We start from the raw sequence: 56894 nt of genomic DNA, 5'->3' as shown, positions 1-56894 counted from the left end.
TTTGTTATCCGGTTTGAAGCCGTATGACCACTCCCTTTTGTGGGCAACTGTCAGGTGAATACCATCTCCATACACATTATGTAGTAAAACAAACAAAAACCGCAGCCCTAGAGCTGCGGTTTTTTTATGGGCTCAACCTGTTGGCATCAGGCACCAACAGCGCCACCGGCCTTAGGCACGGCGCCAGCTGGTCTTGCCGGCGCTGTCTTCCAACACGATGCCCATCTCGGTGAGACGGTTGCGGGCGGCATCCGCCGCAGCCCAGTTCTTGTCGGCGCGGGCCTGGTTGCGATCACTGATCAGGCGCTCGATTTCGGCGACCTCTTCATCCGCTTCGTCCCCCTTGAGGAAAGCCTCGGGGTCTTGCTGCAGGATGCCGAGCACGGCGCCGAGTTCGCGCAGACGGGCGCCCAGCGCGGCAGCAACGGCCATGTCTTCACCCTTCTGGCGGTTGATCTCGCGCACCAGGTCGAACAGGGCGGAGTAGGCTTCCGGGGTGTTGAAGTCATCGTCCATGGCTTCCTTGAAGCGAGCCACCTGCTCGTCACCACCGGCAGCGGCGGCTTCAGGCAAATCGCGCAGGGCGGTGTACATGCGCTCCAGCGCAGCGCGGGCCTGCTTCAAGTTATCTTCCGAGTAGTTGAGCTGGCTGCGGTAGTGGCCAGACATCAGGAAGTAACGGACGGTTTCGGCATCGTAGTGGGCCAGCACGTCCCGGATGGTGAAGAAGTTGCCAAGGGACTTGGACATTTTCTCTTTATCCACCATCACCATGCCGCTGTGCATCCAGGTGTTGACGTAGTCGCCACCGTGGGCGCAGCAGGACTGGGCGATCTCGTTCTCGTGGTGCGGGAACTGCAGATCGGAGCCGCCGCCGTGGATGTCGAAGTGGTTGCCAAGGTGCTTGGAGTTCATGGCGGAGCACTCGATGTGCCAGCCAGGACGACCCGGGCCCCAGGGGCTGTCCCAGGTCGGCTCGCCGGGCTTGGACATCTTCCACAGCACGAAGTCGAGCGGGTTGCGCTTGGCATCCACCACGTCGACGCGGGCACCGGCCTGCAGCTGCTCCAGATCCTGGCCGGAGAGCTTGCCGTAGTCGGCGTAGGAGTCGACGATGAACATCACATCGCCGTTGTCCGCCACGTAGGCGTGCTCTTTATCCAGCAGGGATTGTACCAGCTCGATGATCTCGCCGATGTGCTGGGTGGCGCGCGGCTCGACGTCCGGGCGCACCATGCCGAGGGCATCGAAGTCGGCGTGCATGTCGCCGATCAGGCGTTCGGTCAGATCGTCACAGGTGACGCCGGTTTCGGCGGCGCGCTTGATGATCTTGTCGTCCACGTCGGTGACGTTGCGCACGTAGTTGAGCTGATAGCCGCTGTAGCGCAGGTAACGGGCCACGACGTCGAAGGCGACGAAGGTGCGACCGTGGCCGATATGACAGTGATCGTAGATAGTGACGCCACACACATACATGCCCACCTTGCCCGGGTGGATAGGTTTGAATTCTTCTTTTTGACGAGTGAGTGTGTTGTATATCTTCAGCATCTTATGACCACTGCCTGTGAGTAAAATGGCCTGCCATTCTACCCGCATCGCGCGTAGAAAACGAGGCAGAAAACGTGCCGGATCAGGCGCACCATCTATGCCGCAGGGCCCTGATGGGCTAGAATTGCCACCACTTTATGCCATACACCTGCGGGCACCTCGTCGCCCGCATCAAATGAAAGGACATATCATGGTCACTCTGCACACCAATCACGGCGACATCACCCTCACCCTGAACGCTGAAAAAGCCCCGGAAACCGTGGCCAACTTCCTGCAATACTGCCGTGACGGTCACTACGACAACACCATCTTCCACCGCGTCATCGACGGCTTCATGATCCAGGGCGGCGGCTATGCCCCGGGCTTCGAAGAGAAAGACACCCGCGCCCCCATCAAGAACGAAGCGGCCAACGGCCTCTCCAACAAGGTCGGCACCATCGCCATGGCCCGCACCATGGAGCCGCACTCTGCCAGCGCCCAGTTCTTCATCAACGTGAACAACAACGACTTCCTCGACTTCAAATCCGCCACCACCCAGGGCTTCGGCTACTGCGTGTTCGGTGAAGTGACCGCCGGCATGGACGTGGTCAACAAGATCAAGGGCGTCAAGACCGGCAACTATGGCCGCATCCACCAGGACGTGCCGACCGAAGACGTCGTGATCACCAAGGTGACCCTTGCCGAGTGATCTCTGCCTTCTGCGAGATGAACTGACTGCGGCCCCGGCCGCAGTTTTTCCATCTGCGAAGGCCGGCCCCATCGACTGGCGCCGTCTCGACTACCTGGCCCACGGCAACCCGCGCCAACGCTCGGCTCATGCCCTGCTCACGGCCGGGGTGTGGGATGCGCTGGCAGCGCAGTGCCGCGACCTGGCGTTGGTGAGCACGGTCGCCATCGGGCTCGACCGCCCCGGCAGCGATCTCGACATCGTCTGCCAGCATCCGGAGCCGGCCACGTTTGCCGCAGCGCTGACCACCCAAGGCTGGCAGGTTGCGCAAAAGGGCGCTGCCATCTGGCTGGCCGAGCAGAGCGTCACCGGCGCCGATGGCCACCCTTGGCCCCTTGAGCTCTACCTCACCCCGGATCCCCTCGAGCACCTCAACGGCTGGCGCCACCTCAGCCTGATGGCCGCCCTGCTTGAGCAGTTTGGCGCTGCTTTTTATCACCAAGTGCTGCGCCTGCGCCTCGAGGAAGGGCTCAAAGGGGAGGCGGCCATGTGCCACTTGCTGGGCCTTGCCGGCGACCCGTATGCCGCGCTGCTCACCCTGGAGGGCGGCGAGCTTGCCCCACTGGCGTGGCAGCCGAAGGCGACGGGCTCCCTTTCTACCTCCACTTCCAGCCACCTCAACAGGGCCCAGCGCACTTTCTCATGAGCACCCTCTTTATCAGCGACATTCACCTGTGTGCCCAGCGGCCCGACATGACCGCCGCCCTGGTGCGCTTTCTGGCGCACGACGCCCCCGGCGCCGATGCCCTCTACGTGTTGGGCGATCTGTTTGAATTCTGGATTGGCGACGACGATCCCAACCCCCTCCACGGCGAGGTGGCCGACGCCTTTGCGGCCCTGAACCAGCAGGGGGTGCCCCTCTACTTCATTCACGGCAACCGCGACTTCTTGCTGGGCCAGGCCTTTGCCAAGCGCGCCGGCATGACCCTGCTGGGGGATCCCTGCGTCATCGAGCTCTACGGCGAGCGGGTGGTGCTGAGCCACGGCGATCTGCTCTGCACCCTGGATGAGGGCTACCAGAAGTTTCGCCGCATCACCCAGCTCAAATGGCTGCGCTGGCTGTTCCTGCGGCTGCCGCTCGCGCGCCGCCAGGCCATCGCCCACAAAATGCGCGGCCAGAGTCAGATGGAAAATGCCCACAAGAGCCAGACCATCATGGACGTGACCCCAACGGCGGTGGACGAGATGCTGCGCCAGCATGACTGCCGGATGATGATCCACGGCCACACCCACAGACCCGCCATCCACGACTTCCAACTCGACGGCACGCCAGCCCGGCGCATCGTGCTGGGGGACTGGTTCGAGCAGGGCTCGGTGCTGATCTGCCGCCCCGGCGAGCAGCGCCTCGAGCAGCGCGCGCTGATCTGATCCAGCCAGCTGGCGGCAATAAAAAAGGCGGGAAGATCCCGCCTTTTGTTTGCCTGCGATCTACCTCTATAACGGCTACATCACCGTCATCTGTCCCGCGTAGAGGATGAAGTAGCGCAGCAGCAATATCCCCACCAGGCTCAGGCTGCAGATAAGCGCCAGCCGGGCCGGTTGATGGGCCTTGGCCGGACTGCCCACCAGCCCCAGCAGCTGGGGCAGCAGGATCCCCAGCCCGATGACCCCGAACCAGAACACCTGGGACCAGAAGCCGCCACCGATGGCCGCCCACATGGCCGCTTCCCGCTGGCCGCCACCAAAATAGAGCCCGGTGAAGAAGCAGAGCAGCAGGAACAGCTCGATGGCGACGATGGGCCGCTCGAAGCGATGCACAAAGCTCACCCCGCGGCTGTGGCCATCCTCCCGAAACAGGGTGACCGCCAGCAAGATGGTGGAGGCCACCCCCGAGCTGATGCCGGAGACCAGAAACAGCGCCGGCAGGATCGGGTTGTTGAGCATGGGGTAGGTCTTGAGGGCTGAGAGCAGAAAGCCGGTGTAGGCCCCGAGCAGCACGGCCAGCAGCAACAACAGTGGCGCCAGCAGCCGCTCGAGGCGGGCGAGCCAGCCGATGAGGCCGTCTACAAAGGCGAGCTTGTCCACCAGCAGCCGTCGGCGCAGGGCCTCGATCTTGGCTCTGAACACCACCGCCAGCCAGGCGAACAGCACCGCCATGTAGACCTGAAACAGCATGACCCCCATCGACATCACGGAGTCGAACTGGTAGTGGAACATCAGCTTCCAGAAGGTCCAGGGGCGGGCCAGGTGGAAAATGAGGATGAGTAACCCCAGGATCACCGAGACCGGCGCCAGAATGGCGGTCGCCTTGATGATACCGCTCTCGCTGCCGGCTCCCTGTCGGCGCAGCAGCACCGAGAGGGTGGCCGAGCCTGCCGAGATACCGAGCAGGAACAGGTAGATGGCGATGGGGCCATCCCACACCAGGGAGTCGAAGTGAAACGCATCATGCCACATGGTGCTTCCCTCCCGTCAGCCGGTCTGCGTCATACGGATGAGATGGGATCATGACTTCACCTCCCCTTTCGGCACCCGGTACATCTTGGGCGAGGTACCGAGGAACTGCTTGTAGCGATAGGTGGTCTCCTGCACCAGCCGTTTGGCGATGGGGCTGTTGGGATCGTCCAGATTGCCGAACACCAGCGCCTTGGTCGGGCAGGCTTCCACACAGGCGGGTTGCTTGCCCGCCGCCAGATTGGTCTTGCGGCAGAAGTCGCACTTGTCGGCAACCCGGGTGACCGGGTTGATGAAGCGCACCTGATAGGGGCAGGCGGCCAGGCAATAGCGACAGCCGACGCAGAGGTCGGGGTTGATGTCGACGATGCCATCCTCTGCCCGGATGTGGGAGGCGCCGGTCGGGCAGACGTGCACGCAGGGGGCGTTGTCGCAGTGCTGGCAGGATTTGCGAAAGAAGTGGTACTCCTGCGCCGGATACTCCCCCACCGGGCCGCTGCGCAGGATCTGCAGGCGGGCCACTCCTTGTGGCACCTGGTTCACCTCGCGGCAGGCGTCCATGCAGGCGGTGCAGCCGATGCAGGCCGTCTCGTCGTGGATCATGCCGTAGCGCACGCCCTTGATGGTCATGCTGTTGGCCAGGGCACGCGGGGCCCCCGTCAGCAGGATCAGGGCGCCGGCGCTCATGCCCACCATGAAGTCGCGGCGGGTCGTGCTCATGAACCCTCCTTGACGGCGCCGCCGAGGCTGGCCTCATGCTGCTTGCGGTGACAGTCGACGCACAGCTTGATGCGCGACTTCTCGGGGATCCCCACCATGGGCTCCTTGGCCGGGTGCAGCTGGTGACAGCTGGTGCAACTGATCCGGGTGGCGTGCACGTCGTGGGCCCAGAGGGCCTTGCGCAAATCGTCCGGCTCATGGCAACTCATGCAGACGCCGTTCTGCTGGCTCAGCGGGAAGGCGTCGTCGCCAAAGCGCATCACATCGACGATGCCGCCTCGCTGTTTACGGTGATCGGCCGACGCATTGCCGTGGCAGTTGGTACAGGTAACAGCCTCCCCCGTGTTGGGGTTGGTGACCTGGCCATGCTTGCCGTGCATCCCCTCAGCCCCATCGTGGCACTTCTCGCACTTGGCAAAACGGGCCGCGGCCTTTTTGGCGGCCGCCTTCTTCTTCTCCGCCTTGGCCTGCTTTTCGGCCAGGGTGGGTTGCTCTGCCTGCTCGGTCTGGGCTGCGGGGGTGGCATCGCTTGCCGTCGTGGCGGCCAGGGCAAGCTGGCTCATCCCCAGGTTCAGGGAGGCGAGCAGCAGCCACTTGATGATTTTTTTCATAGGAAACTCCGAAACGGTGGCACCCGCCGGGTGCCGCCTGCCCGCCTGGCAACAAAAAGGAGCTGGTGGCAGCTCCTTTGACGGTCATGAACACGAGACCACACCCCGCCAGAAGCGGGGTGGCTGCGTCAACGGGAGGGGCAGCGACGTTACTGCTGGCTTGCGTAGTACTCGGCCAGCGCCTTGAGGTCGGCATCGCTCATGGCGATGATGGCCTTGTTCATCTTCTCGTCGTTGCTGCGCTTGCCGGCCTTGAACTCCTGCAGGGAGGTCAGCAGGTAGCCCTTGGGCTGGCCGGCGAGGATGGAGGCCTCGTCTTCGGCCACCGAGCCCCCTTCGGAGTGGCACTTCTTGCAGCCGGAGTCGTCGTGCAGTTTCTGCCCTGCCTTGGCCAGCGCCGCATCGAACGGCTGCTTCATCGGCTGGTAGGGCAGCTCGGCATAATGTGCCGCCAACTCGTCGATCTGCTCGTCGCTAAGGCCCTTAACAATGTCGGTCATGTTCCCCTTCTTGCTGGTATCACCGGTGACATGATTAACGGTCTTGGCTGGCCGGCCGTCGAGATAGGTGCGCAACTGCTCGGCAAGATTTGATTCTGCCAATCCTGCGATAGTTGGAATATCGTTCTGGGTGCTGATCCCCTGATTTCCATGACATGAGTTACATGTATCCACCAATGAGTCCAGGCTGGCATGTGCAGTGCCAATAGAGCCCAAAAGCAGCGACAGTCCCACTATTTCCAGCTTCATACTGCGTTTCATTTCTCATCCCTCTTCCAGAAAAGGTCTATAAACCCCAGTTAAAAAAGACATTTTTATAATCCAGGTTGATTTTCGATCCGTTTTTGAGACTTAGATCAACGCTCTCTAATATATAAACCTTACAATTAAGATGGAAATGATTTATACCGTATTCAGTCCTCTTTTGACCCTTAAGTAGTATCTTTTTGGGAATTTTTTGAGCTGGCTCATATATGGAACAATAAGTCCGATAAAAAAGGATAAAAGAATGAAATACTGGAAAGTATTGGTGGCTGCAGCAATGGTGTTCACCCTCTCCTCCTGCGGGGGCGGCGGTGATGGCAACGACAAGACGGACCCACCGCCCCCTCCGCCAGGAACCCCGGATTCGCTGGTGATCTCGGCCTCCACTCCGCAACTTGGCGAGAGCGGTCAGCTCTCGGTGCAGTTCAAGGTCACCGACAAGCAAGGCAAGGGCTATGACCTGGGTAGCACCCTCCCCTCCTTCACCCTGGCCAAGGTGATCCCTGGCCGTGACGCCACGCGGGAAGACCCCGTGATCTGGAAGAGCTTCATCTACAGCACCCGCAACAACCGCCCCACCGGCGAGAACAGCGGCAAGCTCGAAGCCCTCGGCAATGGCCAGTACCGCTACACCTTCTCCTTCAATGCCACCACGGTGCGCGACCCTTATCCGAGCGATTCGCAGGACAACAACGGTTTGATCCGCTGGGATGAGGCAGCGACTCACCGCCTCGGCATCTACTTTGGCGGCAGCAACGACATTCCGGTCACCGACTATGTGCTGGACTGGGTACCGGCCGGCACGCCGCCGCTGCTGACCCGCGACATCCTGGAGCAGCAGAGCTGCGACAGCTGCCACATGAAGCAGCCTATTCACCACAGCAACCGGGCCGATCCCAAGCTCTGCGTTACCTGCCACAACGAGAGCGTGCCCGGCAGCGGACGGGGCGATCTGACCACCCTGGTGCACAAGCTGCACGGCAACCTGGATGCCACCGCCACCAAGCTGGTGAGCCACTTCCCGCAGGATCCGCGCAACTGCGACACCTGCCACAAGGGCGTCACCCCGACCACCCCGGATGCCAACAACTGGCAGCACGCCCAGGAGAAACCCTGCGGCGCCTGCCACGCGGACTCCACCACGGCGACCGGCTACGTCAGCCACATCAACGGCAAGATCAGCAACGGCACCCTCTGTACCCAGTGCCACGCCGAGACGCCCGACAACACCAAGTCCCCCAGCAGCGTGCACATGGGCTACCTCGCCAACGAGGCCACCGGTCGCGACAAGCTGGTGTTCAAGTTTGACGACGTGCGCTACGCCGCGCCCAACATCGAGGTCGAGCTGACCGTGACCGCCAACGGCACGCCGGTCGAGACCATGGACGGGGTGCTCAAGTACATCAAGTACGGCGATCTGGCCAAGGCCCCCTACGTGCTGGTCAACTGGGATCAGGGCAGCGGCTTCGAGCTGGGCTACACCAACCCGCAGACCTTCGTCGCCGGCAACAAGATTGACTTCACCCAGTGCGAAAGCCAGGGCGGCGGCAGCTTCCTGTGCCGCAAAGAGGTGGGTAACGAGGTGAGCGGCACCCTGGCGGCCACGGTCGCCGAGCTGCAGGTGTGCGTGGCCCGCAAGGCGGATCGCAACGGTGCCTTCGCCGCCGGGGATCTGCTCCCCTGCAGCAGCACCGCCAGCGCCCTCTCCTACGTGCCTATCAATCCGGTCAAGGCCTACTTCCGGGCCGAAGGCGGGGTGGACGGCAACTATGTGCTCAAGGCAGGGGCGGATCTGGCCTCCTGCAACGGCTGTCACAAGGATCTGGCAGTCCACACAGGGGGCAACGCGGGCTCGGCCCACGCCTCCAAGGACTTCGCCCAGTGCACCAGCTGTCACAACGCCACCCGCACCTCCTTCTATGCGGGTGTGCCGGGGGATCTGAAGTATCACGTGCACTCCTTCCACGCCTTCGGCTCCCATCGCAGCGGTGATGCCACCTTCCCGGGCAAGCTGAACAACTGCGAGTCCTGCCACACCAAGGGTCAGTACAACCTGCCCAACCAGCAGAACGAACGACCCTCGCTGGTGGCGACCACAGCGGACAACAAGCAGCCCAGGTTCTTCAGTCCGACCCTGGTGGTCTGCGCCAGCTGCCACCTCAAGTCCCCGCTGGGGCTGGTCAAGCCGGACAGCCCGGTCGCGGGAGATGAGTGGGCCACCCACATGAAGAACAACGGCGCCATCTTTGGTGCAGAGACGATAGAGGCCGCCACCGGGGTTGAACAGTGCGCGTCCTGCCATGCCGTCGGGCAGGAGCAGGGCGTCGACAAGGTTCACAAGGTGTATGACTTCCGTTGAGACCACCAGGCCGGGGGGATGCCTCCCCCCGGCCCTTTGCCGTTGAAGGACACGATATGAAAAGAATCACCCCGCAGTGGCTCCTGGCGGGTTTGCTGGCACTCGGTTGCCTGCCGGTCTGGGCCAAGAGCGATGCCCAGCCGGCGGCCGATGCCGATCCGCGCCTGCAGGTCGAGGCCACCCTCGACCAGAAATTCGACCAGGGCAAATACTCCCCCAAGGGGGCCGATACCTGCCTCAAGTGCCACGATGCCGACTCGCGCAAGCCCGCCACCGGCATCTTCCACAATGTGCACGGCAACCTCGGCAACCAGAACGGGCCGATGGCCGACAAGCAGTGTGAAGCCTGCCACGGTCCCGCCGGCAACCACCCGCGCAATCCCCGCAAGGGGCAGCAGCGGGAACCCATGATCACCTTCGGCCCCGACTCGCCGGTGCCGGTGGAGAAGCAGAACAGCGTCTGCCTCTCCTGCCACACCGATACCCAGCGGATGGGCTGGCATGCCAGCGCTCACGCGGTGGAGGATGTCTCCTGCACCAGCTGCCACAGCCTGCACCAGGCCAAGGATCCGGTGATGGACAGCAAGCTGCAGGTGGAGACCTGTACCAGCTGCCACGCCCAGCAAAAAGCCGATCTGCACAAGCGCACCAGCCACCCCATTCTCAATGGCGAGCTGCCCTGCTCCAGCTGTCACAACCCGCACCAGTCGCAGAACGAGGCCAGCCTCAAGCAGCCCAGCCTCAACGAGAGCTGCTACGAGTGCCACGCCGAGAAACGGGGCCCCTTCCTGTGGGAACACGAGCCGGTGACCGAGGATTGCTCCCTCTGCCACAGCCCGCACGGCTCCATCAACCAGGCGCTGCTCAACAAGCGGGTGCCCCAACTGTGCCAGGAGTGCCACAGCGTGCCCCATGCCAACGTCTCCATCCCCGAGGGGGATCTCAAGGTGCGTGGCGGCAGTTGTCTGAACTGTCATAACCAGATCCACGGGACCAACCATCCCAACGGTCAATCACTGCGGCGCTGAGGAGAGAAGTCATGAAATACTCAACACTTTGGCTCTCCCTGCTGGCGGTCTGCTCGGCCCAGGCGGCCGAGGAGCCGCTGGCAGTCGGGGATTACGCCCTGCAGCAGAGCAAACCGGCCAAGACCGAACGCTGGAGCTGCAAGTCTTGCGAGCGCGATGAGGGCTGGTTTGGCGAGGTGGGGCTGGGTGCCGGCTATGCCAACGACGATGGCGCCACCCGCTTTCGCAACTGGGTGCCCAGCCAGCAGGACAGCGGCATGCTCGGCATCTTCAACGCCGACCTGCAATACCGGGGAGAAGGCTCCCGCTACGGCAGCCTGGAAGTAAAGAACCTCGGCATGGAGCGCTTCAGCCTGACGACCGAACAGGGCCACTACGACGGCATGCGCGCCCGGCTGGGTTACTCGGAGTCCCCCTTCTACTGGAACAGCCACGGCCGCAGCGTCTATCAGCCGGGCGAGAGCCCGCTGACCCAGGGGTCGCTGGCCGAGTTTGACAAGGAGGTGGTGCGCAAGAAGCTGACCGCCGGACTCGCCTATACCCCGAAGAGCCCGTGGCGCCCCTACGCCGATTTTTCTCATGAGAAAAAAGAGGCCACCCTCGCCTACTACCAGTCGAGCGTGCCCGGCATCGGCAGCGGGCCAGGCCTCTTGCCCAAGCCCGTCGACGGTAGCTCGACCACCCTGGTCAAGAGCGGCGTCAGCTACCTGGGAGAAGGCTGGCTGGTCGACCTCGCCTACCACGGCTCCCTCTACCGTACCGATGACACGGCGCTCTACTCTGGCAGCGTCGCCGATCCTTACGCCAACGAGCGCGCCTACGAGCCGGACAACAACTTCCACCAGCTGAGCCTATCCGGCCAGTACAACTGGGACCGGCAGAGCCTGACCGGCCGCGTGCTCACCAGCCAGGCCACCTCCAACGGCAGCCTGACCGCGTTTCGCAACGCCCCCATCAGCCAGGATGACTTCCACGGCGAGGTCAGCACCCTGCAGGCCGATGCCAAGTGGGTAGGCCGCTTTGGCCGGGATCTCACCCTGCGCGCCAGCGGCGAGTATCGGGACCGCAAGGACAAGTCCGATGAATACGCGGTGGTCGGCAAGCAGCGCGGCAAGAGCGATCGCACTCGCAGCAAGGCGGATCTGGCGGCCGACTACCGGCTCAGCCGCTCGGTCAAGCTCACCACCGGCTATCAGTACAAAGCCGATCAGCGCGAGCAGGCCGACCGGCAGGACACCGACGAGCACACCCTGTTCCTCAAGGGGCGCTACCGCCCGGCCGGGGCGCTGCAACTGGGCGGCAAGCTCGCCTGGAGCACCCGCGACGGCTCGGACTGGCGCCACGACAGTGCCGCCGGCAACGGCAGCCCGACCCTGCGCCAGTTCTATCTGGCGGACAGGGACAGGGTCGAACTCAGGGGGGATCTCGGCTATCAGTTCAGCGAGGGGATGGATGCCCGCCTCGAAGGGTGGTGGGCCAAGGATGACTACAAGGAGCCGGACATAGGGCGCAGCGAGGGCAAGGATTATGGCATCGACCTGACCCTCAACCAGCAGTTCGACGACAACCTGAGCGGCCACCTGTTCAGCAACCTGCAGTGGATCACCTCCAGCCAGAACCACGCCTACACAGGCGCACCGGACTGGGATCCCTACAGCACGGCGGTGCGTGACGAGATCACCACCCTCGGGCTCGGGCTCACTCAGAAGAAGGCGTTTGACCGGGATCTCGAGCTCGGGCTCGATTACAGCTTCGCCTATGGCCGCGGCAAAACCGACGCCAGCAAGGGCTATGACTACCCGGATCTCACCAGCAAGCAGCACCGGCTGGAAGGCTACGCCCTCTATCAGCTGACCAAGCAGCATTCGCTGCGCTGGGATCTGCGCTACGAATACTTCCAGGACGTGGATTACCTCTACACCGGCGAAGAGCGCAACCTCGGCAACCTGAACCAGGACTACAACGGCTACTTCACCGCCGTCTCCTGGCTCTACAAGTTCTAAAGGAGTCACCGCTCGAACTGAACGCCGCCAGCCCGACGCGGTAGCGGTCACATCAACAGCAAGGGGAGCACTGGCTCCCCTCTTTTATATCAGGCCAACCTGCACGACATGAGTGCCAACCTGATTGTCTGCATAGTCGGTACACAGATCGGTTCAAGCACGTAACGAGAACCCGCTACCCGCCTCACTCAAGGGCCAGCAGTGCCGACAGCGTGCGCCATTCATCTGCATATACCCTTCTCAAACAACGCCCTCTGAGATGAAACAGAAACCCCATGACCAAGCCGGCATTTTTCTGTTTGGCGAGGAGCGCCTGAATATCGTGCCACAGGAGTTCACTCTGAAAACCGGACCAGACGGGAGGGACAGGTGAACACCCATTCGTGCAACAGATTGGGGCAACCCATTCAAACAACACCCACTCCACATGTACCAGCGGAAAATGTCTCGCGATGGAGGCGATGTGCGCATAGTCCACTTCGTTGTCAATGAAGATGTCTGACAAGGCCTCGCACAAATCCTGATCTGTCACTTGATCTGCCAACGTGCCGCCCCCTCCCTCTGCAGATAGACAGACTCGGCGCCACCCAATCGAAGCCGTTCAGGAACAGAGGAACACGCTGACAGGCTTCAAGCAACAGAGAAATGAAACACAGGCTGGCAGTCTCATCACGGCTTCACCGGCCAGGGCTACACCGCCTGCAGCTTGAAGTTAAACGCGACGGCACCTGGAATAAAACTGCGTGGACAAAATGTGGACATTGACCAAAAACAAAAAGGCCGCTATTACTAGCGGCCTTTCGTAAGTCTTTGATTGCTTTATTCAATAACTGGTGCCCGAGGCCGGAATCGAACCGGCACGACGCGAACGTCGAGGGATTTTAAATCCCTTGTGTCTACCGATTTCACCACTCGGGCACCGCAATCGGTATCAAGCTCGCGTGGCGGGCTTGTCAATATGGAGGCACGTTCCGGAGTCGAACCGGACTAAACGGATTTGCAATCCGCTGCATAACCGCTTTGCTAACGCGCCATGCAAAAGAGATAAACTCTCTATTGTCTGAATTTGGAGCGGGAAACGAGACTCGAACTCGCGACCCCGACCTTGGCAAGGTCGTGCTCTACCAACTGAGCTATTCCCGCATAGGTCTGGCTGACTGCCTGACTACGAGGACGCATTCTAGCGATGTTCCTCGCCCAGTCAACCAAAAATGTTTAATACCCTGATCGTTCGAGTGTTTTTTGCCCTTTTCCTGCTTTTTCTGCACTCACGACCGTTTCCCCGCCCCAAGAACGGGGAAACGGACCTTTGTGTCGGCAGGTCAAAACCGGGAGTGATAGCTGAGATCGCCCCAGGCGGCCTTCATGTACTGGAACATGGACCAGAAGGTGAGCACGGTGGCCACATAGAGCAGCACATAGGCCAGCCACACCATCCAGATGTCGTACTGCCAGATGAGACCGGTGAGCGACACCATCTGGATCATGGTCTTCCACTTGCCAATCCAGCTGACCGCCACCGAGGAGCGTTTGCCAAGCTCGGCCATCCATTCGCGCAGGGCGGAGATGATGATCTCGCGGCCAATCATGGTCATGGCAGGAATGGTGACCCAGATGGTGTTGTAGTGCTCGACGATCACCACCAGCGCCGCCGCCACCATGATCTTGTCGGCGACCGGATCGAGGAAGGCACCGAAGGCGGTGGATTGATTCAGCTTGCGGGCCAGGTAGCCGTCAAACCAGTCGGTCGCCGCCGCCAGGATGAAGACGATGGCCGCCGCCAGATAGGACCACTGGTAGGGAAGGTAGAACAGGATGACGAAGACGGGGATGAGCAAGATCCGAAAAAACGTCAGCAGATTAGGAATATTTGTCATTATTTTCAGCCACTTCTTGTATGCCGCTACATGGTAGCCCCAAGCCGATCACGGATGCAACCGGACAGGCGCCCGCCTTGGTCTATTAATCCATCAACAACCTCAGGATGCGGGCCATTATGGCATTTGCGGCCCCCCGGCGTCACGGCTCTTGTGTGTCTGGATCTCGCAGGGGATGAACCCGGGGTGAATGGTGTGGCTCACCTCGCCTCTTGTCGATACCCGGGGCGACAGCCCCTGCTCGCCGTCAGGACAAACAGGGGCAACACGAAGGCGCATCCCCCCTTCTCGGCGACCAATGGCTAGAGGGAATGCAGGGCATCGTGGATGGCCTGGGCCAGCTCCTGGCTGATGCCAGGCACCTTGGCAAGCTCCTCCACCCCGGCTTTTTTCACCTCCTGCAGACCGCCCAGATACTTGAGCAGCGCCTGCCGCCGTTTCGGCCCCACCCCCGGAATATCCTCCAGGGTACTGGTGGTGCGGGCCTTCGCCCGTCTGGCGCGGTGGCCAGTGATGGCAAAACGGTGGGATTCATCGCGGATGTGCTGAATGAGGTGCAGGGCGGGCATGTCCGCCGGTAAATGCAGCTCTTCGTGACTCTCCCCCAGGATCAGGGTCTCCAGCCCCGCCTTGCGGGTCACCCCCTTGGCAATGCCCACCAGCAGCGGATATTTGCCCCCCAGAAACTCCAGCTGGCGGGCCAGGATCTCCTCGGCGCGGCGCAGTTGGCCGAGGCCGCCGTCGATAAACAGCACGTCAGGCACCTTGTCCGGCTCCTGCTGCTTGCCAAAGCGCCGCTCCAGCGCCTGCTCCATAGCGGCGTAGTCATCGCCGCCGGTGATGCCGTCGATGTTGAAGCGACGATATTCCGATGAGAGCGGCCCCTCCCGGTTGAACACCACGCAGGATGCCACAGTGCGCTCTCCCATGGTGTGGGAGATATCGAAGCACTCCATGCGGGCGATGGGGCGCTCCAGCTCCAGCAACTCCTCCAGCTGATCGTAGCGGGCGGTGATGGTGCTCTTGTGGGCAAGGCGCGAGCGCAGCGCGGTCTGGGCGTTGATGGAGGCAAGCTTGATGAAGCGGGCCCGCTCGGCGCGGGTACGGCTCACCACCCGCACCTTGTAGCCGGCGGTCTGGCTCAGGGTCTGCGCGATCACGTCCTCGTCTTCCAGCGCCACATCGAGCAGCACCTCGCTCGGGATCTGCCGCCCCCCCTGCCCCGACAGATAGAACTGCAGCAGGAAGGATTGCACCACCTCGTCGAGCTGGGTATCGGCCGGCACTTTCGGGAAGTAGCTGCGCGAGCCCAGCACCTTGCCCTGGCGGATGAAGAGCACGTGGATGCAGGCGGTCCCCTGCTCGAAGGCCACCCCCACCACGTCGAGCTCGTCCAGTACGTTGCCGCTCACCGACTGCTGTTCGGTCACCCGGCGCAGCGCCTGGATCTGATCCCGATAGCGGGCCGCCTCCTCGAAGCGCAGATCGCCGCTGGCGGATTCCATCTTGCCCACCAGCTCGCCTATCACCTGCTGGTTCTTGCCCGCGAGGAACAGCTTGGCCAGCTCCACCTGCTGGGCATACTCGGCCTCGCTCACCAGCCCGGCCACGCAGGGGCCGGCGCAGCGCTTGAGCTGGTAGAGCAGGCAGGGGCGGGTGCGGTTGGCATAGACTGCATCCTCGCACTGACGCACCGGGAAGATCTTCTGCATCAGGTGCAGGCTCTCGCGCACCGCACCGCCGGAGGGGTACGGGCCGAAGTACTCCCCCTTCACCTTGCGGGCACCGCGATGGACGCCGATACGCGGGTGCTGATGGGCGGTGATGATGATCCAGGGGTAGGACTTGTCATCCCGCAACAGCACGTTGTAGCGGGGCTGGTACTGCTTGATCAGGTTGTGCTCGAGGATCAGCGCCTCGGTCTCGGTATGGGTGACCGTCACCTGCACGTCGGCGATCTGGCGCACCAGGGTGCGGGTCTTGATGCTGTCGACGTTGGCCCGAAAGTAGGAGGCGAGCCGTTTCTTCAGATCCTTGGCCTTGCCCACGTAGATGACGGTGCCGCCGCTGTCGTACATGCGATAGACACCGCTCTGATGGGTGACGGCACTGAGAAACGCCTTGCTGTCGAAGAGAGGTTCAGAGGAGGTCATGCTGGCTCCGGCAACGGGGATTGAGGTGTTGGGTCTGGGATATCGCGGCAAGCGGAAGAACGAAAGAGAGGCTCATCGGCAACTCGGCTCAACGGATGAAAGCAGAAGACGGCACAGAGCATACTGCGCCAGACCGGCAAAAAGCAAAAAGGCGGCACAGGCCGCCTTTGATGGCTACACGCCGCCCGTTACAGGGTATCGGCATCCAGCATGCCATAGCGAATGGCCAGATGGGTCAGCTCCACATCGCCATTGATATTGAGCTTGCTGAACAGCCGGTAGCGGTAACTGTTGACCGTCTTCGGGCTCAGGTTGAGCTGCTCGGAAATATCGGTCACCTTCTGCCCCTTGGTGATCATCATCATGATCTGCAGCTCGCGCTCGGAAAGGGACTTGAAGGGGTTCTCGTCGGCCGAGGCAAACTGGCTCAGGGCCATCTGCTGGGCGATCTCCGGGGAGATGTAACGCTGACCGGAGTGGACCAGGCGAATGGCGTGGATCATCTCGTCCGGTGCAGCCCCCTTGGTGAGATAGCCGGCGGCACCCGCCTGCATCACCTTGGTCGGGAACGGATTTTCTGAATGAATGGTCAGCACTATGATGCGCACATCGGGCCGGATCCGCAGGATCTTGCGGGTTGCCTCCAGGCCGCCGATGCCCGGCATGTTCATGTCCATCAGGATCACGTCGGGATGGTTCTGACGACAGAAAGTGACTGCGGTTTCCCCGCTCTGCGCCTCGCCCACCACCTTGATCCCGCGGACATCTTCCAGAATGCGTCTTATCCCTGTACGCACCAACTCATGATCATCGACCAGGAATACATTAATCACCCAAACACCCCGTTTTTTATCTCGTTATATGCCAGTTAGGGTTAACACGGCGTCTTGCATCATAACCAAACTCGTCGATTTGGCAAACCATGGCCGGGAAAAGTTTGAAAGTACTCATAAATGACGTTTGTAATCAAATAATTATGTAAAGATTAAACACAAAAAACGGCGCCCGCAGGCACCGTTCAGAGTCATTTTTGCTGTTGTCGGCATCAGTTCGCCAGCAGTGCGCGCACCTTGTCCAGATCGGCCTGGGTGTCCACCCCGACTGGCGGCGCCTCGAGGGCCTGGGCCACGTGGATCTTCTCCCCGTACCAGAGCACCCGCAGCTGCTCCAGCGCCTCTACTTGCTCGAGCGCGCTCGGCGCCCAGTCCACATAACGCTGGATGAAACCGGCGCGATAGGCATAGATGCCGATGTGACGCTGGTAGTGATCACCAATCTGCTCGCGGCTTGCGGCAAAACGATCACGATCCCACGGAATGGAGGCGCGACTGAAGTAGAGGGCGTAGCCCTCCTGGTCGGTCACTACCTTGACGGCGTTCGGGTTGAACGCCTCTTCGGCGTCCCGGATCGGCACCGACAGGGTCGCCATGGGCGCCGTGGCGGCGGCCAGGTTGTCCGCTACCTGACGGATGATGACCGGCGGAATGAGCGGCTCGTCCCCCTGCACGTTGACCACTATGGTGTCGGCGGCAAAACCATAGTGACGGCACACCTCGGCCAGGCGCTCGGTACCGGACTGGTGATCCTTCGAGGTCATGCACACTTCGAACCCGGTCTGGCCGGCCAGCGCCTGCTGCACCCGCTCATCGTCGGTGGCGACGATCACCCGATCGGCGCCCGACTGCAGGGCCTTCTCCACCACGTGCTGCACCATGGGCTTGCCATGGATGTCGGCCAGCGGCTTGCCCGGCAGCCGGGTGGAGGCGTAGCGGGCCGGAATGACGACGACGAAGCTCATGACGACAGCTCGTCGCTATTGAGCGGACGGGCGCGGTTCTCCAGCAGCACCGGGATCCCCTCCTCCAGCGGATAGGCCAGCTTGTCGAAGCGGCAGACCAGCTCATGCACGGACTTGTTATAGTGCAGCTTGCCCTTGCAGACCGGGCAGGCAATGATGTCGAGCAACTTGATGTCCAAAGCCAAAACGATACTCCTTCAACGATGTCGCGCCAGCGGCTTAATCACGCCGGCGATGGGTGTCGAACCAACCAGATGTTTCATGCGGGGCATGACAAGCCCCCTTCTCTCCCGCGCTGGCGAGCGAGATCAACCTTGTGCCTTGGTTGCGCCCTGCCCCTTCCCGCTCGCGCCCAGCTTGTGCAGCAGGGTATCGAGCAGGGAGGCGGGCAACTCGGCGCTGACCGGCAGATACCACCAGTTGTCGAGGGCAAAGGCGCGGCACTTGACCGCATCCTTCTCGGTCATCAGCAGCGGCTTGCCGGCAAAGCGGCCCACCAGCTCGTCCCTATCGAAGGGGTGGTGATCCCCGTAGGCCACCCGCTGATCCAGCTGATAACCAAGCCCCTCGAGGGTGGCGAAGAAACGGGGTGGATGACCAATGCCCGCCAGCGCGTCTACCGGACCGGCCAGCGGCGTGGCCAGCGGGGCCTCATCGCGTACCCGACGGGGGGAATCGGCCACCAACCTCATGGGATACTCTCCCCGCCCCGGCTCGCCGCCGTTGCAGATGATGGCGTCCACCCGCTTGAGCCGGGTGACCGGCTCGCGCAGCGGCCCCATGGGCAGCAGGCAGGCGTTGCCAAAACGGCGCGCCCCGTCCACCACCACCAGCTCGATGTCGCGAGCCAGCGCATAGTGCTGCAGGCCGTCGTCGGTGATGATGATGTCCGCCTCACCACTTTGCTCCAGCAGACGCACCGCATCGGCCCGTTTCGGGGCAACCACCACCGGGCAGCCACAGCGCCTAGCGATCAGTACCGGTTCATCCCCCGCCTGCGCCGTGGTGCTGGCGGCATCGAGCCGGTACGGGTAATGGGGTGCCTTGCCGCCATAGCCGCGGCTCACCACCCCGGGGCGATAGCCGCGGGCCTGCAACTGCTCCACCAGCCAGACCACTACCGGGGTCTTGCCGTTGCCACCCACCGAGATATTGCCCACTACTATGACTGGCACAGAGGCACGATAGCCCTTGCGCCAGCCGTGACGATAGGCGTAGCGGCGGGTGCCGCTGACAACGGCAAACAGCAGGGCAAAGGGGGCCAGCAACCAGCGCCAACCACTCTTTGCATACCAGAGCCGCTCCAGCATCAGGCGTTGCCACCTGCGGTGGCATGGCCGAACTGGATGGCGCGCAGCTGGGCATAGGTGCCCTGCTGGGCCATCAGGGCCGCGTGGTTGCCGCGCTCAACGATATGGCCTTCATCGATCACCAGGATCTCGTCCGCCTTCTCGATGGTGGAGAGGCGGTGAGCGATCACCAGCGAGGTGCGTGCCTTGCACAGCTCGTCGATGGCCGCCTGGATGTGGCGCTCGGACTCGGTATCCAGCGCCGAGGTCGCCTCGTCCAGCAGCAGCACGGGGGCATCGCGCAGCAGGGCGCGGGCGATGGCGATACGCTGACGCTGACCGCCGGAGAGCGACGCGCCGTTTTCGCCAACCACGGTGTCATAACCGTTGCTCATCTTGCTGACGAACTCGTCGGCGTGGGCGATGCGGGCCGCCTGCTTGATCTCGTCGAGGCTGTATTGCTCTTCCGCGGCGTAGGCGATGTTGCTCGCCACCGTGTCGTTGAACAGGTGCACGTGCTGGGAGACTAGGGCGTACTGCTTGCGCAGCTCGCTCAGGCGGTAATCGCGGATGTTGACGCCGTCCAGCAGGATCTCCCCCTGCTCGATATCGTAGAAGCGGGTCAGCAGGCTGGCGATGGTGCTCTTGCCAGAGCCTGAGCGCCCCACCAGGGCCACCGATTTGCCCGCCTCCACCTTGAAGCTGACGTTGTGCAGCGCCGGGGTGTCCTTGGTCGGGTAGGTGAAGGTGACGTTGCGAAACTCGATCTCGCCGCGGGCGCGCTCCAGGGTACGAGTGCCGGTATCCTGCTCCGGCTCGGTATCGAGCAGGCCAAACAGGCTGTGGCAGGCGGTGATGGCGCGCTGGAACTGATTGTTGACGTCGGTCAGGCTTTTCAGCGGCTTGAGCAGCATCATCATGGAGGTGATCATGACGGTGAAGGTACCGGCAGTCAGCTCGCTGCGCACGCTGTCGATGGTGGCCACATAGAGGAAGGCCGCCAGCGCGATGGAGGCAACCATCTGCACCACCGGGCTGCCGATGGCATCGGCGGCAACCATCTTCATGGTCTGCTGGCGCATGTTGTTGCTGACCTTGAAGAAGCGCTTCTCCTCCACCTTCTGGCCGCCGAACATCAGCACCTCTTTGTGCCCCTTGAGCATCTGCTCGGTAGAGGTGGTGATGTCGCCCACCGCCTGCTGGATGTGGCGGCTGATCTGACGGAAGCGGCGGCTGATGAGGCCGATGATGATGCCCACCACGGGCCCCACCACCAGGAAGATCACCGACAGCTGCCAGGAGTGCCAGAACATCAGGCCGAGCAGGCCGATGACCGTCGCCCCTTCCCGCACCAGGGTGACCAGAGTGGTACTGGCAGCCGAGGAGACTTGACTGGCGTCATAGGTCACCTTGGAGAGCAGGTGACCGGTATTCTGGCGGTCGAAGAAGCTCATCGGCATCGCCACCATGTGGTTGAACACCTGCTGCTGCAGGCGCATCACCACGTGGTTGCCGACCCAGGCCATGCAGTAGTTGGAGAGGAAGTTGGCGACGCCGCGCAGGGCCACGATACCCAGCACGAAGAAGGGCATCCACTTGAGCACGGTCGGATCATTGCCGTTGATCCCCTTGTCGATCAGCGGCTTGATGGAATAGACGAAGGTGGTATCCACGGCGGCGTAGCCCAGCATGCCGATGATGCCGCCAATCAGGCCAAGCTTGCGGTCACGGACATAGCCGAGCAGACGCTTGAAGACAGGCCAGCTGTCTTGTGAGGTTTCTTGTTGCATGAATAGCCGTTAATAAGGGAAATGACGGGCTATTCTAGCCAAAGCGCAGGATTACACCAAGCAGTGCCCATCACCAGCACGGGAAATGACGGTCGTTATCCCAGCCAAGGCGCAGGATTACACCAAGCAGTGCCCATCACCAGCACGGGAAATCACGGCCGTTATCCCAGCCAAAGCGCAGGATTACACCAAGCATCGCCAGCGCATGCCCATCGCCAAGACGGGAAATGACGGCCGTTAGACCCGCCAAAACCGGGTTCACGCTCAGCGAGCAGGCCAGAATGCAGGGCGCCACCAGTCGCCATTGCGACGAAACCAGGGGCCCTGCTTCCGCTCGGCACTGATCCGCAGCCCGTCCGGCGCAGGCTCGACCAGGATCTCCCCGTCCAGCCCGGTGACCCATTGCTGCGCCTCCCGGTAGCGAGCCACCACCTCGGGGCGGGGAAAGCCCCACTGGTTCATGAAGCCGGCGCTGTGCACCACATAGCGGGGAGCCACCGCCGCCACGAAGGGGGCCGTGGAGGAGGTGCGGCTGCCGTGATGGGGGCTCACCAGCAGGGTGCTGGCAAGCCCGGCCCCTTCCAGCGCCAGCAGCCGCTGCTCCGCCTGCCGTTCGATGTCGGCACTGAGCAGGATGCGCCGCTCCCCGTCGCGGATCTGCAGCACACAGCCGTCGTTGTTGTGGCCTGGCCCCGGTTGCTGTGGCCAGAGCACCGCCATCTCGAGCCCCTGCCAGCGCCACTGCTGGCCACGCCGGCACAGGGTCGTGAAGCGGCCGAAGTCGAAGGAAGAGAGCTCGTGGCGCACCGGCAGAGCCTGCAGGATGGCACGCCGGTTGCCGGCGTGATCCCGATCCTTGTGGCTGATGACCAGATAATCCAGCATCCTCACATCGAGCCGGTTGAGCAAGGGCAGGATCACGGCATCCGCCATGTTGTAGCCGCCTGGGTAGCGATCGCCGGTGTCAAACAGGATGCCGCGCTCACCCCGGGTGATCAGCACCGCCAACCCCTGCCCCACGTCCAATACCCTCAGTTGCCAGTGGGTCGGCGCCGGCCAGGCCGCCAGCAGCAGGGCCACGCCCCCCGGCAACAGCAAGGGACGACCGCCCGGCACATGCCAGGCGCACCAGAGCAGGGTCAGCAGCGCTGTGAGCGGCAGCACCCAGCCCGGCACCGGCCACCAGAGCTGCCACTGGCTGGCCAACCTCTCCAGCGCCCACAATATCCACTGCAGGCCGACATCGGCCAGCCAGAACAGCAGGTGGGCCAGCTCCCCCGAAAGCGGCGCCAGCAACACCCCGACCAGCGCCAGCGGTATGATGGCGATGCAAAAGAGCGGCAATGCCAGCAGATTGAGCAGCAGCGACAACGGCGCTATCCCCTCGAACAGCGCCAGTTGCAACGGCAGCAGCCCCAACAGCAACAAGCCCTGCAGACGGACGAGCCCGGGTTTGGCCTCCAGCAAGCTCGCCACCAGCAGCAGAGCCACCGCCAGGAAGGAGAGCCAGAATCCGGCCGAATAGAGGGCAAAGGGATCCCAGAGCGTCAGCACCACGAAGGCCCACAACCAGACGCGATGGGCCGGCCACTCCCGCCGTCGCCAGCGCAGCAGGCTCCACACCAGCACCATGATGAGGGCCCGTTCGGTGGCCACCGCAAACCCGGCCAGCCAGCTGTAGAGGGCGGCAAACAGCAGGGCGAGCAGAATCGCCCCCCGCAGTCCGAACAGCCGCCCCAGCCACCAGCCGAGCACCGCCACCAGCGCGATGTGCTGCCCCGAGATGGCGATGATGTGGGTCAGCCCGCTGCCGCGAAACAGGCTCCACTGCTCAGTCGTGATGCCGCCCTGCTCGCCGAAGGTAAGCGCCGCCAGCAGCGGCCCCTGGCTCAGATCCTGCCAACTGGCGGCGGCCCGGGCCAGCCAGCGCTCGCGCAGCACCGCCGGCACCGCTTCAATCTGGATCACCCGGCGCAAGTTGCCGGTGGCGGTGATCCCCTTGCCGAGCAGCAGGCGCCGCCCGTCCATCCCCGCCTCGTTGGCCAGGCCATGGGCCGGTTTGAGAGAGACCTCCAGGGTCAGGCGACTGCCTGCCGTCATGGTGGGCAGCGCCTGGTAGGCATTGATGCGCACCAGGGGCGCCGGAGTGAGCGCCTGCTCATCGAGCCGGTTCACCCGCAGCACCAGCCGGACAAATTTATCGCCCTCGGGTTCTGCACTTTGCAGTTGTGCGGTTATGATGTGGCTCGTTTTTTTGCCAAGCTGATCCAGCCAGGCAAGCCGGTAGTGCAAATTCCCCTGCATCCAGAGGATGCCGCCCAGCAAGAACAGCAGCCGCCAGCAGCGGCAACCGGCGAGGGGGAACGCGAGCAGCAGCATCAGGCCACCCCATTCCCATGAAGGCAACCATGGCCAAAGCAGTGAGGAGCTTGCCCCGAGGGCAAACGACAGCAGGCGCAGATCCATGGTGCAAGTATTTAGCAAGGTTTCAATATGCCCAAACGACTCATACAACGCTGGTTGCCTGATCCGGCGACACTCAAGGAACACAAGCACTTGCGGCTGTTTGGCAAGCTGCTGCTGGACGCCAACCTGTGGCACCTCAATCGGCGCTCGGCGGCCGGTGCCTTCGCGGTGGGGCTGTTCATGGCCTGGGTGCCGCTCCCCTGCCAGATGTTGCTGGCGGCCGGCGGCGCCATCGCCTGTCGGGTCAATCTGCCGCTCTCGGTGGCGCTGGTCTGGCTCTCCAATCCCATTACCATGCCGCCACTGTTCTACGGTGCCTACCTGACGGGCTGTCAGCTGCTGGGGCAATCCTCCCAGCACATCGAGATCGAGTTCACCTGGGCCTGGCTGGTGTCGGTGTTCGAGACCGTGGCCCCGCCACTGCTGTTGGGCTCCCTGGTGCTCGCCCTGCTCAGCTCCCTCATCGGCTACGCCCTCATTCGCACCTGCTGGCGCATCAGCACCGTGCGTCAGTGGCAGAAACGCAAGGTGGCACGCGCATGCTGAATCGCTGGTTTGCCCGCTTCAAGATTGACCCCGATACCCTGCGCCAGCAGAAGTGGTTCGCCCTGTTTGGCGAGCGCCTGCTTGCCCCCGCCCTCTGGCAAGGGGGGCCGCGCGCCCTGAGCGGGGCGGTGGCGGCCGGCATCTTCGCCTGCTGGTTTCCCATCCCCATGCATTCACTCATCGCGGTCGGGCTGGCGCTGGCGTTCAGCCTCAACCTGCCACTGGCGCTGCTGGCGGTCTGGTTCAACAACCCGCTGACCCTGCCCTTCATGTACCTCTACGCCTATCGCACCGGTTGTCTGGTGCTGCACAAGACGCCGGAGCCATTTCACCTCACCTGGACCCTGCACTGGCTGGAGCACGAAGCGGCCACCCTGGTGCCCCCCTTCCTGCTCGGCAGCCTGCTGCTGGCGGTACTGACCGCCGCCAGCGGCGGCCTCCTCACCCTGCTGCTGCTGCGCCTCGGCAAGCTGGTCCGCCCCCGCTGATCTCACCCGCCTCGTCAGCCTCTGGCGCGCTGACGAGGCACGCCCTTGCCATCCCCTGACCCCGCTACCACACTCCTTGTAACCCGTTGTTTTTCGTCCCCCATTTGCCACAAGGAGCCCACCATGGCCGAACCGCTCACGCTGGCCCATGCCAGTGGTCATCCCCTCGCCCTGCTGCCAACCATGGCCAATCGCCACGGCCTCATCACTGGCGCCACCGGCACCGGCAAGACAGTCACCCTGCAGGTGCTGGCGGAGGGGTTCTCCCGCCTCGGCGTGCCGGTCTTTCTGGCGGATGTGAAGGGGGATCTGAGCGGCCTTGGCGCCGCCGGGGCAGGCTCGGCCAAGCTGGATGCCAGACTGGCCCAGCTCGGCATCCCGGCCCCCGCCTTTGCCGCCAACCCCACCCTGTTCTGGGATCTGTTTGCCGAACAGGGCCACCCGGTGCGGGCCACCATCTCCGACATGGGGCCCCTGCTGTTCGCCCGCCTGCTCGGCCTAAATGACACCCAGAGCGGGGTGCTGGAGCTGGTGTTCAAGGTGGCGGACGACGAGGGGCTGCTGCTGCTCGATCTCAAGGACCTGCGCGCCATGGTGCAGTTTGCCGGTAACAACGCCAAATCGCTCACCACCCGTTACGGCAACGTCTCCACCGCCTCCATCGGCGCCATCCTGCGCAACCTGCTCACCCTGGAGAGCGCGGGCGGCGATCACTTCTTTGGCGAGCCCATGCTGGACATCCAGGATCTGCTGCAGACCGATGAGGCCGGCCACGGCCATATCAATGTGCTGGCCGCCAGCAAGCTGACCCAATCCAACCGCCTCTATGCCTGCTTCCTGCTCTGGCTGCTCTCCGAGCTGTTCGAGCAGTTGCCGGAGGTGGGGGATCCGGACAAACCTGTGCTGGTGTTCTTCTTCGACGAGGCGCACCTGCTGTTCAACGACGCTCCCAAGGCGCTGCTGGAGAAGATCGAACTGGTGGTGCGGCTCATCCGCTCAAAGGGGGTCGGCGTCTACTTCGTGACCCAGAGCCCGGCCGATATCCCCGACAGCGTATTGGGGCAGCTTGGCAACCGGGTGCAGCACGCCCTGCGCGCCTTTACCCCGAGTGACCAGAAGGCGGTGCGGATCGCCGCCAACACCCTGCGCGCCAACCCCGCCTTCGATGCCGCTGGCGTCATCACCGAGCTCGGGGTCGGTGAGGCACTGGTCTCTCTGCTCGACGAGAAGGGGCGCCCCAGCATGGTGGAGCGCGCCTTCATCGCCCCGCCGGCCAGCCGCATCGGCCCCTTGAGCGACGCCGAGCGGCAGGCGCTCATTCAGGGATCCCTGCTGCACGGCCGCTACGAGACGCCGGAGGATCGCGAGTCGGCCTTCGAGCGGCTCAACGGCGGCAAGGGGACAACCACTGGCGAGCAAGGCAGTGAGCCGTCATCCAACGGGGAAGGCGGCCTGCTCGATGCCCTCAATGGCATCCTGTTTGGCCGCACCGGCCCCCGTGGCGGCCAGCACGACGGCGTGGTGCAAACCGCCGCCAAGAGCGTGGCCCGCACCATCGGCAGCGAGGTAGGTCGCCAGCTGGTGCGCGGGGTGCTCGGCTCCCTGCTGGGGGGTGGCAAACGCCGTCGCTAAGACCAGCTCCTGGAAATGAAAAAGCCCGCCGGGTCTCCCCGGCGGGCTTGTTACTGAGCGGATGGCGATGACTCGCTTACAACACCTTGGCGATGGCGTCGCACAGCGGATCTATGTTGGCACGGGTGATACCGGCCACGCTGATCCGGCCGGAGCCGACGATGTAGATGGCGAACTCGCTCTTGAGGCGCTCCACCTGATCCTTGGAGAGACCGGAGAAGGAGAACATGCCGTTCTGCTCGCGGATAAAGCTGAAGTCCTGGTTCACGCCGCGCGCGGCCAGTTTTTCCACCAGCAGCTCGCGCATTTCGCGAATGCGCACCCGCATGGCCGCCACCTCTTCCACCCACTCGGCATAGAGGGCCGGATCGCTCACCACGTCAGTGACGACGGCAGCTCCGTGTGACGGCGGGTTGGAGTAGTTGGCACGAATGACGGTCTTGACCTGGGTGAAGGCCACATCGGCGATCGCCTTGGTCGCGCTGACCAGCGTGAAGGCACCGACCCGCTCGTTGTAAAGACCGAAGTTCTTGGAGAAGGAGCTCGCCACCAGCAGCTCGTCGTGGCATTCGGCGAAGATGCGCAGACCTTCGGCATCCTCTTCGATGCCGCGGGCAAAGCCCTGATAGGCGAAGTCAAACAGCGGCAGCCAGCCGGCGGCGGCACTCTGCCTGGCCAGTGCACGCCACTGATCAGCGGTCGGGTCGATACCGGTCGGGTTGTGACAGCAACCGTGCAGCAGCACCAGATCGCCAGCCTGCGCCTCGGCCAGAGACGCCTGCATGGCGGCAAAGTCGAGCCCCTTGGTCGCCGCGTCATAGTACTTGTACCACTTGACGGTCAGACCCGCGGCCTGGAACACGCTGACGTGGTTGGCCCAGGTGGGATCGGAGATCCAGATGGTCTTGGCGAGGTTGTTGCGTACCACGAACTCGGCGGCGATGCGCAGGGCACCGGTACCACCCGGCGCTTGCGCCGTCTTGGCGCGGCCGCTGTTGACCAGAGCGGAATCCTGTCCGAACAGCAGTTGCTGCACGATGCGACCGTATTCGATATTGCCTTCGATGCCGAGATAGTTCTTGGTCTTCTCGTCGGTCAAGAGCTTCTGTTCGGCTTTCTTGACGCAGTGAAGAATGGGGGTGGCGCCGGTCTCGTCCTTGTAGATCCCGACCCCCAGGTTGATCTTGTGGCTGCGAGAGTCGGCGCGGAAGGCTTCGGTCAGGCCCAGGATCGGATCCGCTGGGGCGGCAACAACCTTTTCAAACATGGTATTCCCTGTATTCCGTTGAGTTCGTTGGCTGGCAAAGCGTGTTGGCACACCGTCCGTGACACGCAAAACACGTGGCAAACAAAAGCGCCCACTGGCGAGCGCTTCGTCAACTCTTTATATCACCGTGCAGGATGGGGGAAAACCGCTTTTTCGGCCGGATCTGCGGCAATCTCAACCGATGGCATACCACTGTGGCGCCAACGCGCACACCTCGGCAGACAAGCCACCATTGGACTCAACCAAACCGCTACAAACTGCTAACAATGACTTGGGGATCCGGCTCGGCTCCCAGGGGCGGGAGTCAGTCAGCGGCAGGGCATAGGCCGTCATGATGGGAGCCAGCACGGTGGGCAGCCACCAGCTGGCCGGCCGACCCAGGCGCTGGGCCAGAGTCAGCACCCGATCCACCCCGCTCGGGTCGAGGGAGGTAAGATGACTCCACTGCACCTGAGGCGGCAGCGCGGCGATCACTTGCTGCAGTGCCTGCTGCGCCGAGGCGGGAGCCCAGATCAGCAGGGTCCCTGCCGGCAGCACCAGCTCGGCAAAGGCACCGACGCTGTCGGTGGTGATCACCCGCAGCAGCTCCCCCTCCCCCCACAGGATCTTGCCAAGGCTGGCCAGGTTGCGTTCCGGCAGCGCCACCTCGCCAAGCGCCTGCAACCAGGGGGCGGCATCGAGCAGGGTGCCGCCACTGAAGAAGAGGCTGAATGGCTCAGAGGCGCGCAGGCGCACCTGTTGATCCGAACAGAGCCGGATCCCCTTGTCTTCGAAGTCGATCTGCTCGTTGGGGGTAAAGCGCACCTCGCTCTTGCGATAGAGCGCGGCCAGCACCCGCTCGTTGACCTGCTCCGCCAGTTGCCAGCCCTGCCCATGGAGCCACTCCTCCGGGGTTGGCGGCGCCGTGGCGATCTCGGCCAGCGTCAGTTCACGGGTCAGGTAGCGGCGACCGGCGGGAGTGAGCTCATAGTGGTGGTTGCCCAGTGCCAGCAGCAGCTGGTTGTCCTTGAGCAGGCCCAGCAGGGGTTGCCACTGACGGGCGCGGACCACCGAGGTGGGGTTGTCCAGCAGCTGGCGGGCCAGCTCCCGCCACTGCGGGTGACTAAAGTCAATCAAGCGTCATCCTTACCTGTCTGCCGAACATCCTGCAACGAGCTGAATAATCTAGCGATTCGCTGCCCGGGAGCCAAGTACAGAAAAGAGACAACGTGAACTGACGCAAGTCAAAGAGGGCAAGGAGAAGATAATCAACAGAAGAGAACAGAAACATCAGGTGGGAAGCAGATAAAACAAAACGGCCAAGCAAGCTTGGCCGTTCATCATCTAAATCAACGCAGAGGCTAGATTAGAAGTTGTATTGCAGGGCAACGGTCCAGTCATCGTCCTTACCGCTAACACCGTTGATCTTGTATTCGGTGTAGGCTTTCAGCTTGGAGGTGAAGGAGTACTGCACGCCCAGCAGAGTGGCATCCATCAGGTCTTCGTAAGAAGAACCACTCAGGTTGGCATTCTTTTTACCTTCTTTGAAGTTGTAGCCAGCCAGGAAGGTCCAAGCATCAACGTTGTAGGTAGCAGCCAGCTCGTAACCACGGCCTTTGTCTTTGTAACCAGTGGTGTCGTTCTTAACTTCAGCCTGGGTGTAGACACCGGCAAAGTTGAAACCGTTGATGGCGTAGTGTGCGCCCAGAGCCCACTCGGACTTCTCACCTTCAGCACTGCTGGTTTTGCTTTCCAGGTCGGAGTAAGCATAACCACCGTTGAAGCCCAGACCAAAGTCGAAGTCATAACCGGCAGCAACAGCATAACCATAGTTACGCTTCACGTCGGTGAATACGGTTTTCTTGATACCACCAGCTACGTCAGTAATTTTCTCAACGGTATCATCGTTGGTCTGGTAGGACACTTTGCCCTTGAAACCACCGATAGCGTTGGAGTAGATGATCTGGCCTTCTTGACGACCGTCATAGAAGTTACCTTCGCTGCCCCACTCGTTGAAGATATCGGTCGGTTCCAGCACGTCGTAGAACGCGGTATCGGTCTGACCGAAGATGATCTTACCGTACTGGGTGCCGTCGAAACCAACGTAGATATGACGAGAGTCGAACTTGTTGTCGGAGTTTTCAGCAGAAACTTGCCACTCAGTCTTGGCGATACCGGACCAGGTGTTGTTCAGGGCAATCTTGCCGGACCAACCCAGACGAGAAGCGCCAATCAGCTCTGCATCAACATCTTTGTATGCAGCAGCAGTGTCGTCCCATTTGTTGGTGTCACCGTAGTAGTTAGCCTGAACACGGCCGTATACGTCAAAAGTGGTACCGTCTTTGTCGTAAACCACTGCAGCGTTAGCGGCGGATGCAAACAGAGCCGGGATAGCAATAGCCAGAATTGTCTTTTTCATAGTTTCCAATGCCTACTGTAATTAAACACTAAGTCGTTGTTATTCCCTGTGTTAGCGATGTACTTTGCATCACTATGGCGCCGAGACTAGCACCGGGTTTTCCAATCCGCAATGAAAAAACTTGGAACTTTTTACGAAAAGCATAGTCACAGCGAAAAAATTGTGACCTGAATCCCACATTGTTTGCACGCCATGGGAAAACGTTTACAGCGATAACCGCTGGCAAAATTCGACCGAATTGGTGATTTATCACACAATAACGACGACTCGCCTTATAAATAGAAGAAGAGGTCGGATCTGTGCGTTGCCACACACCTCGACCCGGGTTGCCGGTTGCAGGTATCCTGTCTTCCTTCACCCTGCGCAACGGTCATTTTCTTCATGCTGTCTACCCGTCTCAAAACCACCATTCGCAATACCTATCGGCAAATAGCCGATGGTTTACCCGGTTTTGTGCCGCGCAAGGAGCAGAATTTTCTGGTGGCCGAAATAGCCAAGACGCTGACCGGGGAGTATGACAAACAGCGTCGCATCCTGGTGGCCGAAGCCGGCACCGGCATCGGCAAGTCCCTCTCCTATGCTCAGGGGGCCATCCCGGTGGCTCGCCTTACTCAAAAGAAGCTGGTGATCTCCACCGCCACCGTGGCGCTGCAGGAGCAGCTGATCCACAAAGACCTCCCCTTCTATCACCGCCACAGCGAGCTGCCGTTTCGTTTCATGCTGGTCAAGGGGCGCCAGCGCTACTGCTGCGAACACCTTCTGGAGCAGGCCGCGAGTGGCAGCGAGATGGCCAACTTCGAGTTTGACTTCGGTGCCCTCAGCAAACACAAGCCGTCAGACGCCGACAAGGAGTGCTATCAGGCGTTGTGGCAGGCCTACACGGAAGGCAAGTGGGACGGTGATCGGGACAACTGGCCCAAACCCATCAACGATAACTGCTGGGATCGCATCGCCGCCGACCGCCACACCTGCAACAAGGCGCTGACTCATCATCAGCACTGCCCCTTCCACCGCGCCCGCAACGACATGGATGCGGCCGACGTGCTGGTGGTCAACCACGCCCTGCTGCTCTCCGACCTCACCATGGGTGGCGGCATCATACTGCCGCCACCGGACGAGTGTCTCTATGTGCTGGACGAGGCCCATCACCTGCCCACCATAGCCCGGGATCACGGCGCCGCCTCGGCCAGCGTCAAGGGCTCACGCCGCTGGCTGGAGAAGCTGGCGCAGGGGGCAGGCAAGCTGGCCAGAACCCTCAACAAGGAGAGTCTGCTCGATCCCCAGCTCAAGCTGCAGGACGCGCTGGCCTCCCTGCAACCGGATCTGAAGGCGCTGGAGCAGTGGCTCGCCGCCAACGACCGCTTGTTCAATGAAGAAAAACAGTGCCGCTTCGCCGATGGTGTCTTGCCCGATCCCCTGCCCATGCTGGCGGAGAACCTCAAGGAGGCGAGCAAGAAGGCACTGCGGGCGCTGGACAGAATGCAGGGGGCCATCGGCGAGGCGCTGAAGGATGGCGAGATCCGTCGCAAGGATGCCGAACCCCTGCTGGCGGAGAGCGGCTTCTATCTGCAGCGGCTGGAGGGTTTCTGCGCCCTGTGGGAGATGCTGGGGCGGCACGTGGCAGAGGGCAAGACGCCGCTGGCCCGCTGGATGGTCAAGAGCGATGACGGCGACATCTGGCTGCACGCCTCCCCTATCGAGGTGGGCTACCTGCTGGAGGAGTGGCTCTGGTCAAAATGCCTCGGCGCCGTGCTGGTGTCGGCGACCCTGACCGCCCTCTCCTCCTTCAGCTATTTCCGCCACCAGGTGGGGCTTAAAGAACACGACGGTACCCGCTATCTGCGCCTGCGCTCCCCCTTCGATTACCAGAGGGCCGAGCTCTATTTGCCCAAAATGGAACACGAGCCCAGTGCCCCCGCCTTCACCCAGGAGCTCGTCAGCATCCTGCCCCGTCTGCTAGCCGGCAAGGAGGCGAGCCTGGTGCTGTTCTCCTCCTACCGGCAGATGAACGAGGTAGCGGTGGGTCTGCGGGCCAAGGGACTCTCCCTGCTGGTGCAAGGGGAAGCCTCTCGCAACGCCCTGCTCACCCTGCACAAACAAAAATGCGATGGCGGCCAGGCCAGCATACTGTTTGGCACCGGCAGCTTCTCGGAAGGGCTGGATCTGCCCGGTCACTACCTCACCAACCTGGTGATCACCAAGCTCCCCTTCGCGGTCCCCAACTCGCCGGTGGAAGAGGCTACCGCCGAGTGGGTCGAGAAACGGGGGGGCAATCCCTTCTTGCAACTGACGGTGCCGGAAGCGTCGCGCAAGCTCATCCAGGCCTGTGGCCGCCTCATTCGCAAAGAGGCCGATCGGGGCCGGGTCACCATTCTCGATCGCCGTCTGCTGACCAAACGCTACGGCAAGGGGCTGCTCGATGCCCTGCCGCCATTTCGACGCCGGATTGAGTAGGGCCGGGGTTGACCAAGGTAGCCGACACCACTGGCCCAATGAGTTTGCATCGGGAAAGCGCGAGCCCAGACGCGACAGGGGCGCCATAAACGCCTATTGCCGCCCTCTGGCAAACCTGCAAAAATGAGCCCCTGTTTTTCAGTGGGCACTCGCCTGACTGTTCAAGGAGATGAAATGAAACTGACTGTTCTGGTGCCAGCCCTGGCTGGTCTGTTGTGGGCAGGTAGTGCCCTGGCCGATGCCCAACTGGAAGTGAACAACCCCTATGTGGTGCAGCTGATCGATGGCCAATCCATCAATCCCAAACTGCTCGACAAGACGAGTACCTATCCTATCAAAGCCGGCAAGCACCAACTGGTCGTCGCCTTCGAAGGCAACTACTCCAGCCGCAGCGACACCAAGCTGGTCACCGCCGAGCCGCTGGTGATCAACTTCACCGCCGCCGACAACCAGAAGCTGGTACTGGACTACAAGAAGCCGCGCAACGAATCCGAAGCCAAACAGTTCGTCAAGGAACAGAAAGTCGCGCTGAAAGACAAGAGCAGCGGCCAGGTCGTCACCACCGAGCAGTTCGTGCTGCCGAAGGTGGAAGGCTTCCAGCTGACCCGTGACTATCAGCAGGAGCTGATCAACATGGGCAAGGCGTTCAACCAGCCCAAGACTGTCGCCGTCTCCACCGCTGCCGTCATGGCCGCCAACAGCGCCCCGGTTCAGGTCGCCCCGAGCAAGGCCCAGAGCAATCCGGAAGCCCTGACCCAGCTGCAAAACTGGTACAACAAGGCCGATGCGGAGACTCGCAAAGCCTTCCAGATCTGGGTGATCCAGCAGCAGTAATTGCATCTGTTCGTCCCGAATTATCGGGCATGACAAGGGGAGCCTGGCTCCCCTTTTTCATATCTGCCCATTTGCCAAGGCCCAGCCTTCATGTCACTGCGCATCTTCCATCACCCCCTCTACTCCGCCCTGGCCCTGCCAGCGCGCCATCGCTTTCCGCTGGCCAAATACCAGGCGCTGTTTGAACAGCTGGGAAACCTGGGTTATCCGCTGGCAGAGGCCGCGCCTGCCAGTCGCGCCCAGATAGAGAGAGTGCACGATGCGGCCTATGTGGAAGCGGCCCTCACCGGCACCCTGGATGCGGGCGCCATTCGCCAGCTGGGGTTTCCCTGGTCCCCCGTGCTGATTGAACGTACCCTGCGCTCGGTGGGGGCCACCCTTGCCGCCAGCCGCCACGCCTTGGAGCAGGGTTGCGGCCTGCAGATCTCCGGTGGCTATCACCACGCCCACCGGGACGTTGGTAGCGGCTTTTGCCTGTTCAACGATCTGGTGATCGCCGCCCAGACCTGTCTGGACGAAAGGCGCTGCGAACAGGTACTGATCGTCGATCTCGATGTCCATCAAGGGGATGGCAGTGCCGCCCTGTGCCGGGGGCGGCGCGACATCATCACCCTCTCCCTGCACGGGGAACACAATTTTCCCCGCCACAAGCCCGCCTCCCACATGGATTTCCCCCTGCCAAGCGGCATGGAGGACGATGCCTACCTCACCACGCTGGCAGAGGCGCTCAATCTGGCGCTGCGGCTCTACGCCCCCGATCTCATCCTCTATCAGGCCGGCGTGGACGTGCATCATGCCGACGAGCTTGGCTATCTCTCCTTGAGTGATGAGGGGGTACGCCAGCGCGATGCCATGGTCTTTGACTGCGCACAACGGCACGGGCTGCCCATTGCCGCCGTACCGGGCGGCGGCTACCGCCGTGACTGGCAACAGCTGATCCCGCTGCATATGTCCTTGTTTGAAGAGGCGCACAGGCGCTACGGCTAGCCGTTGAGCTCTGCCTGGCCACCGTTGCAGACAACAATAAGGCGGCCCCTTGGCCGCCTCTGCTTTATATGGCGTGCCATCCAGCCCCCTATCGGGAAGCGAGGATGGTGCCCTGCCGCCGACCACAGTTCAGGCGTGGGCCACCGGTGTCGAGTGTTTCCCCATGGGGCGCAGCAACATCAGCAAATAGAGCAAGGCCACGCCAGCGATCATGATGAACAGCAGGTTGTCCGAAAGGTGCTGCATCAGGAGCGCGGTATAGGCCGGGCCGAGCAGACTGCCAATGGTGTAGCTCAGCAGCAGCGCCTGGTTCATGGCCACCAGCTGATGGTGCTCGACCTTCTCGCAGGCCCACGCCATGGCCACCGGATAGAGGGTAAACCCGGCGGCGCCCAGGATGAACAGCGCCGGCCCCATCGCCACACCGCCGAGCATGGCCCCGCACCCCAGGATCACCACCAGCACCTGCACCCGCAGCACCGGCAGGCGACCGAACCTGTCCGCCAGCCGACCCACCGGCCACTGCCCCAGGATGCCGGCACTCACCATCACCGCCATCCAGTAACCAATGCCGGCATCGCTCACCCCCTGATGATTCAGGTAGAGCGGCATCAGGCCGTAGAGGGAGCCCAGCACGATGCCGGAGATGATGCAGCCATCGACCCCGAGCCGTGCCTGACGCAGCCGCAACATGGACCAGACCCGGGTTGAGCCCTGCGCTTCGCTGCGCTCACTGACGATGCGGGTGAACAACAGCGGCAGAATAGCCGCCAGGATCAGCCCACTCGCCCAGGGCAGTACCTCCATCAGGCCGGTCGGCAACTTGCTGACCAAGAGCTGGCCGAGCACTGTGCCCAGGTAGTAGACCATCATGTAGGCGGCCAGCAGACGGCCCCGATTGTGCGCGTTGCCGCTGCACATCAGCGCGCTCTCCACCACCACCCAGATCATGGCGCAGCCGATACCGGCGATAAATCGCCAGCCGAGCCAGCTCCAGAAATCAAGGGTAATGCCGAGCCCGACACAACCGGCGGCAAAGAGGGCGGAGGCCAGGTAATAGCTGCGGTTGAAGCCGCAGCGCCTGATCAGGGTGCCCGCCAGCAGGGTGCCCAGCAGGTTGCCGCTGAAATAGGAGGAGCCGACCATGCCCACCTGCCAGGTCGGCAGCTGTTCATGGGCAAGCCAGAGCGGTACCAGGGTATTGAGCACCGCGATGGAGAGGGTCAGCAGCAGCAGGCCACAGAGCAATAACAGCACTGGCCGGGTGTATATGGTCATGGGTAAAACCGCGAGGAGAGTCAAAATGCGAGCGCATCATGCCACCGCCAATGCCATTGTCAATCGGCACTGAAGCAGGATCGCAAGGTTTTATCAAATGCTGCTGGTGCGGTGCAGCATGGCACGGTTCGGCGCCTAGCTTATCCCCTTGATTCACGGACTCTTTGGCCATGATGACGGGCAGATGCCGGTTGCCTGTCGGCCTCTTGGCCTCCCCCTAAATCCAGGACGCCATAACGAGAAGAGGCGACCCCGGGTCGCCTCTTCTTTATATACCTGGCACAAGGCCGGTCAGCGCTGACGCTTCTTGGCGTACTTGCGGCGGGCCCGCGCCTGGCGCTCCTCTTCCCGCTCCGCCTTCTCCTTGGCCTTCTGTTCGGCCTCGGCATCGGCCTCCACGATTTCGCTGCTCACCATCTGCGGAGTCTCCAGCGAGATGCGGCCCAGCAGGCCAGAGCGGAACTCGTTGACCAGGATCTCGGACGCCTTGTGCAGATCCGACAGCCCCCCCTTGCGCATGAAGCCGCGCTGACGGGCAATGAGATCCAGCAGTTCGATCTCGGTCTCGGGCAGCGCGTCAATCTGATAGCGCGCCTGGATCCGCTCCGGATAGGCCTTGAGGAAGTAGTCCGCGGCGAACATGGCGATGTCCGCGTAGTCATAGACGGTGTCCTTGATGGCGGCCGTGATGGCCAGCCGATAACCGCAGGAGGGCGGGTTGAGTTTGGGCCACAAGAAGCCCGGGGTGTCGGTCAGGATGACGTTGTTGTCGAGCTTGATCCGCTGCTGGGACTTGGTCACCCCCGCCTCGTTGCCGGTGCGGGCGATGATGCGCCCCGCCAGGGTGTTGATCAGGGTGGATTTGCCCACGTTGGGAATGCCCATGATCATGGCGCGCACGCCGCGCAGCTCCAGATTGCGCTCCGGCAACATCTCGTGGCAGAGGGTCAGCAGTTGCTTGATCTTCTCCGGCTCCTGCTGGGTCAGAGGCAGCGCCTTGATCCCCTTCTCCTGTTCCATGTGGGCCACCCACAGCGCGGTGATCTCGGGGTCGGCGAGATCCGCCTTGTTGAGCACCTTGATCACCGGAGTATCGCCGCGCAGCTCGGGCACCAGCGGGTTTTCGCTGGAGAAGGGGATGCGGGCGTCGAGCATCTCTATGATGACATCGACCTGGGGCATGACCTCGGCAATCTCTTTGCGGGCCTTGTGCATGTGGCCGGGGAACCAGTTGATGGACATATCCGTTACTCTCATCTAGGGACTGCGGGCGCGGGCTTGCGGTGGCGCGAGCGGCGGGCGATGGCGGACGCAGGGCGTCGCAAGGGGGCGCATTTTACCTGCACCCGCCCCGATTTGACAGGCCATTCTAGCCGCCAGCCGGCAAACCGGCCAGATTTTCGCCCGCACTCTCCCCGCGTCAGCCGATCTGGCCAGCCCTGGCTATTGATAGATAAGCTATTGATACAACATAACATTCACGCAACACCTTCATCGGATTGTCATCCAGTTTCACTAAAAGTGTCATCTGCGACCTCTAGGCTGCGCTCAGGTTTTACAAGGAGCGAACCCCAATGAGAAAGATGGCAGGACTTGCATTGATGATCGGCGCCGCCCTGGCCGCCGGCTGCAACTCCAACAACGACAGCAGTGCGCCCACCCCCGGCGCCAAGAACGTGATCTTCTTCCTCGGCGACGGCATGGGTCTCAACACCCTGACCGCCGCCCGCATCTACGGCGTCGGTGAAGAGGGCAGCCTCACCATCGATACCCTGCCGGAGACGGCCTTCATCAAGACCTTCTCCCACGACGCCCAGGTGACCGACTCGGCCCCCTCCATGTCCGCCTACATGACCGGGGTCAAGAGCAACAACGGTGTCATCAGCATGGACGGCGATGCCACCCAGGAGAACGACTGCAGCAAGAGCGCCGGCAAGCCGGTCACCACCTTGCTGGAGCTGGCCAAGGCCGCCGGCCGCGGCACCGGCGTGGTCACCACCACCCGGGTGACCCACGCCACCCCGGCCGCCACCTATGCCCACCTCTGCAACCGGGATCTGGAAGCGGACATCGCCGCCCAGCTGGTACCTGGCGGCGCCGGTTACAACAGCGCTCTCAAAGAGGGGGTGGACGTGGTACTCGGCGGCGGCAGCAGCTTCTTCTTGCCCAAGGCCGACAAGGGCAAGCGCGAGGATGGCCGCAACCTCATCGACGAGATGAAGGCCAAGGGCTACCAGTTTGCCGCAACCCTGGACGAGCTGAACCAGGCCGATGCGAGCAAGCCGTTGCTGGGACTGTTTGGCTCAAGCCACATGAAATATGACCTGGACCGACCCGCCAGCGAGCCTTCCCTGACCCAGATGACCCTGGCCGCCATCAAGCAGCTCAAGGACAAGAAACAGGGCTACTTCCTGATGGTGGAAGGGGGGCGCATCGACCACGCCCTGCACGACACCAACGCCAAGCGTGCCCTGCAGGACACCCTCGCCTTCGACAACGCCATCAAGGCGACCATCGACGAGGTGAAGAAAACCGACCCCGAGCTGAAAAACACCCTGATCGTGGTCACCGCCGACCATGACCACACCTTGGTGCTGAACGGCTACGCCAAGCGGACCGGCAAGACCACCGCCGACAACCCCGGCGTACTCGGGCTGGTGAAGAACTACGAAACCGGCGAACCGAGCAAGGATGCCGACGGCATGCCCTACACCATCATCGGCTTTGGCAACGGCTACAACCGGGTGGATGGTCCGCGCAGCAGTGTGGCACCGCTGGACGACGCCACCGTCTCTGCCAACGACTATCACCAGGAGGTGGTGGTCAAGGTAGGCGAGATAGGCAACGAGACTCACGGCGGCACCGACGTCTTCCTCGGCGCCATCGGCCAGGGAGCGGAGAGCTTCCACGGCTCACTCGACAACACCGCCGTGTTCGGCAAGGTCAAGGCTGCGGCCGGGCTGTAAGGAGCATTCCCATGAAAAGCGTCATGAAACAAAAACTGCATAAAACCCTCGTCAGCACGGCCCTGCTGGCCGCCCTCGGCGGCGCGGCCCAGGCACAGGCCAGCGACGCCAAGAACGTCATCCTGTTTATCGGTGACGGCATGGGCCCCACCGTGCTCACCGCCACCCGCCTCTACAAGGTGGGGGAAGAGGGCAATCTGGAAATCATGAAGCTGGCCCGCAGCGCCCGCATCAAGACCTTCTCCAACGACGCCCAGACCACCGATTCGGCCCCCTCCATGGCGGCCTACACCACCGGGGTCAAGATGAACAACGAGGTGATCGCCATGAGCAGCGACACCAAGGCCGTCGCGCCCGGCAAGGACGTCAACGGCAACAAGGGCATCAACAACTGCACCAGCGACAACGGCAAGCCGGTGCCCACCATTCTCGAGCTGGCCAAGGCGGCCGGCAAGTCGGTGGGAGCCGTCACCACCACCGAGCTGACCCATGCCACCCCGGCCGCCACTTACTCCCACATCTGCCACCGGGATGCCGCCTACGCCATCGCCGAGCAGGCGGTACCGGGCGGCGCCGGCTTCAACACCGCGCTGGGGGATGGAGTTGACGTGCTGATGGGGGGCGGCGCCAACCACTGGACGCCCTACAACAGCACCAGCAACAAGGGTGGCCGCGCCGACGGGCGGGATCTCACCGCCGAGCTGACTGCCCAGGGCTACCACTACGTCACCACCAAAGATGATCTGGCTGGCGTCAACTCGGGCAAGGTGCTTGGGCTGTTCAGCGCCAAGTCCCACCTCGACTACGAGCTGGACCGGGTCGCCAAGGGGGCGGCGAGCACCCAGCCCTCCCTCTCTGAGATGACCGCCAAGGCGATCGATCTGCTCAGCCAGAACAGTCAGGGTTACTTCCTGATGGTGGAAGGGGGTCGCATCGATCACGCCCTGCACGGCACCAATGCCAAGCGCTCGCTCACCGACGCGGTGGCGCTCGACGAGGCGGTCAAGACGGCGCTCGGCAAGGTGGATCTGAAAGATACCCTGATCGTGGTCACCGCCGACCATGACCACACCATGACCATCAACGGCTACTCCGCCAAGGGCAACAAGGTGCTGGATCTGGTGAAAAACGGCGACGGCTCGACCCAGAACGACGTGGATGGCAAGCCGTTCACTACCCTGGTGTTCGGCAACGGCCCCAACCGCGCCGACGTGCGCCCCACCCTCACCAGCGATCAGGTGATGGCGGACGACTACCTGCAAGAGACCGGGGTCAAGCTGGGCTCCGAGACCCACGGCGGCGGCGATGTGATGCTGTTTGCCGACGGCGCCGGCAGCAGCCGCTTCAAGGGCACCCTCGACAACACCAAGGTGTTCGGCAAGCTCAAGGAGGCGCTCGGTCTGTAAACGGCAGGGCCCGGCCAGGTGCCGGGCCCTGCTCGCTCGAGCGAGACGGCATGATGCGATATTTATTACCCTTGTGGCTGCTCACCAGCAGCCTCTCTTTTTCCCTCCTGGCCGAGGAAGTCCCCGATCTGGCCGCCCGCATCCGCTATCAGGACAGGGTGACCAGCAGCGACGGCATCAGCAAGGAGAGCCAGTGGCAGGAGAAGTGGTTGCGGGTCGGCGACCAGGTGTGGAGCCAGCGGCTCATTCCCCTCCCCCTGGCCCGTGCCTACCACGCCGCCCACGATGCCACCCCGGGCCACAAGCACTTTACCCACCAGATGGCGGCGCGCTGGGTGACCCGCAACCAGCAGGATGAGCTGCAGCTGCGCTACGCCGACAACTGGCACAACCAGCTGGTGGAGGTACCGGAGGAGGAGTATGGCCAGGTGGCCTTCAAACCCGACTGGCCGCGGATCCGCCACCTCATCAACCCGGCCCTGCTGCAGGAGATGACCCCCCTCGATGAGGCGGCCCCCGAGCAGGCGCGCTGGTATGAGAAGCGCGAGGGCAAACAGCGCACCCGCATCCTCTGGTCGAGCCGCTGGCAGCTGCCACTGGTGGTGGAGTTGGCGAGCCTCGATGGTTATCGCAGCTACCGGATGGAGGTGACCCTCAAGCCCCTGCCAAAGAGCCTGCCCTGGCAGCAACTGGAGGGTTACCAGACCCTGGATCTGCGGGATTTCTTCGACTGACGGGACGCCCCGAACAGGGTGGGCTGACTTGTGCCGACGGGGTGGTACACTCTGGGTACTCATCCCGGATCAGGTCTGCCATGCGAATTTCCGCTCTCCTGCTGCTGTTTTGCTCCCTGCTCTTTTCCGCCCTGCCGGCCCGGGCCGTGGTGGTCATCGCCGCCGAGATCCCCCCTTATGTGATCCGCTCCAATCAGGGGGCCCCGAGCGGCATGGTCATCGAGGTGCTGGAAGAGGCCGCCCGCCGGCTCAAGGAGCCGCTGACCATCGAGCTGATGCCGCTGGCCCGCGCCCTCAGCCAGACCCGCCACCGTCAGGACGTGCTGCTGGTGCCGCCGGTGCGCAGCCCCCAGCGCGAGCCGCAGTTCCTGTGGATTGCGCCGCTGCTGGACGAGGCCTTCGTGCTGGTCAGCCATCGCCAATACCACCCGACCCCTCTCACCATCAATGCCCTGCCCGGCCTCACCGTCGGCGTGATGCGCGGCTCCTTTGGCCAGAGCCTGCTGCGACCCTATCCGCAGGTGAAACAGGCGCTGGTGGCCGAGGAGATCCACAACGCCGACAAGCTGGCGCTCGGCCGCATCCAGGGCTGGGCAGTGGCCTGGAACAGCGCCCGCTACAACCAGCAGCAGGCCGGCCTGCCGCTGGCGGATCTGGTGCGCGGCGAAACCCTGCAACACTCTCCCCTATACCTGGCTGCCAGCCCCCATTTTCCAACCGCCGAGGCGACCCGCTGGTACCAGACCATCGCCGCCATGCGCGACGACGGCAGCCTGGCGCGCATCATCAAGCAGTACGATTACCAGGCGCCCTGACAAGCTTGTCAGGAGAATTGCCAAAGCAGTTCAGAATGGTTATGGTATCCCCATGAAAGCGCTCATGATTTTGTCAAGTCTGCTCACACCCCGTTGAGCCCCCGCCCTCGCCCCTGACAGCGAGTCGTTGGGGGCATCGCATTCCCGATCTGTTTTTTCGTATCGCACACTCTTTTTTCGGCCAGCTTGCCCGTCATCCTGGCCATCAGACCCATTGATAAGGAATATCTTATGAAACAGCCACATCTCGTGATTTCCAGCCTGGATCTCGATCGCATCGAGCAGCTGCTCGGCAACCACCCCCAGCACCTGGCCCTGCAGGAGGAGCTGGACCGCGCCGAGATCCGCGAACCGGCCGACATGCCGCCGGACGTGGTGACCATGAACAGCACGGTGCGCTTCAAGATGCAGAGCAGCGGCAACGAATTCTGCCTGACCCTGGTCTACCCGCGGGACGTGCAGGGGGACGAGTCGAAGATCTCCGTGCTGGCGCCGGTCGGCAGCGCCCTGCTCGGCCTGAAAGTAGGCGACAGCATCGCCTGGCCGGGCCCTGCCGGTCGCACCATCCAGGTGGAGATCCTGGAGGTGGTCTACCAGCCGGAGCGTGCCGGCGAGCTGCACCGCTAGCCACCCCGGGCACGCGCCGGCCTGTATGACGGCGCCGGGCGTGCCCCTGCAGCTGATCCCGATCAAGCTTTGCCGCAGAAGTGGCGCCAATCCTGCCCTCCGGCCCCGCTTTCACTTGAGCCGGGACGAGGGGGCAGGTATCTTGTTGGCCGCGCCAGCACCCTGGCCGCAGATTTCAGGCTGACATCATGATTAAGATTGCCCTCATCGACGATCACCAGATCGTCCGCTCCGGTTTTGCCCAACTGCTCAATCTCGAACCCGACCTGCGGGTGGTGGCCGAATTCGGCTCCGCCGCCGAGGCGCTGGCGGGTCTGCCCGGCAGCGGGGTACAGCTGTGCGTGTGCGACATCTCCATGCCGGATCAATCCGGGCTGGATCTGCTCAAGCGCCTCCCCTCGGGGCTGGCCGTGGTGATGCTGTCGGTGCACGACAGCCCGGCCCTCATCGAGCAGGCCCTGCAGGCCGGCGCCAAGGGGTTCCTCTCCAAGCGCTGCAGCCCGGACGAGCTGATCGCCGCGGTACGCACCGCCGCCCATGGCGGCTGTTACCTCACCCCGGACATCGCCCAAAAGCTCGCCTGCAACAGCCAGGATCCCCTCACCAATCGGGAGCGGGAGGTGGCGCAGCTGCTGGCGCGGGGGCTGGAGGTGAAGGCCATCGCCGAGCAGCTCGGCCTCTCCCCCAAGACGGTGCACGTGCACCGCGCCAACCTGATGGACAAGCTCAAGGTCAGCAACAACGTGGAGCTGGCCCACCGCATGCTGGACAGCTGGTGATCGCTCGTCTGGCCAGCTATGTCGCCATCTCGCTGGCGGCCTGCTTCATCTTTGCCGCCGGCTGGTTTTGCCTGTGGAGCATAGGCCTGCACCTGGCGGGCTCCCCCATGCTGGCGGCCCTGCTGTTCCCCTTCGGCCTGCGGCTGGGGCTGCTCTTGCAAAGCCCGCTCGCCTACTGGCCGCCGCTGCTGCTGTGCGAATCCCTGCTGCTCTACTGGCTCAACCAGGAGGTGGGGCTGCCGCTGTGGCCGCTCATTCAGGCGGGCAGCCTGCTCACCCTGCTGCCGCTGCTCATCGCCCGCCGCCAACCAGTGCGCAACGACTGGCAGCAGTTGCTGGTGCTGCTGGCCACCGTCACGGTGGCGGCCGGGCTGCAATCCCTGCTCTGGCATCTGGCCGGCGAGGATGGCCTCACCGCCCTGCTGCTCACCCTCACCGGCGGGCTGACCCTCACCTCCACCTGCATGCTGATCTGGCACTACCTCACCCGCGCCACCTGGGTGCCGCTCGGCCCTGCGCTGGTGGATCAACCGGTGGACTGGCGCTTTCGCCACCTGGTCTGGTATCTGCTGCTGTTCGTGCTGAGCCTCTGGCTGCAGCTCGGCCTGCCGGCCTCGCTGGTGCGCTTCACCCCGTTTTGCCTGGCCATTCCCATCATCGCCATGGCCTGGCGCTACGGCTGGCAGGGGGCCCTGCTCGCCACCCTGATGAACACGGTGGCGCTGATGGCCGGCCAGGCCTGGCACGATCACCCGCTCGATCTGCTGCTCTCCCTGCTGGCCCAGAGCCTCACCGGCCTGCTGCTCGGTGCCGGCATCCAGCGCCAGCGCGAACTCAACCAGGCGCTGACCCGCCAGCTCGCCCACAACCGCCAGCTCACCGAACGGCTGCTGGAGACCGAAGAGAGCATCCGCAAGGAGGTGGCGCGCGAGCTGCACGACGACATCGGCCAGACCATCACCGCCATCCGCACCCAGGCCGGCATAGCGCGCCGGTTGGCGCCTGACAACGCCGGGGTGGGCCAGAGCAGCGCCCTTATCGAGACCCTGTCGCTTGGCATCTACGACGCGGTGCGCGGCCTGCTCGGCCGGCTGCGCCCCCGCCAGCTCGACGACATGAGCCTGGAGCAGGCGGTGCGCGCCCTGCTGCGCGAGCTTGAGCTGGAGCGCCGTGGCATCGTTACCCGGCTGGAGTGGCAGCTGGCGGACACCGGCCTCTCCGATGCCCAGCGGGTCACCCTGTTTCGGGTCTGTCAGGAGGGGCTCAACAACGTGGTCAAACACGCCAACGCCAGCTCGGTCACCATCCGGGCCCAGCGTCAGGGCGAGCGACTGACCCTGCTGCTGGAAGACGATGGCTGCGGCCTGCCCGAGCACCGCACGCCCCAGGGCTACGGCCTGCTCGGCATTCGCGAGCGGGTGCAGGCGCTGGGGGGCTCGCTGCAACTCTCCTGCGTACACGGCACCCAGCTGACCGTGACCCTGCCCGATCGCAAGCGGGAGGAAAACCATGAATAAGCCAACTCTCCGACCGGGAGCGCTTCCATGCTGAGCTTTATGCGCAGTGCGCCGCCCCAGCCCCTCATCCGCGATCAGGCCGAGATCGACGCCTGTTATCGCCACTGGCGGCTGCACATACTGCTGACCATGTACTTGGGCTATGCGGTCTTCTACTTCACCCGCAAGAGCTTCAACTTCGCCATGCCGGACATGCTGGCAAGCGGCATGCTGGCCAAGGCCGACATCGGCATGCTGTGGACCCTGTTCTACATCACCTACGGCTGCTCCAAGTTCTTCTCCGGCATCATCAGCGACCGCGCCAACCCGCGCTACTTCATGGGCCTCGGCCTGATGGCGACCGGGGTCATCAATATCCTGTTCGGGCTCTCGTCGTCGCTGTGGCTGTTTGCCGCCCTCTGGGTGGCCAACGCCTTCTTCCAGGGCTGGGGCTGGCCCCCCTGCTCCAAGCTGCTCACCAGCTGGTATTCGCGCAGCGAACGCGGCTTCTGGTGGTCGGCCTGGAACACGGCCCACAACGTGGGCGGGGCTCTCATCCCCCTCATCGTCAGCACCCTCGCCCTGCAGCACGGCTGGCGCTACGGCATGATAGTGCCCGGCCTCATCGCCATCCTTGCCGGGCTGTTTCTCTGCTGGCGGCTGCGGGATACCCCGAGCGCCATGGGGCTGCCCACGGTGGGCGAGTGGCGCAGCGATGCGCTGGAGCTGGCCCAGCAGACTCAGGATGCGGGGCTATCCCATCGCCAGATCCTGCGCAAGTACGTGCTCGGCAACCCCTACATCTGGCTGCTGGCCTGCTGCTACGTGCTGGTCTACGTGGTGCGCACCGCCATCAACGACTGGGGCAACCTCTACATGACCGAGCAGCGCGGCTTCAATCTGATGAGCGCCAACTCGGCCATCTCCATGTTCGAGGTGGGGGGCTTTATCGGTGCCCTGGTGGCGGGCTGGGGATCGGACAAGCTGTTCAACGGCAACCGTGGGCCCATGAACCTCATCTTCGCGGTGGGGATATTGCTCTCGGTGGGGTCGCTGTGGCTGATGCCCTTCTTCAGTTACGTGATGCAGGCGGCCTGCTTCTTCACCATCGGCTTCTTCGTGTTCGGCCCCCAGATGCTGATCGGCATGGCGGCGGCAGAGTGCTCCCACAAGAACTCGGCGGGGGCCGCCACCGGCTTCGTCGGCCTGTTCGCCTACATGGGGGCGGCGCTGTCGGGCTATCCGCTGGCCAAGGTGATGGAGATCTGGCACTGGCAGGGCTTCTTCGTGGTGATCTCGGTGGCGGCCGGCGTCTCCGCCCTGTTGCTGCTCCCCTTCCTCAAGGCACAGGCCCCCCGCCCTCGCGAGGCGGCCTGACTCACCCCGGCCAGCAGACCCGTCTCTTGATTTGCTCGCGGCGCAGCCGGTCTGCCCCTGCCACCCATACCTCGCACCCCCTTTACCACTCATGTGAAGCTGATTGTGGGCGCACGCCAGCCGACTGAGCAGCAATTGGCACCGCTGACGGCGGGTCCCCTTGTAACAAAATGTGCTGAATACATTTTGGGCTTGAACCCGCCCCATTAGATAGATATGTTGTTTTCGTGTGATTTTATGAGTGTCGCCACGGGGGAAATGCGCCACTAACCTATTGAGTCATCTGGCACAATCGGCATTTGGTACATTTTTCACTCAGCTGGTGGCGAATAGAATCCCATATGGGGCTTTCGCCTCAATCAAGACAATAATCCTGTCTTGCCCTGTTGCCGGATGCAGCAGTCTCTTGTGCCACGGAGTCGCACGGGATCAGGTTCAAGGCTGAACACACTTTTGACAGAGACGTCACTTATGATCAAAAAACTCATTCTCTCTACCCTGCTGCTGTGCGGGCTGGCCAACGCGGCCCCCAGTTCCACCCTGGATGCCGTGCTGGAGCGCGGCGTGCTGCGGGTCGGTTTCGACGCCGGCTATCAACCCTTCGAGATGACCAACAAGCAGGGCCAGTACATCGGCTTTGACGTGGATCTGGCCAAGATGGTCGCCAAGGAGATGGGCGTGAAGGTGGAGTTCGTCAACACCGCCTGGGATGGCATCATCCCCGCGCTCTTGACCGACAAGTTCGACGTCATCATGGGCGGCATGACCGTCACCCCCCAGCGCAACCTGCGCGTCAACTTCGCCGACCCCTATATCGTGGTCGGGCAGACCATCGTCCTGCGCAAGGACAAGGCGGGCGAGATCAAATCCTTCACCGACCTCAACGACCCCAAATACAAGATTGCGGTCAAGCTCGGCACCACCGGCGAGCAGGCTGTCAAGCGTCTGATCCCCAAAGCCACCCTGCTGCAGTTTGAAACCCAGGATGACGCCAAGCTGGAAGTGATCAACGGCAAGGTCGACGCCTTCGTCTACGACCTGCCCTACAACGCCATCTTCGCCACCCAGAACAAGGGCGCCGTGGTGCATCTGGACAAGCCGTTCACCTTCGAGCCGCTGGCCTGGGCCATCCGCAAGGGGGATCAGGACACCCTCAACTGGTTCAACAACTACCTGCGCCAGATCAAGGGCGACGGCAGCTACGACCGCCTCTACAAGAAGTGGTTCGAATCCACCGCCTGGCTTGATCAGCTCAAGTAACCTCGCAAGGGGCGGCCCGCCGCCCCTTCACGCAGATCCCCACACAATAACTACAACGAGGTTGCGACAGTGCACAACCCAACAAGACAGATGGAAAAACAACCCAATCAACTGCTCTGGCACGGCGTCTTCCTGCTGATCGTGCTGGCCGCCCTGTTCGGCATCTACAAGGCCGTGCAATCGGTGGATTACACCTGGCGCTGGGAGCGGATCCCCCAATACATCGCCTACCAGGCGGAGCAGAAAAATTACGCCGAGTTCGACGGCACCGTGGTCGCCGGCACCACCGAGGCCGACAAGGGCAAGCTGTTCCTGCAAAACGATCTCGATCCCAACCAGCGCCAGCCCATCGCCGTCAGCGGCGGTCAGGTGGCGCAGGGGGATACCGTCTTTCGCGGCGACACCCTCGACACCCAGCTGAGCTGGACCGCCGGCCCCATCGCCTGGGGCGTCTGGATGACCATCAAGCTCTCGCTGATGGCGGGCATCTTTGCCATCCTGCTCGGCACCCTGGCGGGGCTGGCACGGCTCTCCCCCAATCCGGCCCTGCGCAACCTGGCGATCACCTATGTGGAGCTCATCCGCGGCACCCCGCTGCTGGTACAGATCTTCATTGTCTACTTCTTTATCGGCACTGTACTCAATCTGGATCGCTTCACCGCCGGGGTGGCGGCACTGGCGGTCTTCACCGGCGCCTACGTGGCGGAAATCGTCCGTGCCGGCATCAGCTCCATCCACAAGGGGCAGATGGAAGCGGGCAGAAGCCTTGGCATGACCTCGGCCCAGACCATGCGCTACGTGATCCTGCCGCAAGCTTTCAAGCGGGTACTGCCGCCGCTGGCGGGCCAGTTCATCAACCTCATCAAGGACTCTTCGCTGGTCTCGGTCATTTCCATCACGGATCTCACCAAGGCGGGACGGGAGGTGGTGAGCTCCACCTTCAGCCCGTTCGAGGTGTGGTTCACCGTGGCCCTGCTCTATCTGGTGCTGACCGGCACTCTCTCCTTCCTTGTACGCCGTCTGGAGGTGAAATATGCGCGCAGCAACTGATCCGATTATCAAAGCAAGCTCAGTGGAGAAGTTCTACGGCAGCGAGGTGCACGCCCTGAAAAACGTCAGCACCCAGGTAGCCGAAGGGGAAGTGGTGGTCATCGTCGGCCCAAGCGGCTCTGGCAAATCCACCTTCCTGCGCACCCTCAACCAGCTGGAGACCATCAACGACGGCAATATCGTGGTGGATGGCATCAGCCTGACCGAGCCCGGCGACGTCAACAAGCTGCGAGAAGAGGTGGGCATGGTGTTCCAGTCCTTCAACCTCTTCCCCCATCTGAGCGTGCTGGACAATATCTGCCTCGCGCCGCAAAAGGTGCGCGGGCTGTCGCGCAAGGACGCCGAGGACAGAGCCAAGGCCCTGCTGCTCAAGGTGGGGCTCTCCAACAAGGCCCAGAGCTACCCCTCCCAACTCTCCGGCGGCCAGCAGCAGCGGGTGGCCATCGCCCGGGCGCTCGCCATGCAGCCGCGCATCATGTTGTTTGACGAGCCCACCAGCGCACTCGACCCCGAGATGGTAGGCGAGGTGCTGGACGTGATGAAGGGGCTGGCCCGCGAGGGGATGACCATGGTGGTGGTCACCCACGAGATGGGTTTTGCCCGGGAAGTGGCGGATCGGGTGCTGTTCATGGAGAGCGGCGAACTGCTGGTGGACGAGAAGCCGGCGGATTTCTTCGACAATCCCCCCTCCCCGCGCCTGCGCCAGTTCCTGAGCCAGGTGCTCTAAGGGATAACGCACAAAAAGAAAGAGGGAGCCCATGGCTCCCTCTTTTTCATCGCCGTAACACTAGCTTGCATGACTGAATCTGACCGGCTCCATCATCAGTTCAGCGCGGGGACTTTCCCAGATAATGCTCCACTATGGTCCGGATCCCGTCCCGCTTCTTGAGTTCGTAGAGATGCTTGTCGAACTGCTCGACAAAGTCCTCCTTGAAGTCGAACTCCCCCTTGCGGCTGTAGCCGAGAAACCCCTGCTCCCGGCTGAGCACGGGCCCCTGCTTGAGCTGGGACATATCGGCCACTGCCAGCTGGTTGCCCTTGATCATGCTGAGCAGCTCATAGAGCAGCGAGAGCCGGTCGTTGACGGTGCAGTCCACCCGGCCGCGCACGATCTTGAGCAGGTTCTCCCGGTTGCTCTTCACCTCCTCCAGCCCGATCTTCTGCTCTTTGATGGCCTGCCAGAAGGGGGCGCCGCCGATGGTAAAACCGGCATTCATACCAAAGCGCAGGCCGTAGTAGTCGGTCGGGAACTGCGCCTGCGGGGTGTTGACGGCCACCCCGGCGCCGCACATCACCACCAGCTCTTCGTCGAGCAGGGGCTGGGAGTAGGGCCACATCCAGGGGCGACCGTCTGGCTGGTAGTAGGGCGGGAAGATGGCGAAGGCGCTGCCCTGCTCCACCATGCTCAGACCCCGTCGCCAGGGCACGGCCTTGATCACCACCTCGTAGCCATCCATGGACGCCGTCACGCTGCGCACTATGTCGGCATAGATCCCCTTGACCTCCTCTCCCTCCTGCCAGGAATAGGGGGGATAGTTGGCATCGGCCAGGATCTCGACCCGGGTCTTGGCCTGCGCCAGCAGGCAGACCCCCATCAACAAACAACACCACAGCCGCATCATCTGCCACTCCAGAGGTAGAAAGCCTCATCAAGCATAGTCACTGCACCCGCCGCTCAGGGAGTCGTCATACCAATTGATGGGCCGCCGCTGGCCACATGTCACATCCAGCTCCAGCTGAACACATCCACTGCAGCAAAATGTTAATGAAAGTTTGCATTCATCCTTTATGCTGGAGAGCAATTGCTCTGACTGGATACCCGACATGGATGTGCAACTGCTCCTGCTCTACCTCTCGCCGATCTTTGTGGCCTTTATCGGCTGGGAGATGCTCTACCTGCGCAAGCATGGCGCCGCCTTTCCCAGCGCCGGCTACCAATGGAGGGATCTCTTCGCCAACGCCACCCTGGCGCTGATGCATCAGGGGGGTGATGCCCTGGCGGCCATCGCCATCGCCTACCTCTACGACGCCCTCTGGGGCTGGCGGCTGCTGGACATAGAGCTGAACGTCTGGAGCCTGTTGCTGCTCTTCCTGCTGCAGGATCTCTGCTACTGGCTGTTCCACTTCGCGAGCCACCATGTGCGCTGGCTCTGGGCCTCCCACGTGGTGCACCACAGCTCGGAGCGGCTCAACCTCTCCACCGCCTTTCGCCAGAGCCTGATGTACCCGGTCTCCGGCATGTGGCTGTTCTGGATCCCGATGATCCTTATCGGTTTCCCGCCCGAGGCCGTGGTGGCCACCGTGCTCTTGAGCCTGGGTTTTCAGTTCTTCGTCCACACCCAGGTGGTGGGCAAGCTTGGCTGGCTCGAAGCCATCTTCAACACCCCCTCCCACCACAGGGTGCACCACGCCAGCAACGCCAAATATATCGATCGCAACTTCGCCGGGGTGCTCATCATCTGGGACCGGCTGTTCGGTACCTTCGTGGAAGAAGACTTAGGCGAGCCGTGTCGCTTCGGCATCACCAAGCCCATCCACAGCTTCAACCCCCTCACCCTCACCTTCCACGAGTGGCGAGACATGCTGCAAGAGGCCCAGGGCCTGCCCTGGCGACAGAAGCTCGCGGTGCTGTTTGGCAAGCCGGCCGGCCCCGCCAGTCGCTAGGCACAACGTCGCAGACAAACAGAGAGCGCCCCTTGGGCGCTCTCTTGCATTGGGTCACCACCTCACTCAGACGTGGGCAAAGGACCAGACGGCGGGAATGAGGCTCAGCAGCGTCACCCCGGCCAGCAACCGCTCGCGTCCGCTCAGGGGCTGCTCGGCCCCCAGCTGACGGCGACTGTAGAGGAACAGCAGCAGACCCGGCCCGTAGAGCAGCAAGGAGAGCAGCAGGTACTCCACCCCGGCGGCGTAGAGCAACCAGAGACCATAGCTGCTCGACACCAGTGCCACTACCCGCATCAGACCATTACCCTCCCTACGCAAGGAGAGCTTGAGCAGGAACAGGCCGATCAGCAGGTAGGGCACCAGGATCATGGAGGTGGATATAAGCAGCAGGTTGGTGTAGCCCTTGCCAAGCAGCCACACCAGCAGCAGACAGCCCTGCACCGTCAGGCTGGTAAGCCAGAGCGATGCAATGGGGGTGCCGTTGCGGTTCTGGCGCCGGAAGATGGCCGGGAAGGCCCCGTGGCGCGCCGCGCTGAACGGCACCTCGGCCGAGAACAGGGTCCAGCTCACGTAGGAGGCCAGCACCGAGACGATGAGGCCGACGCTGATGAGCAGCTTGCCCCAGGAGCCGGTCATCTGGGCCATCAACCCCGCCATGGAGGGGTTGGGCAGGGCCGCGAGCTCGGGGCGGCTCAGGATCCCGAGCGCCAACACCGAGATGAGCACATAGAGCAGCAGCGCCAGCACCACCCCGAGTACGGTGGCGGTGCCCACGTCCCGCCTGTTTCTGGCGCGGGCCGACAGCACCGCAGCCCCCTCGATGCCGGTGAAGACCCAGAGGGTGATCAGCATAGTGTTGCGCACCTGCTCGGAGACCGGCGTCGCCAGGGTGCTGCCCTGCTGATCCGCCGCGAAGGTGACCGGGTCGAACCAGTAGCAGGCAAACAGGATGAACAGCAGCAGCGGCAGGCTCTTGGCCAGGGTCGCCACCAGGTTGAACAGGGCCGCCTGCTGCACGCCGCGGGCCACCAGCAGGTGCACCGCCCAGAGGATGCAGGACTCGCCGATGAAGGCTGCCAGGGTGTTGCCCTCGCCAAACCAGACCCGCTCCGGGGTGTCGACGAAGCTGCCCAGCGCCGCGAAGGCGATCACCAGATAGCCCACCACGCCGATGGTGGCGCACAGCCAATAGCCCCAGGCGGAGAAGAAACCCACCAGATCGCCGAAACCGGCCCGGGCGTAGCTGTAGATGCCGCCATCGAGTTCCGGCCTTAAGCGCGACAGATAGAGAAAACTCATGGCCAGCGCCAGGATGCCGACCCCGGTGACGGCCCAGCCGATCAGCACGGCGCGCGCGCCAGCCACCTCGGCCATGTTTTGCGGCAGGCTGAAGATGCCCGCCCCCACCATGGAGCTGAACACCAGCGCGGTGAGGGACCAGAGCCCGATCTTACTCTCTTTCATGGGCGCTCCTTAACGCAGCCGGCTGGCCAGCGCCTCAATGTGTTCCGGGCCGATGCCGCAGCAGCCGCCGATGAGGCTTGCCCCGGCAGCGCGCCAGCGCTCGGCCCTGCCCAGATAATCCAGCGGTCCCAGATCGGTGCGGATCTCGTCCAGCCCGTCGTTGGCGGTCGCTTCCTTCGGCTGGGGCGGGAAGGCGTTGGCATAGGCGCCGAGGCGAACGTCGCTGCGACCCAGCGCCTGCAGACCGGCCCTGGCCACCTTGAGCGCGGCGTCGATCACCTCGGGCTGGCAGCAGTTGAACAGGATGGCATCCACCCCGGCCTCGGCCAAGGCGGCGACGGCGTCCGCCACCCGCTCACCGGAACGCAGGGTCGGCTCGCTGCCCGGCGCCTCGTCCTCCAGGGTGAAGGAAACCCAGAACGGCTTGCCATCCTCGGGCAGCAGGGCCTTGAGGGCCAGCGGCTCGGCGATGAGGCTCATGGTCTCCGCCAGCCAGAGATCCACTCGGGGGGAGAGCGCCCGAATAAGCGGGGTCGCCAGCTCGCTCACCCGTTCCGCGTCGAACAGGTCGGCGCGGTAGGAGCCAAAGAGCGGCGGCAAGGAGCCGGCCACCTGCACGCGGCCCGGCTGCTCATCGGCCACCTCGCGGGCCAGCTGACCGGCCAGGGCCGCCAGCCGCTCCCCCTCTGCCGCAAAGCGCGCCTCACCGATATGAAACGGCACCAGCGCATAGCTGTTGGTGGTGATGATTTGGGCCCCGCTCGCCACATAGGCTCGGTGCACCTCGCGCACCGTCTCGGGGGCCTCCATCAGGGCCAGCGCCGACCACTCCGGCTGGCGAAACGGCGCGCCCCGCCGTGCCAGCTCGCGCCCCATGCCGCCATCCAGTATCCACAATGCCTGCGTATCCATCTGTCTCGTCTCTTGTTGTGTTGTTGTCTTGCTGTGCGGGACTGTGCGCTTTATCCGTTGCGCCTACCCCGGCGGCGCGGCAACCCGTCGCCATCGTCACCCTGAACAAATCAGCCATAAAAACATATGGATGTTTAGATGGCCAAAACAAGATAAAGCAAAGCCCGCCCGACGGCAACCGGCATCACCGCAAAACCACAAACGCAGAAGGCAGAAAAGCAAGAGGCCACCCTAAGGTGGCCTCTTGTGGCAACAGACGAACTGGCGGCTCAACGCCCGGCCAGTACCCGCTTGGTCTGTTTGACCCAGTCGGAGACCCGACCCTGCTGAGGATACCCCTGCCAGATCTGCTCCCACTGGGCGGGGCTGAGCGGGCGCCCCAACCGGCGCTGCACCCCGGCATAGAGGTAGTCGTGAGCCGTGGTACGGGCCTGGGCCGAGGTGAGGAACTTGGCCACCGGGTCGGTCAGGCGCACGTCCCGCATGCCCAGCAGCGGGTAGTCGCTGTGCACCGCCGCCAGCATGGTCTCGCGCATGGCCGATTCGATGTAGCCGCGGGCAAACAGGGCGGTCACCGACTCGAGCGACCCTTGATCCGGGCCGTGATACTCCTCGTCGAACACCGGGCTCGGCTCGGCCACGGCGCTTTGCACCACCGCATCCGGGTCCTGCTGCGGCACGACCACGGCCGCCTTGGGGGCAACCGGTTTGGCGACTGTGGTGGCCTTGCGCGGCGCGCTCTGGCTGCAGGCACCGAGTGCCAGGGCGAGCGCCACACAGGCCAGCGCACGGGAATGAGACTGCATCTTCATGATTGCTAACGAGCTCCTTTTACGATTCCTGAGCGGGCTTGTCGGCCGGCGTGGCCTCTACCCGGGTGACCAGCAGCTGGTCAATCTTGTAGCTGTCGATGTCCACCACTTCAAACTTGTAACCGGCATATTTGACCGAGTCGGTTCGCTTGGGGATCTTGCGCAGCATGTACATGATGAAGCCGGCGATGGTTTCATAATTCTGGTTTTCCGGGAACTCCTCGATGTCGAAGGCACGCATCACGTCGGAGATGGGGGTCACCCCGTCCACCAGCCAGGAGTTCTCATCCCGCTGCACGATCTGCTCTTCCACCACGTGGGTGGCCCACTCGCCCATGACGGTACTCATCAGGTCGTTCATGGTGACGATACCCACCACCAGCGCGTACTCGTTCATCACCACCGCAAAGTCGCCGCGATGGTTCTTGAAGTACTCCATCGCCTCATAGAGGTTGAGGGTGTCGGGGATGATGATGACGTTCTGCACCAGGGAGCCGCTGTTGAGATCGATGCTCTGGCCGCTGATGACCCGGATCAGCAGCTCCTTGGAGTCGACGAAACCCTTGATGCTGTCGAGGTTGTGGTCGCACACCAGGAACTTGTTGTGGGGGTGCTCGGCGATCTTGGCCTTGATGCTCTCCTCCCCCTCTTGCAGGGTGAAGTAGATGAGGCTCTCGCGCGCCGTCATGGCGGAGGTAACGCCGAGGGACTGCAGCTCGAACACGTTCTCGATGAGCTGATGCTCCTCGCGCTGGATGACGCCGGCCTCGGCCCCCGCATCCATCACCGCATAGATGTCGTCGGAGGTGATCTCGTCGTTGCGCACCATGGAGATGCGCAGCAGCCGGAACAGGCCGTTGGCCATGCCGTTGAACAACCACACCAGCGGCATCAGCAGGGTGACGCACAGCAGCATGGGGCGCACCACCACCACGGCGATCCGCTCCGGCATGGTCATGGCGAGGCGCTTGGGCATCAGATCGGCGATGAGAATGAACATGCCGGTGACGAACACGAAGGAGGTCGCCGAGCTGATTTCACTCAGCCAGGGCCCCTGATAGAACTCGGAGACCAGCTCCTTGATGGCCGGGTTCAGGGCGGATTCGCCCAGGATACCGCCCAGGATGGCGACGGTATTGAGCCCGATCTGTACCACGGTGAAGAAGTTGCCCGGCTGGGCCTGCAGTGCCAGTACCTTTTCGGCATGGCGGTTGCCCTCATCGGCCATCACCTGCAACTTGATCTTGCGGGAGGCGGCGAGGGATATCTCGGAGAGAGAGAAGAACACGCTGCCGGCAACCAGCAGCATCAGGAAAAATAAACTATCGGCAAAACTCATGATTAACCTATTGCTACACCCGCCTTAGCACAAGACGGCAAACTGGGTCCGGGAGACCGGACCGTGAGTCGATCCGGGACTCACACAGGGGGCATATTCTAGCAGAAAAGCGCCAGTCGGGTGGCGATATCTTGCACTGACTGAAAAGGCAACAAAAAAGGCGCTCAAAGCGCCTTTTTATTCATTTCGCCATCAGAGTCACCAACCCGTTAAAACTAAGGGCATACGGCGCTAAGCCTTGTTCTACCTGACTTACAGCGTAAGGACCTCAGCTTGGCTAGGGGCTCTGATAAGCTTTCATTCCCACCCATAAACGCTAAGGTGTGGTCAATGATGTGGATACTCCACACCTAACCAGCCCCCCCCCTGAGCGGGTTGAACTGCATTGCATCCTGTAAAAATCAGGCGTGAAATGAGCATAGGTCATCGTCTGTTGGATAGAGGCATGACCCAGGATTCGTTGCAGCACCAAAATGTTTCCCCCATTCGCCATCAAGAGAGCAGTAGCCTTTTTTAGTATGCCCTTTTCGCGCTCGAGCCGGTTGATACGGGTTTCCAACTCCTGGATTTTCTGCTGCTCCGGAGTCAGCGCTTTGCTGATTGAGGTACTGCCACTGCGTTTGGATTGAAGCTGCTGAACCCTGCGGCAAAATACGGTTTCACCGACATCCTGGGAACGGCTGGCTTCGGGGACTGAATACCCCTGGTCGACCACCAGGGATGCGGCTTCCAGTTTGAACTTGGCAGTAAATGAGCGACGCAATCTTGTCATTGAACACCTCAGATTATGGTGGCGACTCTACCACCTAAAACAGTGTCCGGGATGATTAGACCACTACAATCCAGAATTTCACGAGTGAAACGTTCAGGCTCCTAGATACAGCCAAATGAGCTGAATGGAAAGTAAATGGTAATGGAGCTAAAGTAACGTAAAGCTGAAACATGCCTTTGTATGGACAAGGTTCGCCCCATCAACTCCATCACCTAAATTTACATACACAGCATTTATTTACAGTGGTTTTCCACCATTCAAATGGAACCAATCAAAGTGATTAGGAGAACCATAGGTCATACTAATTAACAATGGAGCTTCTAAACATTTTTCTGATGTCCAAGTTAGCTCACCATACCCACTAGCACCTGATGTTGTACCTCTCAGGATCAGCACCCCATGATTTCTAGAATTTAATGTTGCACCATCCGGATTTACAGGACTTCCGATGAAGTGACCGGAAGCAAAGAGGTTTTGACCTGGATTAGTATCTTCAGTGTATTCATTACCATCCGCATTTATCAGGGTTATTTTAACTTGAATCGGTGAGGATGATGTATTTACAACATTGTATACATATTCAGCGGTATTCGCTGTAAACCAAGTTGGCAGAATGATTTTCTTACTATACTGACAGTCTGCGTATGATTGAGTAGAAGAAATTATGAGTAAAGTGGCAAGCGCTAGTTTTTTCACTCTAAAACACCATGTGGTTAAGTTTATTGAAACTACTGATATTATTCGTGTATGCGTTTATAGCATACGCTAAACAATAATACCTAAACAAGCCTCACAATGGCAATGAGAAAGCATATAGTTTTGTCTCGTATAAATGGCATTCTAAAAATATCTATAACATATTAGATAACTCTTATTCTTTGAAGCGGCCATCACAATGGGATAAACGGGCAAGCCTTATGGCGCAAGGCTTGCCCAGTAATTTCTGGTAAGGGCCTAGAATTTCACGAGTAAAGCATTAAGAATCCATATTTCAGGGACAAGCCTCT

General features: G+C 62.4%; 49 protein-coding genes, 3 tRNA genes and 1 pseudogene. 24 read left to right on the top strand and 29 right to left on the bottom strand.

Annotated features, from left to right (window positions below):
* Positions 1–171 precede the first annotated feature (171 nt).
* Positions 172–1548, bottom strand: coding sequence for a cysteine--tRNA ligase (gene cysS / locus G5134_RS13025; RefSeq protein ID WP_017786210.1), 1377 nt, complete (start codon positions 1546–1548; stop codon positions 172–174).
* Positions 1549–1738: 190 nt separating this feature from the next.
* Between cysS and G5134_RS13020 the strand changes: the two genes are divergently transcribed.
* Genes G5134_RS13020 through lpxH form a run of 3 tightly spaced genes read left to right on the top strand, consistent with a single transcriptional unit; the run spans position 1739 to position 3643 of the window.
* Positions 1739–2236 (top strand): peptidylprolyl isomerase, encoded by a 498-nt coding sequence (locus G5134_RS13020; RefSeq protein ID WP_005302674.1) that lies wholly within the window; start codon positions 1739–1741, stop codon positions 2234–2236.
* Entirely contained in the window at positions 2226–2921 is a 696-nt protein-coding gene (locus G5134_RS13015) for a DUF4269 domain-containing protein (protein WP_411594630.1), read from the top strand. Before G5134_RS13020 ends, G5134_RS13015 begins: the two co-directional genes overlap by 11 nt.
* Positions 2918–3643, top strand: coding sequence for a UDP-2,3-diacylglucosamine diphosphatase (lpxH, locus tag G5134_RS13010; protein ID WP_411594629.1), 726 nt, complete (start codon positions 2918–2920; stop codon positions 3641–3643). Before G5134_RS13015 ends, lpxH begins: the two co-directional genes overlap by 4 nt.
* A 75-nt stretch (positions 3644–3718) precedes the next feature.
* On the opposite strand, the gene netD is transcribed toward lpxH, so the two are convergent.
* From netD to pdsA, 4 genes are all read right to left on the bottom strand, one after another.
* Positions 3719–4672 carry an Nrf-like electron transfer protein NetD gene (gene netD, locus G5134_RS13005; RefSeq protein WP_421232052.1) on the bottom strand — a complete coding sequence of 318 codons (954 nt, stop codon included), beginning with the start codon at positions 4670–4672 and terminating at the stop codon, positions 3719–3721.
* Between the two features lie 48 nt (positions 4673–4720).
* On the bottom strand, positions 4721–5389 hold the full coding sequence (gene netC / locus G5134_RS13000) for an Nrf-like electron transfer protein NetC (RefSeq protein WP_411594628.1): 669 nt from the start codon (positions 5387–5389) through the stop codon (positions 4721–4723).
* On the bottom strand, positions 5386–6000 hold the full coding sequence (gene netB, locus G5134_RS12995; RefSeq protein WP_421232051.1) for an Nrf-like electron transfer protein NetB: 615 nt from the start codon (positions 5998–6000) through the stop codon (positions 5386–5388). Before netB ends, netC begins: the two co-directional genes overlap by 4 nt.
* Before the next feature lie 149 nt (positions 6001–6149).
* Positions 6150–6761, bottom strand: a complete 612-nt coding sequence (pdsA, locus tag G5134_RS12990; protein ID WP_017778667.1) for a periplasmic diheme shuttle PdsA — start codon at positions 6759–6761, stop codon at positions 6150–6152.
* 247 nt (positions 6762–7008) lie between these two features.
* Between pdsA and G5134_RS12985 the strand changes: the two genes are divergently transcribed.
* Genes G5134_RS12985 through G5134_RS12975 form a run of 3 tightly spaced genes read left to right on the top strand, consistent with a single transcriptional unit; the run spans position 7009 to position 12154 of the window.
* The gene (locus G5134_RS12985; protein ID WP_411586313.1) at positions 7009–9123 is read left to right on the top strand and encodes an OmcA/MtrC family decaheme c-type cytochrome; all 2115 of its coding nucleotides are present in this window, start codon (positions 7009–7011) and stop codon (positions 9121–9123) included.
* Positions 9124–9179: 56 nt separating this feature from the next.
* Positions 9180–10151, top strand: a complete 972-nt coding sequence (locus tag G5134_RS12980) for a DmsE family decaheme c-type cytochrome (protein WP_011706573.1) — start codon at positions 9180–9182, stop codon at positions 10149–10151.
* A gap of 11 nt (positions 10152–10162) precedes the next feature.
* Positions 10163–12154: an MtrB/PioB family decaheme-associated outer membrane protein gene (locus G5134_RS12975; RefSeq protein ID WP_421232050.1), complete on the top strand. Its 1992-nt coding sequence runs from the start codon at positions 10163–10165 to the stop codon at positions 12152–12154.
* Between the two features lie 184 nt (positions 12155–12338).
* On the opposite strand, the gene G5134_RS12970 is transcribed toward G5134_RS12975, so the two are convergent.
* The 12 genes from G5134_RS12970 to G5134_RS12915 form a co-directional block, all read right to left on the bottom strand.
* The gene (locus G5134_RS12970) at positions 12339–12698 is read right to left on the bottom strand and encodes a DUF7079 family protein (protein ID WP_065017030.1); all 360 of its coding nucleotides are present in this window, start codon (positions 12696–12698) and stop codon (positions 12339–12341) included.
* Between the two features lie 287 nt (positions 12699–12985).
* A tRNA-Leu gene (locus G5134_RS12965) sits at positions 12986–13072 on the bottom strand.
* A gap of 41 nt (positions 13073–13113) precedes the next feature.
* A tRNA-Cys gene (locus G5134_RS12960) sits at positions 13114–13187 on the bottom strand.
* A gap of 34 nt (positions 13188–13221) precedes the next feature.
* Positions 13222–13297: transfer RNA gene (locus tag G5134_RS12955), tRNA-Gly, on the bottom strand.
* Between the two features lie 179 nt (positions 13298–13476).
* On the bottom strand, positions 13477–14031 hold the full coding sequence (gene pgsA / locus G5134_RS12950; protein ID WP_010633516.1) for a CDP-diacylglycerol--glycerol-3-phosphate 3-phosphatidyltransferase: 555 nt from the start codon (positions 14029–14031) through the stop codon (positions 13477–13479).
* A 302-nt stretch (positions 14032–14333) separates the two neighbouring features.
* Positions 14334–16184, bottom strand: coding sequence for an excinuclease ABC subunit UvrC (uvrC, locus tag G5134_RS12945; RefSeq protein ID WP_024942413.1), 1851 nt, complete (start codon positions 16182–16184; stop codon positions 14334–14336).
* Positions 16185–16372: 188 nt separating this feature from the next.
* Positions 16373–17017 carry a UvrY/SirA/GacA family response regulator transcription factor gene (gene uvrY / locus G5134_RS12940; RefSeq protein WP_005302696.1) on the bottom strand — a complete coding sequence of 215 codons (645 nt, stop codon included), beginning with the start codon at positions 17015–17017 and terminating at the stop codon, positions 16373–16375.
* 212 nt (positions 17018–17229) lie between these two features.
* Complete coding sequence (kdsB, locus tag G5134_RS12935; RefSeq protein WP_065017029.1) at positions 17230–17982, bottom strand: 3-deoxy-manno-octulosonate cytidylyltransferase; 753 nt, start codon at positions 17980–17982, stop codon at positions 17230–17232.
* Positions 17979–18167, bottom strand: coding sequence for a Trm112 family protein (locus tag G5134_RS12930; protein ID WP_005302702.1), 189 nt, complete (start codon positions 18165–18167; stop codon positions 17979–17981). The genes kdsB and G5134_RS12930 overlap by 4 nt, the downstream gene beginning before the upstream one ends.
* A 123-nt stretch (positions 18168–18290) precedes the next feature.
* Complete coding sequence (gene lpxK, locus G5134_RS12925; protein ID WP_065017028.1) at positions 18291–19292, bottom strand: tetraacyldisaccharide 4'-kinase; 1002 nt, start codon at positions 19290–19292, stop codon at positions 18291–18293.
* Positions 19292–21061 (bottom strand): lipid A ABC transporter ATP-binding protein/permease MsbA, encoded by a 1770-nt coding sequence (msbA, locus tag G5134_RS12920; protein ID WP_005302704.1) that lies wholly within the window; start codon positions 21059–21061, stop codon positions 19292–19294. Before msbA ends, lpxK begins: the two co-directional genes overlap by 1 nt.
* A 264-nt stretch (positions 21062–21325) precedes the next feature.
* Positions 21326–23617, bottom strand: coding sequence for a DNA internalization-related competence protein ComEC/Rec2 (locus G5134_RS12915; RefSeq protein WP_421232049.1), 2292 nt, complete (start codon positions 23615–23617; stop codon positions 21326–21328).
* Here G5134_RS12915 and G5134_RS12910 point away from each other — a divergent pair.
* The 3 genes from G5134_RS12910 (at position 23555) to G5134_RS12900 (ending at position 26193) form a co-directional block, all read left to right on the top strand.
* A complete protein-coding gene (locus G5134_RS12910) occupies positions 23555–24073 on the top strand; it encodes a DUF2062 domain-containing protein (protein WP_005302706.1) in 519 nt (172 codons plus the stop codon). The genes G5134_RS12915 and G5134_RS12910 overlap by 63 nt on opposite strands.
* Positions 24067–24561, top strand: coding sequence for a DUF2062 domain-containing protein (locus G5134_RS12905; protein ID WP_019838874.1), 495 nt, complete (start codon positions 24067–24069; stop codon positions 24559–24561). The genes G5134_RS12910 and G5134_RS12905 overlap by 7 nt, the downstream gene beginning before the upstream one ends.
* Positions 24562–24684: 123 nt before the next feature.
* The gene (locus G5134_RS12900) at positions 24685–26193 is read left to right on the top strand and encodes a helicase HerA-like domain-containing protein (protein WP_065017026.1); all 1509 of its coding nucleotides are present in this window, start codon (positions 24685–24687) and stop codon (positions 26191–26193) included.
* Between the two features lie 76 nt (positions 26194–26269).
* Here G5134_RS12900 and G5134_RS12895 read toward each other — a convergent pair whose 3' ends face one another.
* The 3 genes from G5134_RS12895 to G5134_RS12885 all read right to left on the bottom strand — a co-directional run bounded on the left by G5134_RS12895 (position 26270) and on the right by G5134_RS12885 (position 29858).
* Entirely contained in the window at positions 26270–27460 is a 1191-nt protein-coding gene (locus G5134_RS12895) for an amino acid aminotransferase (RefSeq protein ID WP_421232048.1), read from the bottom strand.
* Between the two features lie 174 nt (positions 27461–27634).
* Positions 27635–28576, bottom strand: a complete 942-nt coding sequence (locus G5134_RS12890; RefSeq protein ID WP_065017025.1) for a hypothetical protein — start codon at positions 28574–28576, stop codon at positions 27635–27637.
* Between the two features lie 229 nt (positions 28577–28805).
* Entirely contained in the window at positions 28806–29858 is a 1053-nt protein-coding gene (locus G5134_RS12885) for a porin (protein WP_065017024.1), read from the bottom strand.
* A 381-nt stretch (positions 29859–30239) separates the two neighbouring features.
* Here G5134_RS12885 and dinG point away from each other — a divergent pair, with 381 nt between their 5' ends.
* The 3 genes from dinG to G5134_RS12870 all read left to right on the top strand — a co-directional run bounded on the left by dinG (position 30240) and on the right by G5134_RS12870 (position 34133).
* On the top strand, positions 30240–32312 hold the full coding sequence (gene dinG / locus G5134_RS12880) for an ATP-dependent DNA helicase DinG (protein ID WP_065017023.1): 2073 nt from the start codon (positions 30240–30242) through the stop codon (positions 32310–32312).
* Positions 32313–32486: 174 nt separating this feature from the next.
* The gene (locus tag G5134_RS12875) at positions 32487–33146 is read left to right on the top strand and encodes a DUF2057 domain-containing protein (protein ID WP_065017022.1); all 660 of its coding nucleotides are present in this window, start codon (positions 32487–32489) and stop codon (positions 33144–33146) included.
* A 90-nt stretch (positions 33147–33236) separates the two neighbouring features.
* Positions 33237–34133, top strand: coding sequence for a histone deacetylase (locus G5134_RS12870; protein WP_065017021.1), 897 nt, complete (start codon positions 33237–33239; stop codon positions 34131–34133).
* Between the two features lie 129 nt (positions 34134–34262).
* On the opposite strand, the gene G5134_RS12865 is transcribed toward G5134_RS12870, so the two are convergent.
* On the bottom strand, positions 34263–35411 hold the full coding sequence (locus tag G5134_RS12865) for an MFS transporter (RefSeq protein ID WP_017778538.1): 1149 nt from the start codon (positions 35409–35411) through the stop codon (positions 34263–34265).
* Between the two features lie 291 nt (positions 35412–35702).
* A complete protein-coding gene (gene ylqF, locus G5134_RS12860) occupies positions 35703–36653 on the bottom strand; it encodes a ribosome biogenesis GTPase YlqF (protein ID WP_010633500.1) in 951 nt (316 codons plus the stop codon).
* Between the two features lie 332 nt (positions 36654–36985).
* On the opposite strand from ylqF, the gene G5134_RS12855 reads away from it, so the two are divergent.
* From G5134_RS12855 to G5134_RS12805, 11 genes are all read left to right on the top strand, one after another.
* Positions 36986–38377, top strand: coding sequence for an alkaline phosphatase (locus G5134_RS12855; protein WP_065017020.1), 1392 nt, complete (start codon positions 36986–36988; stop codon positions 38375–38377).
* 11 nt (positions 38378–38388) lie between these two features.
* Complete coding sequence (locus G5134_RS12850; RefSeq protein WP_065017019.1) at positions 38389–39783, top strand: alkaline phosphatase; 1395 nt, start codon at positions 38389–38391, stop codon at positions 39781–39783.
* Positions 39784–39833: 50 nt separating this feature from the next.
* Positions 39834–40517, top strand: a complete 684-nt coding sequence (locus tag G5134_RS12845) for a hypothetical protein (RefSeq protein ID WP_065017018.1) — start codon at positions 39834–39836, stop codon at positions 40515–40517.
* An 80-nt stretch (positions 40518–40597) separates the two neighbouring features.
* The gene (locus G5134_RS12840) at positions 40598–41332 is read left to right on the top strand and encodes a substrate-binding periplasmic protein (RefSeq protein WP_024942428.1); all 735 of its coding nucleotides are present in this window, start codon (positions 40598–40600) and stop codon (positions 41330–41332) included.
* A 231-nt stretch (positions 41333–41563) separates the two neighbouring features.
* Positions 41564–41959: a nucleoside diphosphate kinase regulator gene (gene rnk, locus G5134_RS12835; RefSeq protein ID WP_005302721.1), complete on the top strand. Its 396-nt coding sequence runs from the start codon at positions 41564–41566 to the stop codon at positions 41957–41959.
* A gap of 188 nt (positions 41960–42147) precedes the next feature.
* Positions 42148–42738 carry a transcriptional regulator UhpA gene (gene uhpA / locus G5134_RS12830; RefSeq protein WP_005302722.1) on the top strand — a complete coding sequence of 197 codons (591 nt, stop codon included), beginning with the start codon at positions 42148–42150 and terminating at the stop codon, positions 42736–42738.
* The gene (gene uhpB / locus G5134_RS12825; RefSeq protein WP_019838862.1) at positions 42735–44255 is read left to right on the top strand and encodes a signal transduction histidine-protein kinase/phosphatase UhpB; all 1521 of its coding nucleotides are present in this window, start codon (positions 42735–42737) and stop codon (positions 44253–44255) included. Before uhpA ends, uhpB begins: the two co-directional genes overlap by 4 nt.
* A gap of 27 nt (positions 44256–44282) precedes the next feature.
* Positions 44283–45611, top strand: coding sequence for an MFS transporter (locus tag G5134_RS12820; protein WP_043169673.1), 1329 nt, complete (start codon positions 44283–44285; stop codon positions 45609–45611).
* Positions 45612–46082: 471 nt separating this feature from the next.
* Positions 46083–46871 (top strand): transporter substrate-binding domain-containing protein, encoded by a 789-nt coding sequence (locus tag G5134_RS12815; RefSeq protein WP_019838861.1) that lies wholly within the window; start codon positions 46083–46085, stop codon positions 46869–46871.
* A 90-nt stretch (positions 46872–46961) separates the two neighbouring features.
* A complete protein-coding gene (locus G5134_RS12810) occupies positions 46962–47921 on the top strand; it encodes an amino acid ABC transporter permease (RefSeq protein WP_421232047.1) in 960 nt (319 codons plus the stop codon).
* Complete coding sequence (locus tag G5134_RS12805) at positions 47905–48648, top strand: amino acid ABC transporter ATP-binding protein (protein WP_017782344.1); 744 nt, start codon at positions 47905–47907, stop codon at positions 48646–48648. The genes G5134_RS12810 and G5134_RS12805 overlap by 17 nt, the downstream gene beginning before the upstream one ends.
* Before the next feature lie 100 nt (positions 48649–48748).
* On the opposite strand, the gene G5134_RS12800 is transcribed toward G5134_RS12805, so the two are convergent.
* On the bottom strand, positions 48749–49516 hold the full coding sequence (locus G5134_RS12800) for an ABC transporter substrate-binding protein (RefSeq protein WP_323992143.1): 768 nt from the start codon (positions 49514–49516) through the stop codon (positions 48749–48751).
* Between the two features lie 229 nt (positions 49517–49745).
* Between G5134_RS12800 and G5134_RS12795 the strand changes: the two genes are divergently transcribed.
* Positions 49746–50585, top strand: a complete 840-nt coding sequence (locus G5134_RS12795; protein ID WP_421232046.1) for a sterol desaturase family protein — start codon at positions 49746–49748, stop codon at positions 50583–50585.
* A 66-nt stretch (positions 50586–50651) separates the two neighbouring features.
* On the opposite strand, the gene G5134_RS12790 is transcribed toward G5134_RS12795, so the two are convergent.
* The 6 genes and pseudogenes from G5134_RS12790 to G5134_RS12765 form a co-directional block, all read right to left on the bottom strand.
* Positions 50652–52052 carry a basic amino acid/polyamine antiporter gene (locus G5134_RS12790; RefSeq protein WP_421232045.1) on the bottom strand — a complete coding sequence of 467 codons (1401 nt, stop codon included), beginning with the start codon at positions 52050–52052 and terminating at the stop codon, positions 50652–50654.
* Between the two features lie 9 nt (positions 52053–52061).
* On the bottom strand, positions 52062–52964 hold the full coding sequence (locus tag G5134_RS12785; protein ID WP_215269502.1) for a homocysteine S-methyltransferase family protein: 903 nt from the start codon (positions 52962–52964) through the stop codon (positions 52062–52064).
* 269 nt (positions 52965–53233) lie between these two features.
* Positions 53234–53776 carry a hypothetical protein gene (locus tag G5134_RS12780; protein WP_017409856.1) on the bottom strand — a complete coding sequence of 181 codons (543 nt, stop codon included), beginning with the start codon at positions 53774–53776 and terminating at the stop codon, positions 53234–53236.
* Between the two features lie 19 nt (positions 53777–53795).
* Complete coding sequence (locus G5134_RS12775; protein ID WP_010633484.1) at positions 53796–55115, bottom strand: hemolysin family protein; 1320 nt, start codon at positions 55113–55115, stop codon at positions 53796–53798.
* 430 nt (positions 55116–55545) lie between these two features.
* A pseudogene (locus tag G5134_RS12770) lies at positions 55546–55887 on the bottom strand (transposase); the annotation flags it as partial.
* Between the two features lie 237 nt (positions 55888–56124).
* Positions 56125–56583: a hypothetical protein gene (locus G5134_RS12765; RefSeq protein WP_139391087.1), complete on the bottom strand. Its 459-nt coding sequence runs from the start codon at positions 56581–56583 to the stop codon at positions 56125–56127.
* Between the last annotated feature and the right edge of the window lie 311 nt (positions 56584–56894).

This window comes from Aeromonas sp. 600276, from assembly GCF_049175815.1.
Lineage (GTDB): Bacteria > Pseudomonadota > Gammaproteobacteria > Enterobacterales > Aeromonadaceae > Aeromonas > Aeromonas dhakensis.
The sequence above is the reverse complement of the archived record's forward strand: the minus strand, read 5'-3'. Positions and strand labels throughout refer to the sequence as shown.

Excerpts from the sequence above, each read along its gene's own strand:
- G5134_RS13020 (WP_005302674.1), top strand. The coding sequence starts at position 1,739 with ATGGTCACTCTGCACACCAATCACGGCGACATCACCCTCACCCTGAAC.
- G5134_RS12810 (WP_421232047.1), top strand. The coding sequence starts at position 46,962 with ATGGAAAAACAACCCAATCAACTGCTCTGGCACGGCGTCTTCCTGCTG.
- G5134_RS12875 (WP_065017022.1), top strand. The coding sequence starts at position 32,487 with ATGAAACTGACTGTTCTGGTGCCAGCCCTGGCTGGTCTGTTGTGGGCA.
- G5134_RS12895 (WP_421232048.1), bottom strand. The coding sequence starts at position 27,460 with ATGTTTGAAAAGGTTGTTGCCGCCCCAGCGGATCCGATCCTGGGCCTG.
- msbA (WP_005302704.1), bottom strand. The coding sequence starts at position 21,061 with ATGCAACAAGAAACCTCACAAGACAGCTGGCCTGTCTTCAAGCGTCTG.
- G5134_RS12780 (WP_017409856.1), bottom strand. The coding sequence starts at position 53,776 with ATGAAGATGCAGTCTCATTCCCGTGCGCTGGCCTGTGTGGCGCTCGCC.
- G5134_RS12910 (WP_005302706.1), top strand. The coding sequence starts at position 23,555 with ATGCCCAAACGACTCATACAACGCTGGTTGCCTGATCCGGCGACACTC.
- netD (WP_421232052.1), bottom strand. The coding sequence starts at position 4,672 with ATGTGGCATGATGCGTTTCACTTCGACTCCCTGGTGTGGGATGGCCCC.
- G5134_RS12805 (WP_017782344.1), top strand. The coding sequence starts at position 47,905 with ATGCGCGCAGCAACTGATCCGATTATCAAAGCAAGCTCAGTGGAGAAG.
- G5134_RS12905 (WP_019838874.1), top strand. The coding sequence starts at position 24,067 with ATGCTGAATCGCTGGTTTGCCCGCTTCAAGATTGACCCCGATACCCTG.
- G5134_RS12855 (WP_065017020.1), top strand. The coding sequence starts at position 36,986 with ATGAGAAAGATGGCAGGACTTGCATTGATGATCGGCGCCGCCCTGGCC.
- G5134_RS12785 (WP_215269502.1), bottom strand. The coding sequence starts at position 52,964 with ATGGATACGCAGGCATTGTGGATACTGGATGGCGGCATGGGGCGCGAG.
- ylqF (WP_010633500.1), bottom strand. The coding sequence starts at position 36,653 with ATGTCCATCAACTGGTTCCCCGGCCACATGCACAAGGCCCGCAAAGAG.
- G5134_RS12865 (WP_017778538.1), bottom strand. The coding sequence starts at position 35,411 with ATGACCATATACACCCGGCCAGTGCTGTTATTGCTCTGTGGCCTGCTG.
- cysS (WP_017786210.1), bottom strand. The coding sequence starts at position 1,548 with ATGCTGAAGATATACAACACACTCACTCGTCAAAAAGAAGAATTCAAA.
- G5134_RS12790 (WP_421232045.1), bottom strand. The coding sequence starts at position 52,052 with ATGAAAGAGAGTAAGATCGGGCTCTGGTCCCTCACCGCGCTGGTGTTC.
- pgsA (WP_010633516.1), bottom strand. The coding sequence starts at position 14,031 with ATGACAAATATTCCTAATCTGCTGACGTTTTTTCGGATCTTGCTCATC.
- G5134_RS12975 (WP_421232050.1), top strand. The coding sequence starts at position 10,163 with ATGAAATACTCAACACTTTGGCTCTCCCTGCTGGCGGTCTGCTCGGCC.
- G5134_RS12885 (WP_065017024.1), bottom strand. The coding sequence starts at position 29,858 with ATGAAAAAGACAATTCTGGCTATTGCTATCCCGGCTCTGTTTGCATCC.
- G5134_RS12815 (WP_019838861.1), top strand. The coding sequence starts at position 46,083 with ATGATCAAAAAACTCATTCTCTCTACCCTGCTGCTGTGCGGGCTGGCC.
- G5134_RS12980 (WP_011706573.1), top strand. The coding sequence starts at position 9,180 with ATGAAAAGAATCACCCCGCAGTGGCTCCTGGCGGGTTTGCTGGCACTC.
- rnk (WP_005302721.1), top strand. The coding sequence starts at position 41,564 with ATGAAACAGCCACATCTCGTGATTTCCAGCCTGGATCTCGATCGCATC.
- G5134_RS12870 (WP_065017021.1), top strand. The coding sequence starts at position 33,237 with ATGTCACTGCGCATCTTCCATCACCCCCTCTACTCCGCCCTGGCCCTG.
- lpxK (WP_065017028.1), bottom strand. The coding sequence starts at position 19,292 with ATGCTGGAGCGGCTCTGGTATGCAAAGAGTGGTTGGCGCTGGTTGCTG.
- G5134_RS12795 (WP_421232046.1), top strand. The coding sequence starts at position 49,746 with ATGGATGTGCAACTGCTCCTGCTCTACCTCTCGCCGATCTTTGTGGCC.
- kdsB (WP_065017029.1), bottom strand. The coding sequence starts at position 17,982 with ATGAGCTTCGTCGTCGTCATTCCGGCCCGCTACGCCTCCACCCGGCTG.
- G5134_RS12820 (WP_043169673.1), top strand. The coding sequence starts at position 44,283 with ATGCTGAGCTTTATGCGCAGTGCGCCGCCCCAGCCCCTCATCCGCGAT.
- netC (WP_411594628.1), bottom strand. The coding sequence starts at position 5,389 with ATGAGCACGACCCGCCGCGACTTCATGGTGGGCATGAGCGCCGGCGCC.
- G5134_RS12775 (WP_010633484.1), bottom strand. The coding sequence starts at position 55,115 with ATGAGTTTTGCCGATAGTTTATTTTTCCTGATGCTGCTGGTTGCCGGC.
- G5134_RS12850 (WP_065017019.1), top strand. The coding sequence starts at position 38,389 with ATGAAAAGCGTCATGAAACAAAAACTGCATAAAACCCTCGTCAGCACG.
- uvrC (WP_024942413.1), bottom strand. The coding sequence starts at position 16,184 with ATGACCTCCTCTGAACCTCTCTTCGACAGCAAGGCGTTTCTCAGTGCC.
- G5134_RS12845 (WP_065017018.1), top strand. The coding sequence starts at position 39,834 with ATGATGCGATATTTATTACCCTTGTGGCTGCTCACCAGCAGCCTCTCT.
- G5134_RS12840 (WP_024942428.1), top strand. The coding sequence starts at position 40,598 with ATGCGAATTTCCGCTCTCCTGCTGCTGTTTTGCTCCCTGCTCTTTTCC.
- G5134_RS12800 (WP_323992143.1), bottom strand. The coding sequence starts at position 49,516 with ATGGGGGTCTGCCTGCTGGCGCAGGCCAAGACCCGGGTCGAGATCCTG.
- G5134_RS12900 (WP_065017026.1), top strand. The coding sequence starts at position 24,685 with ATGGCCGAACCGCTCACGCTGGCCCATGCCAGTGGTCATCCCCTCGCC.
- netB (WP_421232051.1), bottom strand. The coding sequence starts at position 6,000 with ATGAAAAAAATCATCAAGTGGCTGCTGCTCGCCTCCCTGAACCTGGGG.
- lpxH (WP_411594629.1), top strand. The coding sequence starts at position 2,918 with ATGAGCACCCTCTTTATCAGCGACATTCACCTGTGTGCCCAGCGGCCC.
- dinG (WP_065017023.1), top strand. The coding sequence starts at position 30,240 with ATGCTGTCTACCCGTCTCAAAACCACCATTCGCAATACCTATCGGCAA.
- G5134_RS12985 (WP_411586313.1), top strand. The coding sequence starts at position 7,009 with ATGAAATACTGGAAAGTATTGGTGGCTGCAGCAATGGTGTTCACCCTC.
- pdsA (WP_017778667.1), bottom strand. The coding sequence starts at position 6,761 with ATGAAACGCAGTATGAAGCTGGAAATAGTGGGACTGTCGCTGCTTTTG.
- uhpA (WP_005302722.1), top strand. The coding sequence starts at position 42,148 with ATGATTAAGATTGCCCTCATCGACGATCACCAGATCGTCCGCTCCGGT.